The organism is Caulobacter radicis, assembly GCF_003094615.1.
Lineage (GTDB): Bacteria > Pseudomonadota > Alphaproteobacteria > Caulobacterales > Caulobacteraceae > Caulobacter > Caulobacter radicis.
Map to the genome: position 1 here is coordinate 169394 of NZ_QDKO01000010.1, position 53829 is coordinate 223222.

Below are 53829 nucleotides of genomic sequence, written 5' to 3' on the forward strand. Positions count from 1 at the left end.
GCAGGCTGGACAGGGTGGCGACCACCAGCTGGCGGCCGGTCTCTTTCTCCAGCGTCGCCAGCTGGTCGGTCAGCTGCTGTTCGGCGGCCGGCGACAGGATGTTCGCCTGGTCGACGACCCGGCCGCTCAGCGGCGGGAAGGTCGGGGCGGCGAGGGCGGCCGTGGCGAGGAAGAGGATGGCGAGAAAAGAGAGGATGGGAATGACCCACCCGCTCCTCCCCCGTGCAACGGGGGAGGGGGACCGCGAAGCGGTGGAGGGGGCGGCGGCGCGCACGGTGCTTCGTCCCTCGCCCCCTCCGTCACGGCGCCGATGGCGCCGCGCCACCTCCCCCGTTGCACGGGGGAGGAGCAAGGCCGCGACAGCCCTCACCCTAGTGCGCCGGGGCCGGCTGGGACGGGGCGGCGGGCGCGGCCGGGGCGTCGAAGCTGACGGTCGGGGCGGTCTGGGCCGCGGCCGAGGCCTCGAACAGCTGGGCCGGCTTCTGGCCGCCATAGAAGGTCTTGGCCCAGAGGATGGTCGGGAAGGTGCGCAGGCTCGTGTTGTAGACCCGCGCGGTCTCGTTGTAGTCGCGCCGCGCGATGGTGATGCGGTTCTCGGTGCCTTCCAGCTGGCTCTGCAGGGCCAGGAAGTTCTGGTTCGACTTCAGGTCCGGGTACTGCTCCTGGATCACCATCAGCCGGCCCAGCACGCCGGTCAGCTGGTCCTGGGCGGCGGCGTATTTCTGGAAGGCGGCCGGGTCGGTGATGGTCGAGGCGTCGACCTTGACCTGGGTGGCGCTGGCGCGGGCCTGGGTCACCGAGGTCAGGACGTCCTTTTCCTGGGCCGCGTAGCCCTTCACCGTGGCCACCAGGTTGGGGATCAGGTCCGAGCGGCGCTGGTACTGGTTCTGCACCTCGGCCCAGGCGGCCTTGGTCTTCTCGTCCTGGGTGGGGATGGTGTTGATCCCGCAGCCGGACAGGCCGACGGCGATCACGACGGAGGCAAGGGCCAGGCGGGCCGGCGAACGCAGCTGCGACATGAAGGCTCCCTCTGAAGGCGGCTGGCGGCCGCCGATCGCATTTATATGGCCCCGTCTCCGGCTCTCGTCATCCGCGTATCGGATTAACTCGCGTCCATCAGGGGCTTAACTTCCTTTTGAGGAGATGGGCGCAGGATCGCCGCCATGGTCCTGATGGTCGCCTTCGCCCTGGTCGGAGCCCTGCTCGGGCTCTTCTGGCGCCCCCGTTTCGTGGGGGTGGTCATCGCCGTGGTCGCGGCGGGGGTCGTGCAGGGCCTGGCCGCCTGGTCGCTGCAGATCCTGTCGCAGCAGGTCAATCGCGAGCACCTGCTGGTCCAGTTGCACGCCATCTTCGGCGAGAGCGCCATCGACTTCGCCGGACCGGTGCTGGCCGCCGCCGTCGGGGCGGTGTTCGCCGCGCTGCTGGGCGGCCTGACCGACGCCCGCCGCCCGCCGGTGGTGGTCACCGCCGACGGCCTGCGCCGCAAGGCCGGCAAGGACGGCCGCTACGCCCGCATGGAAGGCATGGTCCAGGACCGCGCCATCCACGCCAAGGCCGAGAGCCGGATCGACTCCATCCTCGGGCTCTAAGGGCGCGCGCTCTTTCTTCCTTGCCCGTCATTCCCGCCCTTGTGGCGGGAACCCCTCTGTCAGCCGCAAGGGCGGGAGGGGCGGACTGCCGAGCAGTCCGCTGGCGCTTCACGTGTGAGCGGAACCAGAGGTTCCCGCCACAAGGGCGGGAATGACGGGGAGATGGGGAGGGCGCTCCACGTTCCGCCGAAAATCTCAGTTTCGATAAAATATGCGCACGCGAACAAAAACCGGCTTGCGCGATTTCTGAACGCTGATATCTAAGCAGTGCTTAGTTCGGTTTCGCGACGCCGGTGGGGATATCGGCGCCATGTCCATGAAGGACAGCATCCCACGGGACCGAGCGGCCAGTACAGCTTACGCCGCGATCATCGATCTTTCCATCATCCCCGAAGCTGGAGGGCTTTTCCCATGAAGCTCCGCGCCCTGGCGGCTGTCGCCGCCCTGTCCGTTTCCGCGTTCGTCGCGGCCCCCGCCCTGGCCGATGGCCGCCTGGCGGTCACTCTCGAAAAGCCCGTCTCGGCCAAGACCAAGATCGTCGCCGGCGGCGCCGTCTTCGTCTGCGAGGACGCGGCCTGCGTCGCTGCCTCGGCCCCGTCGCGGGCTCTCAGCGTCGCCTCGTGCAAGGCGCTGGCGAAGGAGGCCGGCCGCGTCTCGGCCTTCGGCGGCGACGCCAAGACCCTGGCCGCCGAAGAGCTGGAGCGCTGCAACGCCTCGGCCAAGGCCGCCTGATCCCTCTTTCCTACCGAGTAAGGCGTACCAGGGGGCTTCTCTTTCTCTGGCTGTTTCCTCGACCATTCGCCTGACAGGGCGGCGGATCGCTTCCGCCGCCCTTTTTCTTTGCCCCGCCTTTACGTCTTCGTCCGCGCAAGGATTAGATGTCGCCATGACCCAGCCCCTGACCGTCCAGCTCGAAGAGGCCTTGCGAGCGGCCGCCGGCGCCGACGCCGCGCCCGTGTCGGTCACGATCGACTACGCGAGGCAAGGCCAGGCCGGCGAAAGCGCCCGCGGCTGGGTCGAACGGGCCACCCGCAGCCTGGTGTTCGCCCAGGCCGAGGCGCGCACCGCCGACGGGATCCTGGCCGGCGCGGCCTCGGGCGTATTCCGCCGCGTCAACGTCTGACGGATAAACACATTTTTTCGCGAACTTGGCCGAACACGATCACCTCGGCTTGGTTGCGACTGCGAACACCCCGTGTTATCAGGCGCCGGGCTTCGGGAAGGGCAGCGCGAAAGCGCGGGCCGCCCGTGCGCTTTTCTCAAGCGCTAACAAGTCTTTAAGCCGGGGAGAGGGGGGAGCTTCTCTTCCGCGGCGATTGCAACGCACACCGGGCGGAACAAGTGGCGGAAGAAACCAAGGCGACGGATGCGGGTCAGCGTTACGCGCAGTCCCTGTTCGAACTGACGATCGAAGGCGGCAACCTGGCGAAGGTCGAGAGCGACCTGAAGACCCTCAAGGGTCTGGTCGCCGAAAGCGCCGACCTGCGCCGTCTGATCGACTCGCCCGCGTTCTCGGCCGAGGACAAGGCCAAGGGCCTGACCGCCGTCGCCGTGAAGGCCGGTTTCGACATCCTGACCGCCAAGTTCCTGGGCCTGATCGCCACCAACGGCCGCGCGGCCGAACTGGTCGGCGCGATCAACGCCTTCGTCGCCCTGTCGGCCAAGCACCGCGGCGTGGTCGCCGCCGAGGTCACCTCGGCCGTCCCGCTGAGCGCCGCCCAGCTGAAGGCCGTCACGGCCGCCGTGTCGAGCGCGCTCGGCCAGACCCCCGAAATCTCGACCCGCGTCGATCCGTCCATCCTGGGCGGCGTCAAGGTGCGCGTCGGTTCCCGACTGTTCGATGCTTCGGTTCGCTCGAAGCTCGACTCCCTGAAATTCGCCCTCAAGCGCGCCTAAGCGTATAACCGCGCAAAAACGTACGTACGCAGAGAGCCTCAAGAAAGAGCCCGACCCAGCCATGGATATCCGCGCCGCCGAAATCTCGGCCATCCTCAAGTCGCAGATCGCCAACTTCGGCGAGGAAGCCGCCGTTTCGGACGTCGGCCAGGTCCTGTCGGTCGGCGACGGTATCGCCCGCATCTACGGTCTGGACAACGTCCAAGCCGGTGAAATGGTCGAGTTCCCGAAGGCCGGCGTGAAGGGCATGGCCCTGAACCTCGAGCGCGACAATGTCGGCGCCGTGATCTTCGGCGCTGACGCCGAGATCAAGGAAGGCGACGAAGTCCGCCGCCTCGGCGAAATCGTCGACGTGCCGGTCGGCAAGGGCCTGCTGGGCCGCGTCGTCAACCCGCTGGGCGAGCCGATCGACGGCAAGGGCCCGATCCAATACACCGAGCGTCGCCGCGTCGACGTCAAGGCCCCGGGCATCATCCCGCGCAAGTCGGTGCACGAGCCCGTGCAGACCGGCCTGAAGTCGATCGACACCCTGATCCCCGTCGGCCGCGGCCAGCGCGAGTTGATCATCGGCGACCGTCAGACCGGCAAGACCGCCGTCGCCATCGACACCATCCTGAACCAGAAGGCCGCCAACGCCGGCAAGGACGAGAGCGCCAAGCTCTACTGCGTCTACGTCGCCATCGGCCAGAAGCGCTCGACCGTCGCCCAGATCGTCAAGACCCTGGAAGAGCACGGCGCCCTGGAATACACCATCGTCGTCGTGGCCTCGGCCTCGGAGCCGGCCCCGCTGCAATACCTGGCCCCGTTCGCCGGCTGCGCCATGGGCGAGTGGTTCCGCGACAACGGCCTGCACGGCCTGATCATCTATGACGATCTGTCCAAGCAAGCCGTCGCCTACCGTCAGATGTCGCTGCTGCTGCGCCGCCCGCCGGGCCGCGAAGCCTATCCGGGCGACGTGTTCTACCTGCACTCGCGCCTGCTGGAACGCGCCGCGAAGCTGAACGAAGACAACGGTTCGGGCTCGCTGACGGCACTGCCGATCATCGAAACCCAGGCCAATGACGTGTCGGCCTACATCCCGACCAACGTGATCTCGATCACCGACGGCCAGATCTTCCTGGAAACCGACCTGTTCTACCAGGGCATCCGCCCGGCCGTGAACGTCGGCATCTCGGTGTCGCGCGTCGGTTCGTCGGCCCAGATCAAGGCCATGAAGCAGGTCGCCGGCCCGATTAAGGGCGAGCTGGCCCAGTATCGTGAAATGGCCGCCTTCGCGAAGTTCGGTTCGGACCTCGACGCCTCGACCCAGAAGATGCTGGCTCGCGGCGAGCGCCTGACCGAGCTGCTGAAGCAGCCGCAATACGCGCCGCTGTCGGTCGAAGAGCAGGTCTGCGTGATCTACGCCGGCACCCGCGGCTATCTCGACAAGATCCCGACCTCGTCGGTGCGTCGCTTCGAGACCGAGTTCCTGGCCCGCCTGCACAGCGCCCATCAGGACCTGCTGACCGGCATCGCCACCAAGAAGGCCCTCGACAAGGACCTGGAAGCGTCGCTGAAGAGCGCGCTCGACAGCTTCTCGTCGACCTTCGCCTAAGCCCCCTCGGAACCGCTCGGAGAGAGTAGCGCCGAATGGCCAGCTTGAAGGAAATGCGCAATCGGATCTCGAGCGTCAAAGCGACGCAAAAGATCACGAAAGCGATGCAGATGGTGGCGGCTGCCAAGCTGCGCCGGAGCCAGGACGCGGCGGAAGCCGCCCGTCCGTACGCCCGGCGTCTGGCCAGCGTCATCGCCAACCTCGCGACCGGCGTGTCGGGCGACGGCGCTCCGGCGCTGCTGGCCGGCACCGGCCGCGACGACCGTCACCTGGTGGTGGTGGCCGCTGCGGACCGTGGTCTGGCCGGCGGCTTCACCTCGTCGATCGTGCGCGCGGCTCGCGCCCACATCGACGGGCTGATCGCCCAGGGCAAGGACGTGAAGATCGTCTGCGTCGGCAAGAAGGTGACCGCCCAGCTGAAGCGCCCCTACGGCGACAAGGTGGTGGATAACTTCGACCTGTCGGCCTATCGCCAGATCACCCTGTCGGTCGCCCAGCCGATCGCCGATGTCGTCACCAAGCTCTACGAAGCCGGCGACATCGACGTGGTGACCCTGTTCTACAGCCGCTTCCGGTCGGTGGTGCAGCAGGTTCCGACCGCGCTGCAGCTGATCCCGGCGGTTGTCGAGGGCGGCGCCGAAGTCGCGTCGGGCCCGGCCGCGGTCTACGAGTACGAGCCCTCGGAAGAGGCCATTCTCGAGACCCTGCTGCCGCGCAACCTGACGGTCCAGATCCTGTCGGCCCTGCTCGACAACATGGCCGGCTTCTACGCCAGCCAGATGACGGCGATGGACAACGCCACGCGGAACGCGGGCGACATGATCAAGCGCTACACCCTCGAGTACAACCGTTCCCGCCAGGCTCAGATCACCAAGGAGCTGATCGAGATCATCTCCGGCGCCGAAGCCGTCTGATCTAGCCTAACGCCAAAAACGCACGCAGAGACGCACGAAAGACCCGCACGCCATGGCCAAGACCCCTGCTAAGGCTCCCGAAGCCGCCGCCGAAAAGCCGGCAGCCGCCAAGAAGCCCGCCGCCACGAAGGCCGCCGCCGCTCCGGCCGCTGCTGCTGCTCCCAAGGCTCCGGCCGCCAAGAAGGCCGCCGCTCCGAAGGCCGCCGCCCCCGTCGCCGGTGAAGCCACCGGCAAGCTGGTGCAGATCATCGGCGCCGTCGTCGACATCGAGTTCACCGGCCCGCTGCCGGCGATCCTGAACGCCGTCGAGACCACCAACACCGCCACCGGCCAGCGCCTGGTGTTCGAAGTCGCCCAGCACCTGGGCCAGAACACCGTCCGCGCCATCGCCATGGACGCCACCGAAGGTCTCGTCCGCGGCCAGCCCGTGCGCGACACCGGCGAAGCCATCCGCGTTCCGGTCGGTCCGGGCACGCTGGGCCGCATCATGAACGTCATCGGCGAGCCGATCGACGAACAGGGCCCGATCCAGTCGGACCTGTCGCGCCCGATCCACCGCGACGCCCCGACCTTCGCCGAGCAGACCAACACCGCTGAAGTCCTCGTCACCGGCATCAAGGTCATCGACCTGATGTGCCCCTACACCAAGGGCGGCAAGATCGGCCTGTTCGGCGGCGCCGGCGTCGGCAAGACCGTGACGATGCAGGAACTGATCAACAACATCGCCAAGGCTTACGGCGGTTACTCGGTTCTGGCCGGCGTGGGCGAACGCACCCGCGAAGGCAACGACCTCTATCACGAGATGATCGAGTCGAACGTCAACGTCGACCCGAAGGCCAACAACGGCTCGACCGAAGGCTCGCGCTGCGCCCTGGTCTACGGCCAGATGAACGAACCGCCGGGCGCCCGCGCCCGCGTCGCCCTGACCGGCCTGTCGATCGCGGAATACTTCCGTGACGAAGAAGGCAAGGACGTGCTGCTGTTCGTCGACAACATCTTCCGCTTCACCCAAGCCGGCGCCGAAGTGTCGGCTCTGCTGGGCCGCATCCCCTCGGCCGTGGGCTACCAGCCCACCCTGGCCACCGAGATGGGCAACCTGCAGGAGCGCATCACCTCGACCAACAAGGGTTCGATCACCTCGGTCCAGGCCATCTACGTTCCCGCCGACGACCTGACCGACCCGGCCCCGGCCGCTTCGTTCGCCCACTTGGACGCCACCACCGTTCTGTCGCGCGACATCGCCGCCCAGGCCATCTTCCCGGCCGTCGACCCGCTGGACTCGACCTCGCGGATCATGGACCCGCTGGTCATCGGCGAAGAGCACTACACGGTCGCTCGCCGCGTCCAGGAAGTGCTCCAGCAGTACAAGGCCCTGAAGGACATCATCGCCATCCTGGGCATGGACGAGCTGTCGGAAGAGGACAAGCTGACCGTGGCGCGCGCTCGCAAGATCTCGCGCTTCCTGTCGCAGCCGTTCCACGTCGCCGAGCAGTTCACCAACACGCCGGGCGCCTTCGTCCAGCTGAAGGACACCATCCGCTCGTTCAAGGGCATCGTGGACGGCGAGTACGACCACCTGCCGGAAGGCGCCTTCTACATGGTCGGCCCGATCGAGGAAGCCGTGGCCAAGGCCGAGAAGATGGCGGCGGACGTCTGATGCACGAGGAAGACGGCGATCTGGCCCACTTCTGCTGCGAGGAGCTGGAGGACGCGGTGTCTTCGGACGCCGAGGCCTCACTCATCGAGCATGACAGCGGCCTGATCCTGTTGAACCTGGGTCAACGGGAAGCCGATGGTGAGACGGGCACGGTCCTGACCACCATCCGCTTCTGTCCGTTCTGCGGCACCGAGATCCAGACCGACGAAGACATCGAAGCGGCCCTGGGCGCCGTGGAGACCTACGACTGATGGCCAAGCTGCACTTCTCTCTCGTCGCGCCCGAGCGCGAACTGTTCTCGGCGGATGTCGACCAAGTCGACGCGCCGGGCACGGAAGGCGATTTCGGCGTGCTGCCGAACCACGCCCCGTTCATGACCACGCTGCGCGAGGGTCGGGTGACGGTGCGTGACGGCTCGACCGTCAAGCTGTTCGACATCCAGGGCGGTTTCGCCGATGTCGGTCCCGACGGCTTCACGATCCTGGCCGAGCACGCGGTGGAAGTGGCCTCGTAAGAGCCGCTTCTTTCCGAAGACTTCGAAAGCGCCCTCGCTGGAAACAGCGGGGGCGTTTTTCGTTTCCGAAGATCCTCCCCCTCTGGGGGAGGTGGCCCGGAGGGCCGGAGGGGGGCCGTTTTCAGCTGTCGATGAGGTGTGGAGTCATCAGTCACTCCCCCCTCCGTCGGCTTCGCCGACACCTCCCCCACAGGGGGAGGATCGAAAAAATTACGTTTGTGACCCCATCCGCGCCGCAATCGGCCACCATAAGGGTTGCGAGGGAACGCTTGTCGGTTTTAATGCCGACCTCCAAGTCTCTAGGGGATATCCGACCTATGCGCCTTGCGCTCGCCAGCCTGATCGCCCTCGGCGTCGTTTCGACCGCCGTCGCCCAGGAGCAACCCGCTCCCGCCGCCGCCCCGGCTCCCGCCCCGGCCGCCGCGCCCGCTGATCAGGCCGCGCCTGCCGATCAAGCCACGCCCGTCGTCCCGGCGCCCGCCGCCGGCACCCCGGAAGCCGCCGCCGCCGCGGCCGCTCCGGAAGCGGTGCGTCCGCCCCCGCCGACCGATCCGGTCTCGGTGAAGATCCTCAGCGTCCTCGACACCATCTGCAAGCCGGCCGTCGTCGGCGGCGACTTCAACGCCCTGGCCAAGGCCGGCGGCTTCAAGAAGAAGCGCGACCTGTGGACGCTGGACCTGGGCAAGCCCTACCAGATCGTCCTGGACAACCCGGGTTCGAACAAGAACGTCTGCACCCTGAACGTCCAGCACGCCCAGGGCCCGGACCAGGCCCAGCACCTGGCCACCGCCCTGCACGACTGGGCGACCTGGGAGAACAGCCCGCAGCTGAAGCTGATCCGCAACGACCAACTGGTCACCGACGTCAAGCGCCTGACCGTGACCTGGGACAACAACGCCGCCGGCGGCAAGGCCGGCCTCGTCTACGTCCGCGTCAAGAAGCTGGACGACAGCTCGATCGGCAAGAACTTCGAACAGGCCCAGATCCTCTACACCACCCAGTGATGGTGCGAGGCTCGCGGAGCTGAAACGCGAAAGGCGCGGAGGGTGACCTCCGCGCCTTTTGCTTTTTGATCCTCCCCCCGAAGGGGGAGGTGGCCCGAACGGCCGGAGGGGGAAGTTTTTGCTGACGTCGAGGCGGTTGCTGGCTCACAGGCCACATCCCCCTCCGTCGCTCCGCGACACCTCCCCCTTCAGGGGGAGGATCTTTGCCCCTAAGCCGCCGCCCGATCCTCCGCGGCGATGAAGTCCAGGCACAGAGCGGCCACGGCTTCCCAGCCCGGCTCGCCGGGCAACCAGTGGCTCATCTCGGGGAATTCGTGAAACACCCCGCCCAGGCGCGCGGCGGTCTGGCGGACGGTGGCGGGCGGGTGAACGACGTCCTGGCCGCCGGCGATGGCCAGCACCGGCGCCTTCACCGAGCCGGGGCTGGTGGTCATGAACGGGTCCAGCCACCAGTTCAGCGTCTCCCACAGGGCCCGGCCGCTCTCGGAGGTCATGCGGGCATAGAGGGCGCGTCGCTTCTCGCGCGGCAGGCGGTCGAGGCTGTAGCGGCGCACGACGCCGTAGTCGGGCGCGATGGCCTGCAGCCAGTAGGGACCCAGCGCATAGAGGCTGACGGCCGAGACCGCCTCCTCCAGGCTCGCGCCATGCACGCCCCAGGGCGGGGAGGGGGCCAGCAGGATCAGGCGCTCCACCGGGGCGCGGCCGGCGGCCAGTTGCGCCACCAGCCCGCCCATGGAGTGGCCGATCAGGATCGGCGGCCGCTCGCAAGACCGGATCAGGCGGGCGATGTCACGGGCATAGTCGCTCATCGACAGGCCGACGACCGAACCGCCGGGACCGCGTCCCGGCAGGTCGGGGGTGAGCACCTTGTGGCCGGCGGCCTCGAACGGCTCTCGAAAACTGTCGAACGTCCAGCCGCCGCAGAAGGCGCCGTGGACCATGATCACCGGAGCCTTCACGCCCGCCTCTTAGGTCAACCCCGCCCGTGTGACTGATACGGGCGTTTCAATGGAGCCTACACGCTCTTCTTGCCGCGTGGCGAAGTTTTGGCGGGCGTCGTTGTCGCAGCCTTGGGCTTTGGGGACGCTTTGGGTTTCGCGGGGGCTTTCGTCGCCTTGGTCAGCTCCGGATTGACGACGTTGGGCATCTTGGCGGCCGCCGGCTTCGCGGGCGCGGCCTTCGGCTTGGCCGGGGGCTTGGGTTTCGCCGCCGTCTTTGCGCCTTCGGGCTTGGCGGTCTCCGCCGCAACGGCCGGTTTCGGCTTGGGAGCCGCCTTGGCCTTGGCCAGGGCCTTCGCGGCCGGCTTGGCCGGTTCCGGCGCGGCCTGCGGCTTGGCGGTCGTCTTGGCCTTGGGGGCGGCTTTCGCCGGAGCGGCCTTGGCGACAGGTTTGGCCGGCTTTTCGGCCCGCGCCGGCGGCTTAGCCTTGGCGGGCGTCTTGGAGGCGGCCTTCGGCTTCGGCGCGGCTTTCGCCACCGGCTCGGCGGCGGGCTCGGCGACGACCGCCTTGGCCTTGCTCGTGGTCTTGGCCTTGGCCGGGGCGCGAGGCTTGGGCGCCGGCGCGGCGACGGCGGCCGCTTCGGCGGCGGGCGGGGCCTGCGGCTCGGGCTTGGCCGCGACCGGCGCGGGTTCGGCCTTGGGCTTGGGCGGCGCAGCCGAGGCCGGCCCTAGGCCCTTCTCCGACAGCCATGACTGCACGGTCGCCAGCAGGGCGTCGCTGCCTGGCTCGTCGATCAGCCAGTGGGCGTGGTCTGGATATTCGCGGTAGTCGGCGCCGGCGTATTTGCGGCCGACCAGGCGGACGTCCTCGACCGGCGTGGTGCGGTCTCTCGCCCCGGCCAGCACCAGGACCGGCACGGTCACCTTGGCGGCGTCCACATGCACGGTGCGCGAGGGATCACGGTCGGGATAGGCCAAGTCCTGCAACACCCGGCCAGAATCGTAGACGGCCTTGGCGTAGAGGGCGTCGTGGCGGGCGGCCGGCACGGCGTTGACGACGCCGAACTTGAAGCCGGTCTTCCACATCTTCACCGGCTTGGGCGCGCCGCCCTGGGCCAGCACGGCGTTGAGGAAGGTGATGATCGGCGACAGCTTGGGCTTGCCGCGCGCGTCGGCCGGCGAGGCCGGGGCGAACAGCACGATGCCCGAGGCCAGGCCGCTCTCGGCCAGCTTCTGGGCGATCAGCCCGCCCATGGAATGGCCAAACACGATCGGCTTGACGCCGTCGCGGGCCGCCGTCACGGCCGCCGCGGCGCTGAGTTCGGCCACATAGTCGGCCAGCGACAGGCCGGCCAGGTCCGGCGAGGGCGGTCCGGCCGTGCGCAGGGCGGGCCGGATGGTCGGCGTCTCGACCGCGTAGCCCGCCTTGCGGAAGGTGTCGGCCACGGGATCCCAGCTGTCGCCGGTCATGCCGTAGCCGTGGATCATCAGGATGGTTCTGCTCAAGCCCGCGCCTCCCAAACCCCGTTGCGAGGCATGGCGCGCGAGCCTTCGGTGTCAGGCGACGCGCGCGAACCCCGAGAAAGCGGCGACCATCTGTTCGTAGACGCCGCGCTTGAAGGGTACGATCAGTTCGGGCGTTTCGTCGAGAGCGCCCCAGCGCCAGTCGTCGAACTCGATGTCGCCATGGGCCGCCAGGTCGATCTCGGCCTCGTCGCCGGTGAAGCGGAAGGCGAACCACACCTGCTTCTGTCCCAGGTATCCGCGGGCGCGCTTGGTCCCCATGAAGTCGGCCGGATAGTCGTAGGTCAGCCAGCCTTCGGTGCGGCCCAGCAGTTGGGCCGACTTCACGCCGGTCTCCTCGTAGAGCTCGCGGCGGGCGGCGGCTTCCAGGTCCTCGCCCTCGTCGACGCCACCCTGCGGCAGCTGCCAGTTGTAGGGCGGCTCCTGCTTGTGGCGCATGCCCAGCCAGACGCGGCCGTCGGCGGGATGGAAGAGGGCGACGCCCACGTTCGGGCGATAGAGCGAAAGATCGATGTCGGCGGTCATCGCTTGGCGATAGCCGAAGCCGGCGCCAGTTGCACGCCCCGCGCATTGAGGCCGCCGGCCCAGTTGCGCACCTGGCTGATGGTCACCGGATAGGCGAAGCCCACGCCCAGCGACTGGCCGCGCGCGCTGGCGCCTGATTCCAGGGCCCGCAGCTGGCCCTCGATGGCTTCGGCCGACAGGTCGTCGTCGATGCCGCGCTCGGCCGAGGCGCGGGGGATCGGGCCGCCGCGGCGGGCGGCCGCGCCGTCGTCGACGAAGGCCAGGCCCCGAGCCTTCAGCGCCGTGGTGAAGGTGGCCATGGCCGGATCGGAGGCCAGGAACTTCGAGCCCAGATAGTTGGTCAGGCCGAAATAGCCGGTGGCGCGCGACATCAGCCATTCCAGCTTGCGCACCGTCTCGTCGGGCCGGTTGGCGGCGATCAGGGTGTAGGGGCCCGGGTCGTTGGCCGGATAGTCGTTGGGCTCCATCGGCGTCTCGAGCAGCACCTCGTGGCCGTGCGAGCGGGCCAGGTCGATCCAGCCCTGAAGGCCCTCGGCATAGGGGGCGAACGACAGGGTGATCTCGGGCGGCAGGGTCTCGATGGCGGCGCGGGTGGTCTGGGCGTTCAGGCCAAGGCCGCCGATCACCAGGGCCACGCGCGGGCGGCCGTCGGGGGTGAACGGGCGGGCATAGGCCTCGGCGACGGTGCGGCCGTCGGGCGCGATCACCGGCAGCGGGCTGCCGCCGGGGCCGGGGGCCGACAGGCCGGGCAGCGGGGCCTGGACGAGGGCGCCGCCCGACTGCACGGGCGCGGCGGCCAGGTCGGTAAAGGCTTCGGCGGGGTCTTCGGTCGACGCCTGGCGGGCGAAGGGCTGGGTCGACAGGTCCATCTGGCCGGGCAGCAGCGGGGCTTCCTCGGCGCCTTCGGCGGCCAGGGCCTCGCGCCAGCCGTCAGGCGCGCCCTTGGTGGCGCCGATCTCCGACAGCGACAGGCGGATGAGCGGGGCGCCGGCCTTGGGGTCGCCGGTGACCAGCACCAGCACGGCCAGGCTCAGCAGGAACAGGAAGGCCGCGCCGCTGGCGCCGATATAGGGATTGGCCGCGGCCGCCATCAGGCGCGCGCGCAAGTCGCCGCCGTCGGCGGACTCGGGCGCGGCGGCGGTGTAGGCGGGCTTGCGGGAGAACACGGCGGCCATGGGATGGGCTTAGCGGGCAAGCTTCCAAGATATGGTTAACAGGGTTCGCCCAAACCTGCGGCGAAATGGCGATCCGCTGCTTTTCTCAGCGAAGCGCGGCGCGGAAATGACCGCCTGGCGAGGTTGGGCGTCAAACGGGTGGCGAGCCCTTCCCGGCGGTCGATCCTCGGGCGCAAGCTTCTCGTGAGGAGACCTCGCCATGAGCCTGACCGAGTTCGCCTGCTTCACCGATCCTTCGCGCGCCGAAGACCGCGCCGCGTGCCTGGCCGCCGTGCTGCGGGCGGGGGCGGGGCTGGTGATTGGTCTGGCCGTGGTGGTGATCGCGGCGCTGGGGATGGCCTAGAAAGACCCTCTCCCATGGGGAGAGGGAGGGGCCCGCGCCGAAGGCGTGGGAGGGCGAGGGGGTAAACCGCCTGCGGTCCCATCACCCCTCAGCCACAGCCCTATCCGGAAAAGTCCCTAACCCCTCACCCTCCCATGCTGCGCATGGGCCCCTCCCTCTCCCTTTGGGAGAGGGATCAAGGTGTTACTTCTTCTCGACCGGGGGCTTGCCGCCGACGGCCGCGGCCTTGGCGGTGACCTCGGCGATCTTGGGCTGGGGCTTGGGCAGCTTCGGCACGGCCTCGACCGAACCGGCCTTCAGCACGGCCAGGGCCCGCGACAGCTGGAAGTCGTCCTTCTTTTCGTCGAAGCCGGCCGGCGGCGCCTCGGCCGGGACGTGAGCGCCCTTGCGGGTCTTGCCCTCGTCGGCGTTGAGCGCGTTCTTGAAGCTGGCCTCGCTGAACCACACGCGGTTGGCGATGTCCTGGGCCTGGTCCTTGGTCTGGGCCACTTCCAGGTCGGGCTCGATGCCGGTTTTCTGGATCGAGCGGCCCGACGGGGTGAAATAGCGAGCCGTGGTCAGCTTCAGCGCGCCGTCGGCGCCGCCGCGCAGCGGGATCACGGTCTGCACCGAACCCTTGCCGAAGCTGGTGATGCCGACGAGTTCGGCGCGATGGCGGTCCTGCAGGGCGCCGGCGACGATTTCGGCGGCCGAGGCCGAGCCCTGGTTGATCAGCACCACCATCGGCAGGCCGTTCAGGATATCGCCCGGGGTGGCGTTCAGGCGCTGGATGTCGCGCGGATTGCGGCCGCGCTGGCTGACGACCTCGCCGCCCTCCAGGAAGAGGTCGGCGACCCCGCGCGCCTGGTCGAGCAGGCCGCCCGGATTGTTGCGCAGGTCGAAGACCAGGCCCTTCATCTGCGGGTTCTTGGCCTGCAGGTCCTTGATGGACGCGGCCAGGGCGTCGGTGGATTTCTCGTTGAAGCCGGGCAGGCGCACATAGCCGTAGTCGCCTTCCATGCGGGCGATGGCGGCCTTGGGCTTGATGACCTCGCGCACCAGCTTCAGCTCGATCGGGTCGGACTTCTCGCGGGCGATGGTGATGGCCACCGTCTCGCCGGCCGGGCCGCGCATCTGCTTGACGGCCTCGTTGACCGTCAGGCCCAGGACCGACTGGCCGTTGACGGCCGTGATGTAGTCGCCGGCCTGGACGCCGGCCCGGGCGGCGGGCGTGCCGTCCATCGGCGAGATGACCTTGACCACGCCTTCCTCGCTGGTGACCTCGATGCCGAGGCCGCCGTATTCGCCGCGGGTGGTGTCCTGCATGTCCTCGAAGCTGTCGGGCGACAGATAGCCCGAGTGCGGGTCGAGGCTGGTCAGCATGCCGTCCAGGGCCGCCTCGATCAGCTTCTTGTCGTCGACTTCGGTGACGTACTGGTCCTCGACGGTGGCGAGCACGTCGCCGAACAGTTCGAGCAGCTTGTAGGTCTTGGCCTTCTGCGAGGGGATGGTCGCTTGGGCGATGGGGCTGACATAGGCCATGGTCCCCGCGCCGAGGACAAAGGCCGAAACACCGATGAGCAGGTACTTGCGCATAAGGCCAGAATGGCTCCCTGGCGGCGCGGACGCCGCGTTCGATACTCAAGCGGCGCGAACGCCGCCTCTTATACTCCGGCCCCGTCCATCCCCGACGCGGGCCGCGTCATGATGAACGCCCATCATTGCTGAAAAAGTCGTCTACCGCGACTCCTGCTTCAGCCAGCGCCCCGGATCGGCCGGAACGCCGTTCTCACGCACTTCAAGATAGAGCTCCGGCTCCAAAGGTCCACGGTCCGTCATGCGTCCGAGGCTGGCGCCGGCTGCGACTGATTGTCCGGGCGCCACCGAAACGTCGGCCATGCCGGCCATGACCAGATGGTAGGCGCCCTGGGCGCGGACGATCACCACCATGTCCCAGCCGTTCAGCGGGCCGGCGTACTCGACCACGCCGGCGGCGGGGCTGCCGACGTTCTGGCCCTTGGCGGTGCGGATCGACAGGCCCTCGGCCTTGCCGCCCACCGGCAGGGCGTCGCCCCAGCGGCGGACCACCTCGCCGGGCGCCGGAACCCGCAGCGCCAGCGGCCCGGTGGCGCCGCCGGTCGCCAGGCCGTCGGTCAGGGCGCCCAGGGTCTGGCGCTCCTGGTCGGCGGCGATGGCGTCCTGGGCGTAGGCGCGCTCCAGCTGGGTCTTCTCGACGATCATCCGCTCCAGCTCGCCGCGGCGGTCGGCCATGGCGCTCTCGGCGGTGAACAGCTGCTCGGAGGCGGCGGCGGCCTCGCGGCGCAGGGCCCCGACGGCGCGGGCCTGGCGAGCGTAGGCCTCGGCGCGGGCCTGCAGGTCGGGCGTCATGGCTCGGATCAGGATCGCCGCCCGCACCGCGTCGCGGGCGTCGCCGGGATTGACCAGCAGGGCCGGCGGCGGATTGCGGCGGAAGAGCTGCAGGGCGCTGAGCAGCCGGGCCAGCTGACCCCGGTCGCGGCCCAGTTCGCCGATCAGCGCCGACTCCCGCCGGTGCAGGGTCTCCAGCCGGGCGCGCTTGACGTCGACGTCGGCCCCCGCCGAGACCTGCTGCTGGTTCAGCCGGGCCAGCTCGGCCCGCAGGTCCTCGATCTCGCGGCGGGTGTCGGCGGCCTGCTGCAGGTCGCGGGTGCGCTGGTCGCCGATCTGCTGCGCGACGACGGCCCCCGCTCCGGCGAGGAGCAGGGCGCAGGCGCTGGCGGCGAGGATCGCGGGGCGACGGGGCATAGAATCCCTATCTGCCTGAGGGCGCAGCGGTTTCAAAGGCCTTGCCCCACCAACCGCCCGTCATTGCCGCCCTTGTGGCGGGAATGACGGGAAGAGAAGTGGAGGGGCCGGCCCCGCAGCTTAATCGCGATGATACGGCGAGCCGCCCAGGATGGTGGCGGCGCGGTAAATCTGTTCGGCCAGCATGGCGCGGGCCAGGGCGTGCGGCCAGGTTTGCGGGCCGAAGGCCAGCAGTTCGTTGGCTTGGGCGAGGATCGACGGGTCCAGCCCGTCGGCGCCGCCGATCAGGAACACGATCCTGCGCTGGCCGTCGTCGCGCAGCCGTTCCAGCCGGCCGGCGAAGGCCCGCGAGGTGTGGACCTTGCCGTGCTCGTCGCAGGCGACGACATAGGCGCCTTCCAGGTGGGGGCGCAGCACCTCGGCCTCGGCGGCCTTGCCCGGCTTGCGGGCCTCGACCTCGAGGATCTCGACGGGCCCCAGCGCCAGGGCGCGGCCGGACGCCGTGGCGCGGGACGCGTAGTCCAGCGCCAGCTGCGCCTCGACCATGCGGCCGAGCTTCCCGACGGTGAGGATGGTGATCTTCATTTTGGGAAAGGTGCGTTGAAACCCTCGCCCTTCGACAGGCTCAGGGTGAGGGTTTCAAGGGCGTCCATAGACCTCATCCTGAGCTTGTAAAGCTTGCCCTCGGGCGGGCCGCGCGGGGCGCGTCCCGAGGGGATAAGGTCGCTAGGCGCGAGAGATCAGTTCGACGAAGCCGCCGGCATCCGGTGCGGGGCGTCGACGGCCCAGATCTTCTCGATGTTGTAGAAGCTGCGCACTTCGGGGCGGAACAGGTGGACGACGACGTCGCCGGCGTCGATCAGCACCCAGTCGCAGTGCGGCAGGCCTTCGACCCGGGCCTTGCCCAGGCCATGGTCCTTAAGCGCGCGCAGCACGTGATCGGCGAGAGCGCCGACGTGACGATGCGAGCGGCCCGAAGCCACGATCAGGCTATCGGCCACGGAGCTCTTGTCCGTAAGGTCGATGTGGACGATGTCCTGGGCCTTGTCGTCGTCGAGGCGGTCCAGGATCAGGCGCTCCAGCGCCTTGATGTTCAGGTCCGTACTGAGCGTCGGATTTTCAGTCGAGGATTCGGCCTTGGCCGTTCCCTCGTGCGCCGTCGGCGCGGGGTCGCTACGCAGCGGAATGCTCCTTATTGGCTTCGCGCAAAGCCCCTCATAGCATGGAAAGACTCGAAACGTGAGGGGGATCGTCGTCGCAGGGCCTTTGGGCGGGGAACTGTGGCCTCGCCGCTCGCCTCGCGCTAGAGCTTGGGGCTGGGTTCGAGGGGGCTTTGATGAAGTACGAGGTCGAGGCGGGGCTGGCGGCCGAACGCCTGCGCAAGCTGGTTCTCATCGCCCTCCTGTCGGGTTTGGCCGCGCCGGCGGCCCTGGCGGCCGAGCCGCCCTTGACCCTGAAGGCGTTGCGCGACCTGCCGCCGGAGCAGGTCATCGCCCGCGCCTTCGCCTCATCCCTCGAGGCGGAGCCACGGGCCACGGTCACGGACACCCGGCCCGACAGCTATGCGCTGTACAAGGTAGAGACCTCTCTGGCGCTGCGCCCGGTCGCCGATCGCGTCTGCCGCCAGCAGGTCCTGACCTTCCGGTTCGCGCCGCAGTCCGCCACGGCGACGTATCGCACCATGGATCCGCCGTCCGTCGTCGACCGACTGACGATCGCCGAGCATTATCGGCTGGTCGCGCCGGGGCGGTCGGATTGCGCCGGCGCCGCCTGGCCGCCGTTCAGGGCCTCGTCCGACATCGTGGCCGCCGACGGCGTCCGCCGGCTGGAGGCGTTGCTGGCCGCGCCCGAGCGCTGGCGGTTCAGTTGCGCTCAGCCCGGCTGCGATCTTTCCAAGGTGCGGGTGCAGGACCTGCGCGGCGTCTGGGGCGAGGCGGGCGGCGAGCTGATGCTCAACGGCGAGATGGCCGGGCGGACGGGCTGGACCATCACCATGTCGGCGAAGGACGACGTCGCCGTCCTGTCGACCGGACCGACGCCGCCGAGCTAGGGCCGGCTCAGCCCTTGGTCTGGCGCGCCCGCAGGGCCGTGGACGAGGCGAAGTTCAATGGGCCGGTGAGATAGACCCAGGCCGGGACGTCGGCGTCGGCGATGGTGGCCGCGGCGCTGGCCGGGCGGCGGGCGAAGGCGAAGCGGCGGGCGGCCGGCGAGGAGCGGGCCTTCAGCGCCGCCCAGGGCCGCGAGACCACGGCCACGGGGACCTCGCGCATGATCTGGGTCCAGCCGCGCCAGCGGTGGAAGGTGGCCAGGCTGTCGGCGCCCATCACCCAGACGAACTTCACGCCCGGGAAGCGGGCCTTCAGCACCCGCAGGGTGTCGATGGTGTATTGCGAGCCCAGGCGCGTCTCGGCGTCGGAGACGATCATGCTCGAGCCGCGCGCCCAGCGGCGGGCCTCGTCCATGCGCTCGGACAGGGGGCGCGTCTCGCGCGAGGATTTCAGCGGGTTCTGCGGCGAGACCAGCCAGATCACCTTGTCGAGGTTCAGGCGATGCAAGGCCGTCTCGGCCACGTGGGCGTGGCCCTCGTGCGCCGGGTTGAAGCTGCCGCCGAACAGCCCGACGCGCATGCCCGGCTCCAGGTGGAAGCCGAGGCGATGGGCGCTGGGGCGGCCGGCCTCAGGGACGAGTCTGGCCGGTCCCGCGAACCACATACTTGAACGTCGTCAGTTGCTCGGCCCCGACCGGACCGCGGGCATGAAGCTTGTCGGTGGCGATGCCGATCTCGGCCCCGAAGCCGAACTCGCCGCCATCGGCGAACTGGGTGGAGGCGTTGACCAGCACGATGGCGCTGTCGACTTGGGCGACGAACCGCTCGGCGGCGGCGGCGTCCTCGGTGACGATCGCGTCGGTGTGGCCAGAGCCGTAGGTGGCGATGTGCTGGGCCGCGCCGTCGACGCCGTCGACCACGGCCACGGCGATGATCGGGGCGAGGTACTCGGTCGTCCAGTCCTCGGGGCTGGCGGCCTTGAGTTCGGGCTCGATGGCGCGGGCGGCCGCGTCGCCGCGGATCTCGCAGCCGGCCTTGATCAGCACGTCGGCGATCGGCGGCAGCAGCTTGCCGGCCGCGGCGCGGTCGATCAGCAGGGTTTCGGCCGAGCCGCACACCGAGACGCGGCGCATCTTGGCGTTCAGCACGATGTCGGCGGCCTTCTTCAGGTCGGCGGCCTCGTGCACGAAGACGTGGTTCAGGCCTTCCAGGTGGCCCAGCACCGGGGCGCGGGCCTCGGCCTGGACGCGGGCGACCAGGCTCTTGCCGCCGCGCGGGATGATCAGGTCGATCGACCGGTCCAGGCCCGACAGGATGGCGCCGACGGCGGCGCGGTCGGTGGTGCGCACCATCTGCACCACGTTCGCCGGCAGGCCGGCGGCGGCCAGGCCCTTCAGCACGGCGGCGTGGATGGCGAGGTTGGACTCGATGCACTCTGACCCGCCGCGCAGGATCACCGCATTGCCCGACCGCAGGGTCAGGGCCGCGGCGTCGGCCGTCACGTTGGGACGGCTTTCGTAGATCATGGCGATGACGCCGATCGGCGTGCGCACGCGGGCGATGTCCAGGCCGTTGGGACGCTGCCAGCGGGCGGTCTCCACGCCCAGCGGATCGGGGATGGCGGCTACGGCCTCGACGCCGGCGGCCACGCCTTCCAGGCGCTGCTCGTTCAGCATCAGCCGCTCGATCATCGGCGGGGTCAGGCCGTTGGCGCCGGCCTTGTCCAGGTCGCGGGCGTTGGCGGCCAGGATGGCCGGGGCCTCGGCGCGGATGGCGGCGGCGATGGCGGTCAGGGCGGCGGTGCGCTGGGCTGGCGTGGCGAGGCGAAGCGCGCGCGCGCCCTCGCGGGCCGCCTGGCCCATCGCCCTCATCGTCGCCTGCAGGCCCCCGGCCGCGTCGTCCATGGCTCGTCCGTCCCCGGATATGCTCAGATTGAGGCTTACCTAGGCTCTTTGGGGCGTGGGGGAAATGGCCAATTGCTGGCGGTGGTCCGAGAAAGCTTGAATGGCATGTCAGGATCTCCCGACATAATGTCAGGTTGACATGACATTTTGCTCGTGTCAGGTTTGCCTTACATCAACGGGAGGCGAGCCATGCTGGCGATCGGAAAGTTCCAGACCTCGGCGCACAAGCGCTACGTGATCCGCACCATGGCGTTCATGATCCCGTACGTGCTGGTCAACACCGGCGCGATCTTCGGGGCCTTCGACGACATCAGGACGCCGGTGGCGGCCTGGGCGCTGGCCCTGGTGGTGTCGGCCCCGGTGGTCGGCCAGATCTGGGCGACCCTGGCCCTGATGGCCGAGTCCGACGAGTTCGTCCGCGCCCTGGTCGCCAGGCAGTTCATCGTCGCCTCGGGCGTGGCCATGGCCCTGTTCTCGGTGTGGGGCTTCGGCGAAAGCTACGCCCACGCGCCGCACCTGCCGGGCTGGCTGATCTATCCGCTGTTCTGGGCGGTGTTCGGAGTGGTCTCGCCCTTCATCCGGAGCACCCGATGAAGAACCGCCTGAAGCTGCTGCGGGTCGAGCGCGGCTGGACCCAGGAGCAGATGGGCCAGGCCCTGGGCGTCTCGCGCCAGGCGGTCAACGCCCTGGAGACCGAGAAGCACGATCCCTCGCTCGACCTCGCCTACCGGATCGCCGCCGTCTTCGAGCGGCCGATCGAAGAGATCTTCGAGAACCCGCACGTCCGCTGAAGACGTTCCCTGACAGTTAGGAGACCCCCATGTCGCTCGCCTTCCTCGGCGGCCGCGCGGTCGCGCGCGCCTGCATCATCGTCCTGACCGTCCTCTTGGGCCTCGGGATCGCCGTTTCCGTCGCCAGGGCGCAGCCGGCCTTCGCAAGCGACCGCCTGACCGTCGAGGTGGTGGGGCAGGGGCCCGACGTGATCCTGATCCCGGGCCTGGCCTCCTCGCGCGAGGCGTTCCGGCCGCTGGCCGACCGGCTGAAGGCCACGCACCGCGTGCACCTGGTGCAGTTGTCGGGCTTCGCCGGCCAGCCCTGGACCGGCGGCGAGGGCCCGTTCGTCGACCCGGCGGTCGAGGCCCTGGCGGCCTACATCCGCTCGGCCGGCCTCAGGCAGCCGGCGGTGATCGGCCACTCGATGGGCGGGCTTTCGGGCCTGCTGCTGGCCCAGCGTCATCCCGGGCTCGTGGGGCGGGTGATGACCGTCGACAGTCTGCCGTTCTACAGCGCCATGTTCGGGCCGGCCGCGACGAGCGCCAGCGCCAAGCCCTTCGCCGACCGCATGGCCGCGGGGATCCTGTCGGCCAGCCCCGAGGTCTTCGCCGCCCAGCAGGCGGCCGCCGCCAAGGGCCTGTCGAAGACCCCGGCCATGCAGGAGGCCATCGTCGCCTGGTCGCTGGCTTCCGACCGCAAGGCCGTGGCCAAGGCGATTTCCGAAGTGATGACGCTGGACGCCCGTCCGGGCCTGGCGGCCATGAAGACGCCGGTCACCGCCCTCTACGCCGTCGACGCCGAGGGCGCGCTGCCGCCGGCCGTGGTCGGGGCGCTGTGGATGCGCGAATACGACGCCCTGCCGGGGGTCAAGCTGGTCCGGATCGAGGGGAGCCGCCACTTCATCATGGCCGATCAGCCCGAGGCCTTCGCCAAGGCGGTGGATGGGTTCTTGAAGTAGCCGGACTGCTCCCTTCCCCCTTGATGGGGGAAGGGCTGGGGATGGGGGTGATGCGGCGGTTCAGCCGCCAATGCCCTAACCACCCCCACCCAACCCTCCCCCATCAAGGGGGAGGGCTCAGGCACGGATCAGCTGTTCACCGCCAGGTCATCGGCGTGGATCATCGGGCCTTCGGTGAAGCCGAGCTCGGCCTCGATGGCGTCGCTGCGCAGGCCGGCGATCCGCAAGGCGTCGGCGCTGTCGTAGCGCACCAGGCCGCGGGCGACCTCGCGGCCGGTCTCGTCGCGGACGCGGACGGCGTCGCCCTTTTCGAAGGGACCTTCGATGGCGCGGACCCCGGCCGACAGCAGGCTCTTGCCGGTCTTCAGGGCGGCCACGGCGCCGGCGTCGACCGTCACCCAGCCCTGCGGGGCCAGCGAACCGGCGATCCAGGCCTTGTAGGCGGCGGCGGGCGAGGCGGCGGCCTCGATCAGGGTCGCGGGCGCGCCCTCCTCGATGGCGGCCAGCGGACGCGGGCGCGAGCCCAGGGTGATCAGGGTGGCGCAGCCGGCGGCGCGGGCGATGCGGGCGGCGGCGATCTTGGTGGCCATGCCGCCGGTGCCCACGCCGGCGGCGGCGTTGGCGCCTTCGGCCATGGCGGCGATCGCCGGAGTGATCTCCGAGACACGCGGAATGTGGGTGGCGGCCGGGTCGCGGCGCGGGTCGGCGGTGTAGAGGCCGTCGATGTCGGACAGCAGGACCAAGAGGTCGGCGCCCGCCAGCTGGCCCACGCGGGCGGCCAGCCGATCGTTGTCGCCGTAGCGGATCTCTTCGGTGGCCACGGTGTCGTTCTCGTTGACGACCGGAACCACGCCCAGCGACAGCAGGGTCTCGACCGTGGCGCGGGCGTTCAGCCAGCGGCGGCGGGTCTCGGTGTCGTCGCGGGTCATCAGGATCTGGGCGACGCCGACGCCGTGCGGCTCGAACGCCTCTTCCCAGGCCCGCATCAGCAGGCTCTGGCCGGCGGCGGCGGCGGCCTGCTTTTCCGGCAGGGTGATCTTGCGGCCCGACAGGCCCAGGCGCCGGCGCCCCAGCGCCCCCGCGCCGGACGAGACCACCACCACCTGCTTGCCGGCCGCGCGCAGGGCCGCGGCGTCGGCGCAGAACGCCTCCAGCCAGCCCTTGTTGGCCGCGCCGGTGGCGGCGTCGACCAGCAGGGCCGAACCGACCTTGAACACGATCCTCCGGGCCTGGCCCAGAGGTCCCCCGACCCCCAGGTTCACGGCTGCCAGCCCCCCGGCGTCTCCTCGACGTGGTCCTCGTCCTCCTCGATCTCGGCCACCGCGTCGCCACGGCGCACGCGCACCTGGCGATAGGCCGCGCGCAGGAGCTCGGTGACCCCTTCGCCCGACACGCCGGAGATCAGCAGCGGCTTGACGCCGGCCACGGCTTCCAGCTCGGCCTGCTTGGCCGCGCGGGTCTCCTCGTCCAGGGCGTCGATCTTGTTCAGCGCCAGGATCTCGGACTTGTCGCCCAGCTCGTCGCCATAGGCCTCCAGCTCGCCGCGGATCGTGGTCCAGGCGCCGACGATGTCGTCCTGGGTGGCGTCCACCAGGTGGATCAGGGTGGCCGAGCGCTCGACGTGGCCCAGGAACCGGGTGCCGAGCCCCGCGCCTTCCGACGCGCCCTCGATCAGGCCGGGGATGTCGGCCAGCACGAAGCGCTCGCTGGTCGACAGGTCCACGACGCCCAGGTTCGGGGTCAGGGTGGTGAAGGGATAGTCGGCGATCTTCGGCTTGGCGGCGCTGGCGGCCGCCAGGAAGGTCGACTTGCCGGCGTTGGGCAGGCCCACCAGGCCGACGTCGGCGATGAGCTTGAGGCGCAGCCAGAGCCAGCGCTCCTCGCCCTCCTGGCCGGGATTGGCCCACATCGGGGCCTGGTTCACCGGACCCTTGAAGTGCAGGTTGCCCCAGCCGCCGTTGCCGCCCTTGGCCAGCAGCACGCGCATGCCCGCCTCGTCGAGGTCGACGATCAGGGTCTCCTTGTCCTCTTCCAGCACCTCGGTGCCGACGGGGACCTTCAGGACGATGTCGTCGCCGGCCGCGCCGTGGCGCTGGCGGCCCATGCCGTGCACGCCGGTGCCGGCCTTGAAGTGCTGCTGGTAGCGATAGTCGATCAGGGTGTTGAGGCCTTCGACGGCCTCGATCCAGATGTCGCCGCCGCGACCGCCGTCCCCGCCGTCGGGGCCGCCGTATTCGATGTACTTCTCGCGTCGGAAAGACACCGACCCGCCGCCGCCGTTTCCGGAGCGGATGAAGATCTTGCATTGATCCAGGAATTTCATGGGCGTCTTTTGTCCCAACACGGGTTTCGCGTCGAGCAAAATGGGCTTTGCGCAACCTGTGGAACGCGCGACCAAGCGCCGCCCGTGTCGATATTGCGACAAACAAGCGCTGCCCTGAACGCTGTTCGGCGTCGTGACGAAATGTTAAACACGCGGTGCGACAAACGGTCTCGGGGCGAAAATTCTCTATTTCTCGTGGAGGGGGGAGGCGTCCGTTGTCGACGGAAGCGAACGTCAGGGATGAACTCGATCAGGACCTCAAGGACCTGACGCTGCAGACGCTGTGCCGCAAGTATGCGGGCGAGGCGTCCATCCATCGGAACATCCTGATGAGCCGCGGCACCGGCGTGACCGGGACGTGGCGCGACTTCCGCGCCTTCCTCGGCGACATCGGCACGCGGCCGTCCGAAAACCATGTCCTGGTGCTGATCAACCGGCTCGAGCGCACCTATGGCCCCGGCCGCGCCCGCTGGATGACGCCCGAGGAGCAGGCCGCGCACGAGGCCGATTTCGACCGCGTCCAGGCCGAAAAGAAGCGCGAGGCCCAGAAGATCGAGCACGAGGCCGCCGCCATCCGCCGCGCCAAGGCCCCGAACGCTCCGAATTTCGGCCAGTTCACGCCGATGGCAGGCCAGCAGGTCAGCTTCACCGACGTGGCCCGGAAGCTGAACATCCCGGTCGGGGCCCTGTCCAAGACCATGGCCGGCGGCCGCAGCGCCGACGAGCTGGTCAAGCGCGCGGCCAGCGCCGCCGAGGTGATCAACACCGAGGCCAGCTGGCTGCCGCCCGATCCGGCCCGCAAGGCCAACTTCTTCGAGGCCTTCCGCATCTGGCACATGCAGGTGCAGCCGCAGTTCAGCCGCGCGGCCACGCCGACCTTCCTGTTTCTCTACATCGCCCTGCCGGTGATGAAGGAATGCCGCGACGAACTCGTCGACCTGAACCTGTGGAACCCGCTGGGCCAGCGCGCGCTGACCGCTCGCGACAACCACATCTCGTGGAAGAAATACTGCGAGTTCATGCCGCGCGCGCAGGTGGCGATGATGGAGATCCCCATCTACGCCACCTATTCGCTGCTCAGCGATCTGGACGCCCTGTGCGAGCGCATCGTCACCGCCGAAAAGCGCTTCCGCGAAGGTCCGCAGAAGGTGATCCACACGCATCGGGCGGCTTAGGCCGAGCACCAGGAACCTCCCCCTGTGGGGGAGGTGATCGCGAAGCGATCGGTGGGGGGAGTGTTTACGAAGCCGGCCTCTTCACCGGCGGCTGAAAACGGCCCCCCACCGGCCTTCGGCCGCCTCCCCCAGAGGGGGAGGGGCTTTTATTTCCCCGCCTTCAGGCCCTTCTTCACGACGGCTTCGCGATCCACCGTCAGCCAGCCGTCCTTGTCGACCTTCAGCTCGCCCAACTGGATGACCGTGCGCTGGTTCCAGACCGGATCGGTCTTGGCTTCCTCTTCCTTGCCCTGGCCCACGAAGTAGTAGAGCAGCGCCCGGCCGTCGTTGACGACCACGTCGGGGTGGTGGCCAAGGTCGCGGTCGGTGGCTTGGCTGCCCGGCTTGTCGAGGATGAAGCCCGGCTGGCGCTCCCAGGTCACGGCGTCTTTCGAGCGCAGCACCGCCAGGCCCTTCCAGGCGTCGGCGATCATCCACCAGGATCCCTTGAAGAAGAACACCTTGGGGCCCTCGCCGGCGAAGTCGGCGACGAAGCCGGGCTGGCGGGTCCAGGACTTCAGGTCGGGGCTGTCGGCGAAGAAGATGCGGCTGTCCTTGCGTTCGTCCTTGAACCACATGCGGTAGCCGCCCTGCGGGGCCTTGATGACGCCGGCGTCGATCACCCGGTCCGAGCCGAGGTCGAGGGTGTCGGCGCAGGCCCAGGCCTTGAGGTCGGTGGAGGTCAGGTGGACGATCTTCGCGCCGGCTTCGGGCAGGTTCCAGCGGTGGAAGATCCCCGGCACCACGGTCAGGAACATGTGGTGGACGCCGTTCTCGGTGAAGATTTCGGGCGCCCAGAGGGTTTGGCCGGTGCAGGCGGCGGGGATGTTCGCCGTGCCGGCGTAGGTCCAGGCCAGGCCATCCTTGGAGGTGGCCACGCCGATGGCGGTGGCGTGAAGCCAGGCGACGTCCTTGGGGTCTTCCAGTTTCAGGGTGGCGCGGCGGTTGGTGTAGAACATCCGCCACAGCTTGTCGGTCTTGTCCCAGGCGATGGCGACATCGGCCGCGCCGTCGAACACCGGGTCGCGATAGAGCGGCTTCTGGGCCTGAGCGAGCGCGGCGGCGGGCGCGGTAAGGGTCAGAGCCAGCGCCAGACCGGCCAGTACGCGACGATGCATGATGCCTCCCATATTATGGGTTTGCATCTTACATGATGTGCGTTCGTATCTCTACCTCCCGTCATTCCCGCCCTCGTGGCGGGAACCCCTGGTTCCGCTTGCTGGTGAGGTGCAAGCGGCGTGCGGAGCACGCCGCCGCATACGTCTTTGCGGTGGAGAGAGGGTTTCCCGCCACAAGGGCGGGAATGACGGGCGATGGGGGAAGGCTTCTCAGGCCAGCCAGACCATCATCCGCGTCGGCACGCTGGCCCCGCGCGAGACTGAATCCTTCGCCTCGACGACGCCGGTGTAGAGGAAGCCGGCCTTGACCAGGACCTGGCCCGAGGCGGGGTTGTCGGCGAAGTGGCCGGCGACGACCAGCTTGCGCCGCCAGTCGTGGGCGGCCCAGGACAGCGCGCCTTGCAGGGCCTCGGTCGCCAGGCCGCGGCCCCAGAAGGGCCGGCCGATCCAGTAGCCGACCTCGAGGCGGCCGTCCTCGTTGGGGAAGAAGCCCAGCACGCCGACGACGCCGGCGTCTTCAAGGTCGATGACGAAGGTGGCGTTGCGGTTCCAGTCCTGGGCCTGGACGCGGGCCACGAACTCTTCGGCGTCAGCCTGGCCGTAGGGCCAGGGCATGCGGGTGGTCATCTTGGGGATGGCGTAGTCGGCGCCCAGGCTGGCGATGCGGGGCGCGTCGGACATGTCCGGCGCCCGCAGGGCGAGCCGCCGCGTCTCGATGACGGGACTTCTTTCGATCACGCACATGGCGCGTCTCCCTTTCCCGGCCCTTCTTCACGCGAGGCGCCGATACTGCGACGCGCCTCAGATAGTGCGGGACCGTGACGCTCCAATTGCCTGGATGAGGCTTTTTCTGGAGCATGGACAAACAAAAGCGGGGAGTCCGGCGTCCGGACTCCCCGCTTCGTATTCGTCGCGTCCGGATCGTCTTCGTTTAGGAAGCACGATCCGAAGAGAGACTTCAGATCGTACTATTCGGCGGCCTGGGCCACCGGGGCCACGGTCACGTAGGTACGGTTCTGCTTCTTGGTCACGAAACCCACGGCGCCTTCGACGAGGGCGAACAGGGTGTGATCCTTACCGATGCCGACATTGGCGCCCGGGTAGAACTTGGTGCCGCGCTGACGCACGAGGATGTTGCCGGCGAGAACCTTCTCGCCGCCGAACTTCTTTACGCCAAGGCGCTTCGATTCCGAGTCGCGACCGTTGCTCGACGAGCCGCCAGATTTCTTGTGAGCCATGATGCTCTCCTAATCTTTGACCCGGTTTCCGACGCGCGGACCAGGGTCAGATCAATCCAAAAAGATCCTGGCGGATCTTAAGCTTCAGCTTCCGGAGCGGGGGCGGCAGCCTTCTTCGGCGCGGCCTTCTTCTTCGGAGCGGCGGCTTCAGCCTTGGCGGCCGGAGCTTCCGGGATGGTGAAGGGCACGGCGGCGTCGCCGAGACCGCGGGCGCGGGCGTCGAGGATGACCTTCGGGGTCAGGTCGATCGTGCCGTCCCACTTGCTTTCCTTGCCGGCGCCGGCGACCGACGTCACGCGCAGGACCGTTTCGGCCTGGCGGTGACCGCGGGTGCGGCGATAGCCCTGACGGCGGATCTTCTTGAAGATCTTCACCTTCTCGCCCTTGCGGGTTTCGATCAGGGTGGCGTTGACGACGGCGCCGTCAACGGTGGGGGCGCCGACCGTCACGGCCTCGCCTTCGCCCAGCAGCAGAACTTCGCCAAACGCGACTTCCGCGCCAGGTTGACCGTCGAGCTTCTCGACGACCAGCAGGTCGCCGGCTTGGACCCGGTACTGCTTGCCGCCGGTTTTGATGACCGCGTACATAGGTTAGCGCCTTAAATAACGTGCTGTTCGCAAAATACGGAACGCCCGCTAGGAAACCCGGCGGGCGAGAGGGGCGCACTTATAGCGCCGAAAGCCTGTGAGTCAACGGCCAAGGGAGCCTCTAAAGTCCTTGACTGGATTCAAGGGGAAGCCTGTGTCGCGCCGTCCGCATGACTCCGCTAGCTCGTTATTTTGTAACAGGCTATAGCGCGGGCGTGACGTCCGCCTTCTTCGCCTCGATCGCGGCCACCGGCTTCATGGTGGCCTTCCTGCACGCGGCCCTGCCAACCCATTGGCTGCCGTTCGTGCTGGTCGGCCGCGCGCAGAAATGGTCGGCGGGGCGGACCCTGGGCGTGACCCTGCTGGCGGGCCTGGGCCACGTGGCCCTGACCATCCTGCTGGGCCTCGTCCTGGTGATCGCGGGCCTGGCGCTCGAGCCGCGCCTTGGCCACCTGTTCCACTGGATCGTCGGCGGGCTGATGGTGGCCGTCGGCCTCTTCTATATAGCGCGCGGGCGCCACAGCCACGCCCTGCCCGAGGCCGGCCGGCGGACCTATGCCTCCGACCGCGCGGCGATCACGGCCCTCGTGGTGCTTCTGACCCTGTCGCCGTGCGAGGCCTTCCTGCCCTACTACCTGGCCGGCATGAAGCACGGCTGGGGCGCGTTCCTGCTGCTGAGCCTGGTGCTGCTGGCGGCCACCGCGGCGGGCATGCTGCTGTTCACCGGCCTTTCCCTGGCGGGCGTCAAGCGCCTGAACCTCGACTGGCTGGAGCGCTACGAGGAGACCATCCTGGGCGCCGCCCTGGTGCTGGTCGGCCTGGCGGTGGCGTTCCTGAAGACGTAGGGGGCGCGAAAACCTCGTCCTTCGACAAGCTCAGGATGAGGTTTTCGACTGCACGGCGGCGCCTTGGTCCTCATCCTGAGCCTGTCGAAGGACGAGGGCCACGCACTGACGCTTTCGCTTCCGACCCAGCCGCCCTAAATACCCGCCATGACCCAGACCGCTCCCGCCCCCGGCAAGATCCCCGTCACCGTGCTGACCGGCTATCTCGGCGCCGGCAAGACCACGCTGCTCAACCGCATCCTCACCGAGGAGCACGGCAAGCGCTACGCCGTGATCGTCAACGAGTTCGGCGAGGTCGGCATCGACAACGACCTGGTGGTCGGCGCCGATGAAGAAGTGTTCGAGATGAACAACGGCTGCGTCTGCTGCACGGTGCGCGGCGACCTGATCCGGGTGCTGTCGGGCCTGATGAAGCGCAAGGGCGGCTTCGACGCCATCGTCGTCGAGACCACGGGCCTGGCCGATCCGGGCCCGGTGGCCCAGACCTTCTTCGTCGACGAGGACGTCAAGGCCCGCACCTATCTCGACTCGGTCACGGCCCTGGTGGACGCCAAGCACATCATGCTGCGCCTTTCGGACAGCAAGGAAGCGGTCGAGCAGATCGCCTTCGCCGACCAGATCGTGCTCAACAAGACCGACCTCGTGGACGAGGGCGACCTTCGCCACGTCGAGGCCCGGATCCGCAAGATCAACCCGCTGGCCCCGATCCACCGCGCCCAGCGCTCGAACGTTCCGCTGAGCGCCATCATCGGCAAGCACAGCTTCGACCTGGAGCGGATCACCGAGCTGGAGCCGGATTTCCTGAACCCCGCCCACGGCGAGCCAGGCCACGTGCATGACGAGCACTGCGGCCACGATCACGGGCACGGGCACGGTCACCATCACCACGACCATGACCACGTGCACGACGAGCACTGCGGTCACGACCATCATCACCACGATCACGCTCATGGGCACGACCACAAGAGCGACATCCACGACGACGGCGTGAAGGGGATCTCCCTGACGCTCGACAAGCCGGTGGACGGCCAGAAGGTCACCGTCTGGCTCAACGAGCTGCTGGCGGCCAAGGGCGTCGACATCCTGCGCGCCAAGGGCATCATCGACGTGAAGGGCGAGGAGCGCCGCCTGGTGTTCCAGGCCGTGCACATGATCCTGGAAGGCGACTTCCAGCGCCCCTGGACCGACAAGGACAACCGCTACAGCCGCATGGTCTTCATCGGCCGCGACCTCGACGAGGCCGAGCTGAAGAAGGGCTTCGAGGCCTGCGTGGCTTAATGAAGATGCTCCCCCTGAAGGGGGAGCTGTCGCGGAGCGACTGAGGGGGAAGACGGTCAGGTTCAGCGGAAGCTGAAAACGGCCCCCCTCCGGCCCTCTGGGCCACCTCCCCCAGAGGGGGAGGATCCAAGAAAAAGGCCCTCTCCGATGGAGAGGGCCTTCGTCGTTTCTACTGCCCCGGAGCCGGCCGCTGGATGGTCGGCTCGAGGTTCTTGATGATCTCGCGGGCGTCGTAGGCGCGCGGGTCGCCCGAGGGCTTGGCGCCCTTGTGCAGGACGATCTCGGTGCTGGCCTCGAACTTCTCGATCGTACGGACCTCGGCGCGGTTGGCGAAGAAGGGGTCGCCCCAGAAGGGGTCCCAGGCGCGCCAGCCGCCGTAGCGGGGGCCGTAATAGCGCCAGGACGGGCGCCAGTAGCCGTACGGGTAGCCATAGCCGAAGCCCGGCCGCATGAACGGGTCCTCGTCGATCACCGTGCGGGCCGTGCGGTCGGTGCGGCGGTCGGCGGTCTCGAACCAGTCGTAGCCCTGCTCGACCGTCACCTCGGCGGCGCGGTACAGCAGGTAGCGCTCGACGGTCTCGCGGCTGGTCAGGCTGTTGCCCGCGAAGCCGACCCGGTAGCGGTCGCCCTCGAGGCGCATTTCGGTGAAGCCGCCCGAGGCCTTCTGGCCCGGAATGGCCGGCTGATAGGGGGTGGCGGTGGCGCAGGCGCTCAGCACGGCGGCGACCGCCGCGAGCGCGAGCCATTTGGCCTTCTTGATGGGCATGACGCGTTCCTCTGGGACGACACTATACTCCCGTACCACAATGCATGGCTGAGCTTTGCGGTTTCGCCAAGGCGAACACGTTGCCGCGATGTAAAAAGAGATTGCCGGCCGGCTGTAGAACGCCGGGCTTCAGCCCCGGGCGACGATCAGCCCTGCGGCGGTGATCAGCAGGATCCCCACCAGGATGCCGAAGCCCTTGCGGAAGCCAGGCTCGTTCATCCGCGAGGCCAGGGCCGCGCCGCCCAGGCCGTAGGCGCTCATGCTGATCAGGTCCATGCCGATGGTGGCGGCGGCGAACATGACCAGCTGCGGGACCAGCGGCCGCTGCACGTCGATGAACGGCGGCAGCACCGCGCCGAAGAACAGCAGGATCTTGGGGTTGGCGATCTGCACGGTGAAGCCGTCGCGGAAGGCCGAGCGGCTGGACGACATGCGCACCCCGGCCAATGCCTGGCCCTCGGCGCCCGCCGGCTTCAGCGCGCCGCGGATCGACTTGATCCCCAGCCAGACCAGATAGGCCGCGCCGCCCAGGGCCAGGATATGGAAGGCGGCGGGGAAGGCGGCGATCAGCGCGCCCAGGCCCAGGGCCGCGAACACGAACCAGACGAGGCTGGCGGTGTTCATGCCCACCACGCCCAGCAGGGCCGCGCCCTTGCCCTTTTCCATGCCGGTGGCGATGGCGAACAGGTTGGCCGGGCCCGGCGTGATGGCCATCACGAACATGGCCGCCAGGAAGGCGCTGTAGCGGGCGGGATCGACGGGCAGGACCATGGCGGGGCTATAGGCTTTTGAGGGGCGTCAGCCCACCCTTATCAGTCCGTCATTCCCGCCCTTGTGGCGGGAACCCCTCTGTCAGCCGCAAGGGCGGATGAGGCGGACTGCCCGGCAGTCCGCTGGCGTCTCACCTGCGAGCGGAAACAGGGTTTCCCGCCACAAGGGCGGGAATGACGGGCGTTGGGGGATTACATCCCCACGCTCACCGCCACCCAGATCGCCCGGCCCAGCGCGCCCAGCAGCAGGGCGAAGGTGGTGAAGGCCTGGATGGCGAAGCCGAGGCCGCGCTTCTTGGGATCGGCGGCGTAGGACAGGGCGTAGATGATCCGGCCCAGGATCCAGACCGCGCCGGCCGCGGCGGCGAAGAGGTCGTTCCAGTAGATCGCGAACAGCCACAGCGACGGCAGGAAGATCACCAGCCATTCCAGGGTGTTGGCCTGCACCCGCACGGCCCGTTCCAGGTCCGGGTGGCCGGTCATGGCCGGGGCGTCGATCTTGGTGCGGGCGCGGGCGGCGCCCACGCGCAGGATCATCCAGATGTAGCAGAGCAGCGCCGCCAGGGTGACGATGGCCACGAGAGCGTGGGTTTGCATGGGCTTGGCGGTCCTCCCCGAACCTTTGATGCGGCGCAATGACGGCCGCGCGCGGGGAGCTTAAGCGTATTCCTGCAGGAAGCTCAAAGCCGTGACGGCCCGGGTCGGAACCGCCGGCCCGGCCTGGGCGCTTCTAGCTTCGTAGACCCTCGTTCCGAACCCTTTCCGAAGAAAGGTCTCGCGCATGCTCGTCGACTCCACCGCGATCCGAGCGATCGACTACGAACCCGAACACGGCAAGCTCATCGTCACCTTCATCGACGGCGACGAGTACGTCTATGTCGGGGTGCCCGAGCGGGTGACGGCGGCCTTCGCGCGGTCGCGGTCGAAGGGACGCTTCTTCCAGCGGATGATCCGCGACCGTTATCCCTACAACCGGATCTGAGGCGGCGAAAAACCTCGTCCTTCGACAAGCTCAGGAAGAGGTTTTCCTCTGCGGCATTTGCTTTGGTCCTCACCCTGAGCCTGTCGAAGGGCGAGGACCACGCATTGCATTCAGGAGATGGTGCGGAGGGCGCTTTACGCCTCCTCGTCGCCTTCCTCTTCTTCCTCGACCGCGACCGGCGCGGCGATGGCGGCGGGCCTGGCCTTCTTGACCCGGCGCGGGGCGGGGACGTCGTCGATCACAGTGGCGACGGTCGGGGCGACGTCGGCCAGCGGCGCGGTCAGGCCCGACAGGGCGCCGCCGTTGAGGCCCACCTCGGCCATCAGCTGGTCGAGCAGCGGCGCCTGGGCGCGATAGCGCAGGGCGCCGCTGACCACCTGGTCGGCCAGGTTGCCGCCGCCGTTCGAGCCGCCGCCGGCGTCATTGGCCGGGGCGCCGCCGGTCGCGCCGTTCAGGCCGTCGACCTGGACGATGCGGATCGAGTCGATCGCTTCCAGCGGCTTGACCGACTCGGCGATGATCCGGTCGAGGTTCTCGATCAGCTTGATGCGGATGGCCATGGCCACCTGGTCGGCCGACAGCAGGTTGGCGGCCTTGTTGAGGGCCTCCTGGCCGGCGGCGTCGACGCCATAGCGCACGCGGGCGGCCTCGGCGGCCAGGCGGACGGCTTCGGCCGTCGCCTCGGCCTCGATGCGGGTCTTGTCGGCCGCGCCCTTGGCTTCCTCGCGCAGGGCCTCGGCCCGGTCGGAGGCGGCGGTCTTCTCGGCCTCGGCGGCGACCCTGACCGCGATCGCCTCGCGCTCGGCCTCCTTGGTCGCCTCGATCAGCTCGATGATCTTCTGGCGGTCGGCGGCCTCGCGCTCGCGGACGGTCTTGACCTGTTCCTCGGCGGCGACCGCGAGGGCCAGCGCCTTGTCGGCGTCGGCCTGGGCCTCGGACTGGGCCCGCGATTTCTCGGCGACGGCGATGGCGCGGTCCTGCTCGGACAGTTCGATCGCCTTGGCCTTCTCGATGGTCTGGGTCTCGACGGCGCGTTCCTTGGCGATCTCGCGCTCGCCCAGTTCCTGCTCCATGGCGATGCGCTGCTGGGCCACGGCCCGGTCGGCGTCGATCTTGGCGGTCTCGATCTGCTGCTGGGCCGAGATCTTGGCGCCCTCGGCCTCGCGAGCCTTCTCGGCCTCCTTCTGCGAAACCTCGGCGGCCTGGGCGGCGCGGCGGATGGCCAGCTCGCGCTCCTGCTCGAGCTTGGCGTATTCCTCGTCGCGGCTGATCTCCAGCGTGCGGCGCTGGGCCTCGAGGTTCTTGGTGCGGATCTGCACCTGGGTGTCCTGCTCGATGTCGTTGCGCAGCTTCTTGCGCAGCTCGATCTCCTCGGTCAGCCGCGTCAGGCCCTCGGCGTCGAAGGCGTTCGACGGGTTGAAGTATTCCATGGCGGTCTGGTCGAGACCCGTCAGCGACACGGTCTCAAGCTCCAGGCCGTTCTTCAGCAGGTCTTCCGACGAGACCTGCTGCACCTTCTGGACGAAGTGGGTGCGCTGCTCGTGCAGCTCGGTCATGGTCAGTTCGGCGGCCACCGAGCGCAGGGCGTCGACGAACTTGCCTTCGACCAAGTCCTTCAGCTGCTCGGGGTGCATGGTGCGCTGGCCCAGGGTCTGGGCGGCGCTGGCGATGGCCTCGGCGCTGGGCTGAACCCGCACATAGAATTCGGCCAGCACGTCGACGCGCATGCGGTCCTTGGTGATCAGGGCCTGCTCGGCGCTGCGGGCCACGGCCAGGCGCAGGGTGTTCATGTTGACCGGAATGGTCTCGTGGAACACCGGCAGGATCAGCGCGCCGCCGTTCATGACGACCTTCTCGCCGCCGAAGCCGGTGCGGACGAAGGAGGTTTCCTTGGAAGCGCGCTTGTAGAGGCGGGCCAGGATCAGGCCCAGGATGAGGAGGCCGACGAGGCTCCCCCCGGCGATGACGGCGATCTCGATCAGGGCAGGCATGCGGATTTACCCCCGAAGTTTGGGAAAGCGGAAAAGGAAGAACAGCAGGAAGGCGAAGGCGGGCGTCACAGCAGCGCCTCGCTCTCGTTGCGGATGGCCAGGAACCGGGCGCCGGCGTTGCGCACGATGATGACGCTGGTCCCCTGTGCGAAGGTCTCGCCGTCCTCGTCGGGCTCGACCATCACGTAGTGGGTCTGGCCGTGGGCGTCTCGGACCCGGGCCTGGGCGGGCGAACCGGCCGTGGCCTCGCCGGTGACGATCACGGCGACGCGGCCGACCAGGGTCTCGCGCGAGACGGCGGTGGTCTCGTCGCCCGGCAGGATGCGGGCCAGCACGCGGCTCAGCACCCGGGTGAAGGGCAGGGCGACGGCGGCCGCCAGCGGTCCGGCCAGCCAGGCCGGGGCCGGGTGGCGGAAGACGCCGGCGATCAGCTGTTGCAGGACGAGCCCCGTCACCCCGAAGGCGAACAGGAAGACCACGATCACCATCAGGAGCGGCAGGCGGCCGACGTTCAGCCAGTTCAGCAGCGAGGCGCCCTGCCCATCGAGACTAGGCCCGTCCAGGCCGTCGTGGCCCAGGCCCGCGCCCAGGCCGGCGGCCTCGACCGCGCCGATCAGCAGCATCAGCAGCAGGGCCGCCAGGAAGATCGTGTTGCCGTCGGCCGACAGGAACCCCCACATCGGCTCAGCCTCGCTTCAGGTCTTGCGAACGGGCGGCGCGCAGGGCGGCCAGGCGCTCGTCGACGCGATGGCCGCGGGCCAGGCGTTCCAGCTCCGACAGCTTGGCGCCGCGCGCCAGCTCGGCGTCGGTGGGCGGCTGCGGGGCCTTGGCGCGGGCGGCCGTCAGGTCGGTCAGGTCCTCGGCCATTTCGCGGCGGGTGGCCTGCAGGGCGGCGAGGTAGCCTTCCAGTTCGGCCTGGCGCTGGGCGGCGTCGGCCACGGCGGTCTCCAGCACCGGGACCTGGGCCTCGATGTCCAGCTGGTGCTCCAGCGCGGCGCGGATCAGGTCCTCGCGGTCCTGGCTCAGGGCCAGCTCGATCTGGGCCGACAGGTCGTCATGGCGGCTGGACTGTTCGGTCAGGCGCTTGGCGGACAGGTGGCGGGCGGCGATGGCGCGGCCGAGCTCGGCGCGCACCTCGTCGATCGCCTGGTCGACCTCGCGCAGCGCCTGCTGGCCCAGCGCGTCGGGCATCACCTCTTCCAGGGCGTCGATCAGGGCGTGGGCGCCGCCGCTGACGATGCGTCCCACTCGGGCGCGCAGGGTATCTGCCATCGGGTCCTCGTCAGGCGTTCGTCGGCCGGTCGGCCGTGGCGGTGATCAGGCGGGTCAGCTCGCCCAGGGCGGCGACGCGGCGGGAGACGATCGTCGGATCGTAGGCGGGGGCGCTGGGAGTGACGCCCCAGCGCAGCATCTGCTCGGTCAGGCGCGCGGCGCAGTCGACGAGGCGCGCCTCGTGGCGGGCCAGGGCCTGTGGATCCGCGCCCGCCAGCTCGGCCGGAGCGGCCAGCAGCACGGCCAGCATCTCCTCGACGGCGGTGGTCAGGGCCAGGGCGACGGTGGAGTGGCGGTCGGACGCCAGCTCGGCCGCGCGCAGGGCCTTCAGGGCCGGGGCGGCGATGTCGTGGGCGGCGGCCAGGGCGGCGTCCCAGCCGGCCGGCGTCTCGGCGCGGCGGCGGGCCTGGCGGATCAGGCCGCGCACCTTGTCGCTGGCCGTGATGGCGCCCTCCAGTTCGAGACCGGCGAGAAAAAGGGCGTCCTCTTCGGACAACCTTACACTCAAGGGCGTGTTCAGTGCGACCATGAGTGGCAATGTGGGGCGTTGTAATACGTTTGTAAACAGCTGCACCTTTCAGCCGGAGATTACATCTTCGTCATGTGCTCGCCGTTTGGTTCGCGCCGCTTTGCCGCCGCCACGGACGCGGGTCGCGACGCACGGCGCTTGAGTCGCGGTCTCGTTCGCTCTGGATCAAGTTCCTTGGTCCCGGCGTGGGCGAAAGCCGCGCAGAGGGGGGCAAATCGTGGGCGTCTCGAACATTTTGAGTGAAATTACAGATGCCGCCCCGGACGCCGGGAACGGGGCGAGGCGATGGTTTCTCCAAGAGGCGTCGCTCTGGGGATAACCGCCGAGGGCGGGAGTGCGACGGCCTTGAACGAGGACCGTCATGTCGAACCAAGGAATGCTGCTCGCGGGCTGTTCCGCCGCCGTTCTGCTCGCCCTGGCCGGCGCCGCCCACGCGGCCGAGCCGGATCCCGTCGCGACCGCGCCGGACGCCGTCGACGAGATCGTGGTGCGGGCCCGCGACAAGGCCGGCCTGATCGAGAAGGAACCCAACAACACCGTCTTCGGCCTCGACAAGCCGCTGATCGAGACGCCGCGCTCGGCCAGCTTCGTGTCGGACCTGACGCTGCAGCGCTACGGCATCGAGACCATCGACGGCCTGACGGCGGTGTCTCCGGGGACCTATACGGCCAGCTTCTACGGCGTGCCCGGCGCGCTTAACGTTCGCGGCACCCTGGCCGAGAACTATTTCCGCGGCTTCAAGCGCATCGAGAACCGCGGCACCTACTCGACGCCGATCGGGGCTGCCGACCAGATCCAGATCGTGCGCGGCCCGCCGACCCCGATCTACGGCTCGGGCAAGGTCGGCGGCATGCTGAACTTCATCCCGAAATCCGGGAAGGGCGAGGGCGGCTATCTCTCCGAAACCCAGGGCGAGGTCACGGCCACCTACGGCAGCTACAACCGCAAGAACGCCACGGCCCAGGTCGGCCTGCCGGTGAACCTCGGCGACGTGGTCGGTGGCGTCCACGTCTATGGCGAGGTCGAGGACAGCCACAGCTATTACAAGGGCGTCTATCCGCGCAGGCAGACCCTGCAGGTGTCGTCCGATTTCGACCTGGGGAACGGCTGGAGCACCGCAATCGGCGGCATGCTCTACCGCTCTAAGGGCGACGTGCAGACGCCGGGCTGGAACCGCCTGACGCAAGACCTGATCGACAGCGGAACCTACATCACCGGCCGGGATACGAGCCTGGTCGACGCCGACGGCAACGGTCGCCTGACGCCCAGCGAGATCGGCTTCTACCCCTACGCCAGCGCCATGTACCTGGCCTATTACGGCTTCCCCGACAGCGACGCCAAGCACACGCTGGACACCGGCGTCGGCACGACCAAGCTGTCGCCGCGCACGGTCTACATCTCGAGCGCCGACTTCTCGAAGACGCAGACCAACACGCTCTATTTCGACGTCGCCAAGGAGCTGTCGGCCGACAGCTCGATCAAGCTTCAGCTGTTCTACGACGCCCTGGAGAACAAGCGCTTCGTCTCCTACGGCTATCCGGCCTGGTTCGACAGCGACGTCTGGGAAGCCCGCCTGACCTGGAACTTCGCCAACGAATTCCTCGACGGCGCGGTCAAGGCCAAGTCGTTCGTCGGCGCCTCGTACCGCGCCTTCGACGGTCGCCGGCGCGAAAGCTACAACAGCGGCCTGATCGCGCTGGACCGCCGCGACATCGCCTTCGGCGCCACCCCCACCGACCTGATCGGCAGCCCCTTCAATCCGGGCGACGGCGTGGCTTGGGAGAACGACAACCGCTCGGAATGGACTCAAGCCGGCCTCTTCTTCACCACCGACATCATGGTCGGCGAGAAGCTGAACCTGATGCTGGGCGGCCGCTACGACGACTACGACGTCACCTCGGAAGACACCGGCTTCCTTTCGTACACCGTGGCCGGCAAGCAGAACGCCTCGAAGGGCAAGGGGACCTACACCGCCAGCGCCACCTACAAGGCCCCGTTCAGCCTGATGCCCTACATCACCTACGCCAAGGCCAGCGCGCTGGAGATGAGCCAGGCCGGCGACATCGCCCCGGGGCTGGTGGCCGACGCCGGCGACGCCTGGCTGTCGGAAGGCGACCTGGCCGAAGCCGGGGTGAAGTTCCAGTGGTTGCAGGGCACGCTGGTCGGCTCGCTGGCCGGCTATCGCCAGAACCGCACCCAGCTGACCGGCATCACCCAGACCCCGACCGGCACCCGCGCCAAGGGCGTGGAGCTGGAGGTCCGCTGGCTGGCCAGCGAGCATTTCAGCTTCACCTTCTCGGGCAACACCCAGCACACCACGGTCAAGGGTCCCGACACCTCGTTCCAGTACGTGCCGGTCCACACCGTCGGCATCGGCGGGGCCAACGGCTTTGGCGGCTCCTACGTGGTCTGGAGCTTCGCCAGCGTCCGGCCGGGCGACTACGACTACACCCTGATCCCCAAATCGGTGCTCAGCCTCTACGGCGCCTACACCTCCGACGCCTACGACTGGGGCAAGGTCTCGGCCACGCTCGGCGTGACCCGGGTGACCAAGACCTCGGGCACGGTTCCCGGCGCGGTGGTCTATCCGGACTACGCCGTGGCCAGCGGCTCGGTCGCCTACGAGTACGGGCCGTACACCGCCACGCTCAACGTCGATAACCTGCTGGACAAGCTCTACTTCACGCCCGTCGGCGACACCTACGCCAACCTGGCGGCCCTGCCGTCCAAGGGCCGCGAGTGGCGGGTGACCCTGTCCCGGAAGTTCTAGTCCCCTGCGGCGCGCTCGCTGCAACGGGCGCGTCGCTCCTTGTCCTGTTCTCCAAGGAGTCCTGCCATGTCGACCTCCCCCTGGCGTCCCTGGCTGATCCTGTCGGTCTTCGCCCTGCTGCTGTTCCTGATCACCGCCTCGACCTTCTCGTCGCTGGGCGTGGTGTTGCCGGCGATGATCAAGGAGCAGGGCTGGGGCTTTGGCCCGGCCTTCCTGGGCTTCACCCTGCTGGGGGCGTTCTGCGGCGGCTCGTCGTGGCTGCCGGCCCTGCTGATCCGCAAGCTCGGCGTGAGGCTGACCATAGTCGCCGGCTCGGCGGTGATGGTGGCGGGCTTCTCGTGCCTGGCCGCGACGCCGGGCCTGGCGGTCTACCTGGTCGGCACGGCCCTGCTGGGCGTCGGCTACCAGATGATGGCCCTGATCCCCGGCACCCACGTGCTGGGCATGCTGTTCAAGAAGCGGGCCCTGCCGTTCGGCATCTATTTCACCATCGGCTCGCTGGGCGGCGTCGTCGGCCCGTGGATGGCGCTGTCGGGCATGGAGATCGCCGGCGGCGCCTGGCGGCCCTACTGGTGGATGCAGGCGGCCGCCTCGCTGGTGGTGGGCCTGGTCTGCACGGCCCTTGTCGGCAGCAAGGCCTGGCTGGCCGCCGCCGCCGCCGAGACCGACAAGGCCGTGGCCGAAGAGATCGAGAACGCGCCGGCGACCAGCAAGGTCTATCGCACCGCCGTCGATTGGACGGTGAAGGAAGCCGTCCGCACTCCGCAGTTCTGGGTGATCCTGGCGGCCTATTTCGCCCACCTGCTGGGCGGGGTCACCGCCGTCAGCCTGGCGCCGAGCCACTTCGGCGAGCTGGGCGTGCCGGCCACCGTCGCCATCGCCGCGATCAGCCTGGAGTCGCTGATGCAGGTGGCCGCCCGGGCCGGCGGCGGTCTCGTCGGCGACCGCATCGACCCGCGCTGGCTGCTGGCGGGCGCGCAAGGGGTGATGGCCGTCGGCCTGCTGGCCCTGACCCACGCCACCAGCTGGCCGGTGATGATGGTGTTCGCCGTCGGGGTGGGGATCGGCTTTGGCCTGACCGTGCTGGCCGTCAGCATCCTGCTGCTCAACTACTACGGCCGGAAGAACAACCTCGAGCTCTTCGCGATGGTCTGCCTGGTCGGCGCCGTCTCGGCCCTGGGACCGGTGATCGGCGGCCTGATGCGCGATCAGCTGGGCGGCTTCGCCCCCACCTTCCAGCTCTTCGCCGCGGTGATCGGCCTGATCTTCGTCGCGGCCCTGTTCATGCGCCCGCCGCGCAAGGCCGTCGAGGCCGAGCCTGTCGGCGAGCCCGTTCCCACCCTGCTGCAAGACGCCGCCTAGCCGAGGATGCCCGCCATGTTCCACAGCCCTTCCAAGCACAAGGACTTCGGGGTGTTCCTGCCGGTGGCCAACGGCGGCTGGATCATCTCCAAGACCACCCCCGTCCTCGACGGCCTCTATGCGACCAACAAGGCCGCCGCCGTGAAGGCCGACGAGGTCGGCATGGACTTCGTCATGTCGATGGGCAAGTTCCGCGGCTTCGGCGGCGAGACCGACCACTGGGGCACGGCCCTGGAGTCGGTGACGATGATGGCCGGCATCGCCGAGGCCACCAGGAACGTCCGCATCTGGGCCACCATCCACCCGCTGCTGCAGAACCCGGCCGTGGCCGCCAAGATGATCGCCACCCTGGACCACATCAGCGGCGGCCGCGCGGGCCTCAACATCGTGGCCGGCGCCTATCGCGGCGAGTTCGCCCAGATGGGGGCCTGGGACGACGCCCTGACCCACGACGACCGCTACGTCCTGACCGAGGAGTGGACGAAGATCGTCAAGCGCCTGTGGAGCGAGGACAGTGTCGATTTCGACGGCAAGTTCTTCACGATGAAGGACTGCCAGTCCAAGCCCAAGCCGCTGTCCAAGCCGCGTCCGGAGCTGATCTGCGCGGGCATGAGCGACCGGGGCTTCCAGTTTTCGGTGCGCGAGGCCGACGTCTGCTTCATCGGCGGCCGCACGCCCGAAGAGCGCCGCGACGCCAGCCGCCGGGCCAAGATCGCCGCCGAGGGCATGGGCAAGACCATCAAGACCTACGCCATGTGCACCGTCGTCCACGCCGAGAGCGACGCCGGCGCCGAGGCCCTCGTTCAGCGCTACAAGGGCGGGGCCGACATGGGCGCGATCCTGGCCATGCTGGAAAGCTGGGGCGTGCCGGCCGAGAAGCTGTCGACCGTCGCCGCCCAGCAGGGCGCGTTCATGACCCACACCGTGGTCGGCTCGCCCGCCACCTGCGCCGAGCAGGTTCAGGCCTTCGTCACCGACTGCGAGCTGGACGGGCTGATGCTGATCTTCCCCGACTATGTGGAGGGCCTCTCCATGTTCGGCTCGGAGATCCTGCCGGGCCTGCGCTCGGTGTTCTCGTGAGCGGGCTGCCGGCCTGGATCGCGCCGGGCCGTACGGCGCTGGCGGTGATCGACATTCAGGTCGACTTCGCCTCGCCCGACGGCCTGCTGGGCCAGTACGGCGTCGACATGGGCATGGCCGCGCCGGCCGTCGACGCGGCCGGTCGCCTGGTCGAGGCGGCGCGCGCGGCCGGCGTGCCTGTCGTGTTCGTCGGCCTGTTCACGTCGCCGGAAACCGACAGCCCGTCGTGGAACGAGCGCATGCGCCGGCGGGGCGGGGATCCCGACAGCGAGGCGGCTCTGTGCCGCGTCGACCAGCCGGGCAGCGTCTTCCATGGTCCCCAGCCGGCCGAGGGCGACCTTGTGGTGGCCAAGACCCGCTACAGCGCCTTCGTCGGCACCGACTTCGACGCCCGCCTGAGGGCCATGGGCGTCGACACGCTCGTGGTCTGCGGCCTGACCACCGAGTGCTGCGTGGCGGCCACCGCCGCCGACGCCTTCGACCTCGATTACCACGTCTTCGTCGCCGCCGACGCCTGCGCGGCCTACGAGCCCGACCTGCACGAGGTCGCTCTGAAGACGATGGGGCTCAACACCGCGATCCTCACCGACAGCGTCGAGGTCGCCAAAGCCTGGAAGGAGGCCGCGTGATGGCCGACGGGTTCGCCAACCTCGCGGGCGTCGCCGCCCCCTATGTCGTCACCGAGGCCGACCGGGCCGCCATCGCCGCTGCGATCAGCGAGGCCGAGATCGTCGAACTGGCCCTGACGCTGGGCAACATTCCCGCGCCCTCCGGCAAGGAGCTGGAGGCGGCGAATTACGTCTACGACTGGATGGCGCGTGAGGGCTTCTCGCCGCGCAAGGTCGGGGCCACGCCCGAGCGTCCCAACGTCATCGGCACGCACGGCGGCAAGGGTGTGGGCAAGAACCTGCTCTTCACCGCCCACCTCGATACCGAGGCGCCGACCTGGAACCCGGACCTGGACGCCTACAAATACAGCCCCGCCACCCTGGCCAATCCCGAGTGGGAGAAGTGCTGGCTGGAGGACGGCAAGCTCTATGGCTATCCGATCGCCAACGACCGCGGGCCGATGGCCTGCTTTCTCATTGCCGCCAAGGCGCTGAAGGCCGCCGGCTACGAGCTGGCCGGCAAGATGTACCTGACCGCCTGCCCCGGCGAGATCGGCCCCGAGCCGATCGAGGAGCATCGCGGCGTCGCCTACATGGGCAAGGACATCGGCGCCCACTACCTGTTCCACCACGGCGGGGTGGCCCCCGACTACGCCATCGCCGCCGAGGGCTGCGACTTCGGCCTGACCTGGGTGGGCTGCGGCTATGCGGTGTTTCGGATCACGATCTGGGGCGAGGGGGTGTTCACCCCGCTGCTGACCCATCCGGCCACGGCCGCCGAGCACCCCAACCCGCTCTACAAGATCGGCAAGCTGACGGAGGCCATCCACGCCTGGAGCGGCCAGTGGGAGAAGACCAGCCTCTATGAGAGCCCCGGCGGCGTGGCCCAGCCCAAGTCGCAGCTGGCCTCGATCCGCGGCGGCATCCCCTACGCCTTCGGGGCGGGCACCGAGCGGGTGAACCTCTATCTGGAGGTGGGCCTCAACCCTCGCCAGCGGGTGGCCGACATCCAGCATTCGCTGGAAGCCATGGTCCGCGAGACCGGCGTCACGGGGATCGAGATCGAGCCGGTGGTCGTGCGCCACGGTTTCGAGGCCGACGCCGCCGAGGTGGCCCCGCTGGTCGGGGCGGTGGACGTCGCCACCCAGCTGTCGCTGGGCCATCCGGTGGCCCGCGCGGCCAGCGTCTATTCCAGCATGTGGCGCGACCACAACGTCTTCAACATGCACCGCATCCCGGCCATCACCACGGGCTTCGCCCGCTGGCGGCCGACGCCGAAGGACCTGGTGGACAGCGCGCTCGTCTACGCCCTGACTGCCCTGGCCGTCTGCGGCCGCGCCGAGACGGGCGAGGCGAGCAACCGCGCCCCGCCGGTCTATGGCGACAACCCGTTCGGGGGCGAGTGATGGGCGCGGCCCAGGCCCTGGAGGTTCCCGACGCCGCCCTGTTCCGCAAGGCGATGGGCGGCTTCGCGGCCGGCGTGACGGTGGTCACCACCGCGCTGGACGGACGGCTCAGCGGCACGACGGTCAGCGCGTTCTCGTCGCTGTCGATGGATCCGCCGCTGGTGCTGGCCTGTCTCAAGCGCGGCAGCCGCACCCTCTCGGCCGTGCAGGAGGCCGGGGTGTTCTGCGTCAACATCCTGGCCGCCGACCAGGGCGAGCTGGCCTACGCCTTCGCCAAGTCGGGCTGCGACGAGCGCTTCGCCCTGGCGGCGCTCGAGCCCGGCGCCACCGCCGCCCCGGTGCTGGCCGGCTGCGTGGCGGTGGTCGAATGCGCGCTGCACGTCGCCCACGACGGCGGCGACCACGAGATCCTCGTCGGCCGGGTCGCCTCAGTCCGCATCAACGAGTCCAAGCCGCCGCTCGTCTACGTGCGCGGCCAGTTCCTTAAATCCTGAGAGAGCGTGAGATGGCTTACGACGTGCTGGAAGTGAAGCCGATGACCCGCCGGATCGGCGCCGAGGTGTTCGGCGTCGACCTGGGCCAGCCGCTGTCGAACCGGCAGTTCGAGGAGCTGCACCGGGCCCTGACCCAGTACCAGGTGCTGTTCTTCCGCGATCAGCAGATGACCCACGACGCCCACAAGGCGCTGGGCCGCAAGTTCGGGCCGCTGGCCATCCATTCGGGCGTGCCGGGCCTGGCCGACCACCCCGAGGTCGTGGCCATCCACGCCGACGAGAACTCCAAGTTCGTGGCCGGCGAGAGCTGGCACTCCGACCTGACCTGCGATCCCGAACCGCCCCTGGGCAGCATCCTGCACATGCCCATCGTGCCCGACGACGGCGGCGACACCGTCTTCGCCAGCATGTACGCGGCCTACGACACGCTGTCGGACCGGATGAAGGCCTATCTGGAGGGGCTGACCGCCGTCCACGACGCCAACCCGATCTACAAGGCGCTGTTTCCCGACATCGACCGGCAGTACAACCGCACCGCCCATCCGGTGGTGCGCACCCATCCGGTCAGCGGCCGCAAGAGCGTGTTCGTCAATCCGTCCTACACCACCCACATCGTCGGCCTGCCCAAGGCCGAAAGCGCGGCGATCCTTTCCTATCTCTACCACCACGCCGGCAACCCGGACTTCCAGGTGCGCTTCCGCTGGCGGCCCAATTCGGTGGCCTTCTGGGACAACCGCTGCACCTGGCACCAGGCGATCTGGGACTATTTCCCCGACGTGCGCTCGGGCTTCCGGGTGACCATCGCGGGCGACCGGCCGGTTTAAAGATGCTCCCCCTGAAGGGGGAGCTGTCTGAAGGGGGAGCTGTCGCGGAGCGACTGAGGGGGAAGGCGGTCAGCTTCAGCGGAAGCTGAAAACGTCCCCCCTCCGGCCCTCCGAGCCACCTCCCCCTTCAGGGGGAGGATCTTGTTGACCCGGCCATCCGTCTCGTCGTTGATGCACGCCTGGGTTCTAGGGGCTTTCGATGACGAAAAAGGGTGGCGTGGGCTTTGTCCTGGGCGTGTGCGGCGGGATCATCTTCGGCGCGCTGATCGACAACATGGCCATCGGCCTGATCCTGGGCTTCGCGGTCGGCTTTGGCCTGATCAAGCTGGGCGGCAAGAAGGCCTCTGAATAGGCCCTAGTTCCTGCGGAAGTCGGCCGTGCGCTTGCCCATGAAGGCGGCGATGGCCTCCCGGTGGTCGCCGCTGGCGATCAGGGCCGGCAGTTCCTCCTCCACATAGGCCTTGCCGTCGATCACCCGCTTGGTGGCCTCGACGGCCAGCGGCGCGCGCGACGATATGGCCTCGGCCAGCTTCATGGCCTCGCGCAGCAGCGTGCCGGGCGTATGGACCGCCGTGACGATGCCGTCGAACAGGGCCCGGGCGGCGTCGAACCGGGCGCCGGTCAAGAGGTGGGCCTTGGCCCGCGCGGCGCCGATCAGCCGGGGCAGGCGCGTGGCCGAGGCCACCAGGCCGATGTTCACCCCCGAGGCGGCGAAGGTCGCCCGGTCGCTGGCCAGGCGGATGTCGCAGGCCAGGGCCAGTTCCAGCCCGCCGCCGAAGCACCAGCCGTCGACGGCGGCGATGGTCGGCACCCGCAGGGCCTCGACCCAGTCCATCAGCCGGTTGAAGTCCTCGACCGCCGCCAGGGCGCCGTCGCCGCGCACGGCCGCCTCGCGCAGGTCGTCGCCGGCGCAGAACACCCCGCCCCGGCCGGTCAGCACCACCGCGCGCACGTCGTCGTCGGTGGCGATCTCGTCCAGCGCCCGGACCAGCTGGGCGCGCAGGGCAAGGCCCAGCGCATTGGCCGGCGGGGCGTCCAGCTCCAGTAGGATGATGGAGCCCGTGGGGCGCGAGACGTGAAGCATCGGCGGGATCGTCGGCGTCATGGACGCAACCTCGCCCGACACGTCGAGAATGGGAAGCGCGCAACCTGTGGAAGGATGGGTCGTTTCATTCGCAACCATGTTGCGACGCACAAGGATTCCGCTTGCCAGATCGGAAGCCTTGTCTCAGCCTCGCCCGTACCGGCCTGCCGAGCGTGGCTGGAGAACACGATAAGAACGACGGTCCGGCGGCGCATTTTTCCCACGCGTCGCACCGTACCGCGGAGCGCAAACAGCCACTACGGCGTTCATGTTGCAGCGCCGAAGAGCCGGGGAGTGAGATGACGACCGCGACCCTCGAGACCGCCGCGTCTCCCGTCAAGGACCTGTACGAGATCGGCGAGATCCCGCCGCCGTTCCATGTGCCCAAGTCGATGTACGCCTGGACGATCCGCAAGGAACGCCACGGCCCGCCGGGCTCGGCCATGCAGGTCGAGGTGGTGCCCACCTGGGAGATCGGCGAGGACGAGGTGCTGGTCCTCGTGATGGCCGCCGGCGTCAACTACAACGGCATCTGGGCCGCCCTGGGCGAGCCGATCAGCCCGCTCGACGGCCACAAGCATCCGTTCCACATCGCCGGCTCCGACGCCTCGGGCATCGTCTGGGCGGTAGGCGCCAAGGTGAAGCGCTGGAAGCTGGGCGACGAGGTCGTCATCCACTGTAACCAGGACGACGGCGACGACGAGGAGTGCAACGGCGGCGACCCGATGTACTCGTCCAGCCAGCGTATCTGGGGCTACGAGACGCCGGACGGCAGCTTCGCCCAGTTCTGCCGGGTGCAATCCCGTCAATTGATGCCGCGTCCCCGCCACCTGACCTGGGAAGAGGCGGCCTGCTACACCCTGACCCTGGCCACGGCCTACCGCATGCTGTTCGGCCACAAGCCGCATGAGCTGAAGCCCGGCCAGAACGTGCTGGTCTGGGGCGCCTCGGGCGGGCTGGGCGTCTTCGCCGTGCAGCTGGCGGCGGTCGCGGGCGCCAACGCCATCGGCGTGGTCAGCGACGACGACAAGCGCGAGTTCGTGCTGTCGATGGGCGCCAAGGCGGTGCTGAACCGCAAGGAATTCAACTGCTGGGGCCAACTGCCCAAGGTCAACGGCCCCGAGTTCGCCGACTACATGAAGGAGAGCCGCAAGTTCGGCAAAGCCATCTGGCAGATCACCGGCAACCGCGACGTCGACCTGGTCTTCGAGCACCCCGGGGAGTCGACCTTTCCGGTGTCGGTGTTCGTGGTCAAGCGCGGCGGCATGGTCGCCATCTGCGCCGGCACCAGCGGCTTCAACCTGACCATGGACGCGCGGTTCCTGTGGATGCGCCAGAAGCGCGTGCAGGGGTCCCACTTCGCCAACCTGATGCAGGCCAGCGCCGCCAACCAGCTGGTCATCGACCGCCGCGTCGATCCCTGCCTGTCGGAAGTGTTCCCGTGGGACCAGATCCCCGCCGCCCACGAGAAGATGCTGGCCAACCAGCACCTGCCCGGCAACATGGGCGTGCTGGTCTGCGCCCAGCGGCCCGGCCTGCGCACTTTCGAAGAGGTGCAGGAGCTGAGCGGGGAGGGGTGAGCGCATGGAAACGGGGGAACGCAGCGTCTGCATGCAAGACGCCGGCCCGGAACCAGGGTCTCTTCCCTTCAGTTTCGAGACCGAAGGAGTGCGCCATGACCGACATCACCTACACCATCGTCGAGCACGACGGCGGCTGGGCCTACAAGCTGGGCGACGTGTTTTCGGAGACCTTCCGTAGTCACGACGCCGCCCTGGCCGCGGCCAAGCGCGCGGCCGGCGAGCAGAAGGTGGCGGGCGATACGGTCGGCATCACCTACGAGGACGACCGCGGCCAGTGGCGCGAGGAGCTGTCCGACGGCCATGACCGTCCGACAACGCACGTGAAGGGCTGAGGCCCTTCCCCTTCCAGTCTCCCGTCATTCCCGCCCTTGTGGCGGGAACCCCTCTGTCGGCCGCAAGTGCGGATGGGGCGGACTGCTGAGCAGTCCGCTCGCGCTTCACGTGCGAGCGGACCCAGGGTTTCCCGCCACAAGGGCGGGAATGACGGGAGGGTAGGGAATAGGCAGGTTCTATTTTCGATCCGTCACGTATCGAAATTGCTCTTGGCAACCTCGCCGCCCCGTCGCACAGTCGTCGCCCTGAACATCGGCGGAGGGGCGTCATGGGGTGGAAGAGCAAGGTCGCGCTGGGCGCGGTCGGCGTGGTCGCGGTGCTGGCCGGGGTGGTGGTCGTGCGGACCGTCACGTTCAAGCCGCCGGCCCAGGCGGGCGAGGTTCCGCTGGCCGCCGCGCGCCCGTTCGACGCCGCCCGGGCCGCCGCCCACCTGGGCGAGGCGATCCGCTTCCAGACCGTCAGCCACCAGAACGCCGCCGACAACGACCTTTCCCAATGGGACGCCCTGCACGGCTGGCTGCAGGCGACCTATCCGGCCGCCCACAAGGCCATGACCCGCGAGGTCGTCGGCGGCCACGCCCTGATCTACACGTGGAAGGGCTCGGACCCGGCGCTGCCGCCGCTGGTGCTGATGGCCCACCAGGACGTGGTGCCGGTGACGCCCGGCACCGAAAAGGACTGGAAGCATCCGCCGTTCGCCGGCGTGGTGGCCGACGGCGCGGTCTGGGGACGCGGCGCGATCGACGACAAGGGCTCGCTGATCGGCCTCTTCGAGGCGGTCGACGGCCTGGCGGCCGGCGGCTTTTCGCCCAAGCGCACCGTGATCATCGCCAGCGGTCATGACGAGGAGGTCGGCGGGGCCGGCGCCCGGGCCGTGGCCGCCACGCTGAAGGCCCGGGGCGTCAAGGCCTGGTTCGTGCTCGACGAGGGCATGGTGGTGGTGGCCGACAATCCGGTCACCCAAGGTCCGGCCGCGATCATCGGCGTCGCCGAGAAGGGCTATGGCACGCTCAAGGTCACCGCGCCGGCGCCCGGCGGCCACTCCTCGACCCCTCCGCCGCAGACCGGCGTCACCACCCTGGCCCGCGCCGTGCTGGCCATCGCCGACCATCCGCACCCGATGAAGTTCGAGGGCCCTGGCGCCGACATGCTGAAGTCGCTGGCCCCCAGCGCCTCGCCGACGGTGAAGATGGCGGCCGCCAACAGCTGGCTGTTCTCGCCGCTGCTGGTCCAGCAGACGGCCAAGTCGCCGGCCGGGGCGGCCATGCTGCACACCACCATCGCGCCGACCATGCTGAAGGGCTCGCCCAAGGAGAACGTGCTGCCCCAGGACGCCACGGCCTGGATCAACTACCGCATCGCGCCGGGCGACAGCTCGACCGCCGTCATGGCCCGGGCCAAGGACGCGGTGGGCGACCTGCCGGTGCAATTGGCCTGGGAACGGCAGCTGAACGAACCCTCGCCGGTGTCGTCGACGACGTCGGAGGGCTGGAAGACCCTGGCCTCGCTGGCCGGGAACGAGAGCGGCGCCCCGGTCGCGCCGGGCCTCGTCATCGCCGCCACCGACAGCCGCTTCATGTCGCCGATCGCCGACGACATCTACCGCTTCCAGCCGATCACCCTGTCGATGGACGGCACCAAGATGATCCACGGCACCAACGAGCACATGACCCTGGCCAACCTGGAAGAGATGGTGCGGTTCTATCAGCGGCTGGTGGAGACGGCGGGGCGATGACTTCCATTCCGTAAGACCCCCGCTTTCGCGGGGATTTTACGGGTAAGGGGTCTCACGGTCTTAAAACCGGGGCGGACTGACGCTAGAACCGCCCAATGCCCGCAGACGACGCTCCCGCCGCGACCAAGACCGCCAAGGCCCCGCCCGCCAAGTTCGGCAAGGGCTTCCTGTTCGACGCCTGGTACTATGCGGCCCTGTCGCGCGAGGTGAAGACCGGCAAGCTGGTCCGCTACGAGATCCTGGGCGAGCCGGTGCTGGTCAGCCGGGGCAAGGACGGCAAGGTGTTCGCCATCCGCGACGTCTGCCCGCACCGCGCCGCGCCCCTTTCCGGCGGCAAGCTGACGCAGGAGGCCGACGGCCGGTCCAGCGTCGAGTGCCCGTATCACGGCTGGCGGTTCGGCTCGGACGGGGTCTGCGCCTCGATCCCGTCGCTTACCTCCGACCAGAGCCTCGAGGTCTCGCGCATCCGCGTGCGGCGCTATCCGGCGGCCGAGAGCCAGGGGATGGTGTTCGTCTGGATCAGCGGCGATCCGCGCTTCGACGGCGATCCGACTGAGCCGCCGCCGTCCTTCCCCGGCGTGGTCGGCGGCGACGCCAAGATCGTCGACTCGATGATCTTCGAGACCCACATGGACCACGCGGTGGTCGGCCTGATGGACCCCACCCACGCGCCCTATGTGCACGAGGCCTGGTGGGCCCGCTCGTCCAAGCGCCAGTCGGAGAAGACCAAGGTCTTCGCACCGTCTCCCGAGGGCTTCGTCATGCGCCGTCACGGCCGCAGCAAGGCCAACCGCCTGTACGACATCCTTGGCGGCGCGCCGGAGATCGAGATCACCTTCCGCCTGCCCGGCTATCGCTGGGAGCACATCGTGGTGGGCAAGCGTCAGGTGCTGGCCCTGACCTGCCTGACCCCGCTGACCGAGACCAGCACGCGGATCAGCCAGCTGATCTGGTCGGACCATCCGGTGATGATGCTGCGGGCCCTGATCGCCCCCTTCGCCCGCGAGTTCCTGCGCCAGGACGGCCGCATGGTGAACCTGCAGAACGAGGGGCTGAAATACGACCCGGCCCTGATCTGGATCGACGACGCCGACACCCAGGCCAAGTGGTACCAGCAGCTGAAGCGCGAATGGACCGCCAGCCGCGCCGAGGGCCGGCCGTTCGTCAATCCGGTCAAGGAAACCACGCTGAAGTGGCGCAGCTGAGCGTCGTTCAGCGGCGTCTCGTCGCCGTCCTGACGACCCTGCCCGACGCGGCCGGCTGGCGCTGGTGCGCCCTGGCGTCCGTGATCTGCGGCGCGGCGATGGCCGCCATCGGCTTTTCGACCGGCCTCTATCGGCTGACCGAAACCGCGCCCGGCCTGCCGCTGCGGCTTCTGACGGTGTGGATCGTCCCGGCGCTGGGCGAGGAGATCCCGTTCCGCGGCCTGCTGCTGCCCGGCCGCGACGAGACCCGCCGGCCGTGGCTGTGGGTCGCCGTCTCGACCGCGCTCTATGTCGCCTGGCATCCGTTCGAGACCCTGACCTTCCTGCCGCACGCCACGACCTTCCTGCGGTGGGACTTCCTGCTGTGCACCGCGATCCTGGGCCTTGCCTGCGCCCTGATGCGCCTGCGCACCGGCTCGCTGTGGCCGGCGGTGCTGCTGCACGGCGGCTTCGTGGTGCTGTGGCAGACCTGGCTGGGCGGGGTCAGCGCGCTGGGGTGAGGGAGGGCGTGCTCCAATCCCGCCTTCCTTTTATCTCCCGTCATTCCCGCCCTTGTGGCGGGAACCCCTGCGTCCGCCCGCACGTGCAGCGCCAGCGGCGTGCTCGGCGCGCCGCCCTATCCGCCCTTGCGACTGAAAGAGAGGTTCCCGCCACAAGGGCGGGAATGACGGGAGTGGAAGGGGGCAAACGCGAAAACCCGCCTGGTCGGGGGACCAGGCGGGCTCGCACGGAGCGCGCGGGGACGGGGGTTGGGGAGCGCGCCCCGAACCTCGTTTAGGCGCGGTAGACGTAGGCGCTGGAGACGTAGCCGACGCCGACGCCGTTCTGGCCGACCAGGATCCACTTGCCGTCGCCGGTGCGGCCCAGGGCCTGGAAGGTCTCGCCGGCGACGACCGAGCCGACGCGCTGGCCGCGGGTCGAGGCCGAGGCGCGCAGGTTCAGGGTCGAGCGGGCGACGTACTTGCCGGTGATCTTGGTCATCGGCGCGGAGTCGACGTTGTGCGAGATCTTGATGCCGTTGCTGGTCTTGTAGGAGCCGCCGACGTCGTTGGAGGCCTGCTTCTTCTGCATGCTGCAACCGACGTAGGAGCCGGTGCCCGCGCCGACCACGGCGCCGATGGCGGTGCCCGCGCCGCGCTCGTTCTTGGCCAGGTTCGAGCCGGCGACGGCGCCCAGCAGGCCGCCGATTACGGCGCCCGCTTCCTGCTTCTTGCCCGAGGCGTCGCAGCCGACGACGCCGCCCAGGCGCTGTTCGACGGCGTTGGCGGCCGGGGCCGAAGCCATGGTGAAGGCGGTGGCGGCGGCGGCGATGGTCAGGCCGATCGTCTTGATCTTGTTGGTCTTGTGCATGGCGATAATCCTTCGTCCCTTTGAATTGGTCCGGAGCCGTCGGCCCCGTGAGACGCAACATCGCAGGCCGAAGCTGAACCGAGCCGTCAGGTCGTTCGACAGAATTCGTTCATGTTGGAATTTTTTCGAAACCCGGTTTGCGACGCCTCGAAAGTCGTGGTGCGCAAATACACAACTATCGGACGCATTGTTGAGTTAGGATGCTTTGATGGCGCGGCCCGCAACCCCGCGTCGGGGAAGGGGACCGACCCATGAGGAAGATCGCGATTGCGACGGCCGCGACCGTCGCGCTGTGCGCCGGCCTGGCCGGCTGCGACAAGGCGCCGGAAGCCACCGCGCCCAAGCCCGAGGCGCTGCTGGACGTGGCGGTGATCACGCCCGTGCCGCTGCCGACCACGGCGAACTATCCGGTGGCCGCCGCCACGATCAACGGCTGGATCGCCAACGCCGACACCGCCGCCATCCGCAACCACGCCTGGCAGATCTGGCAGGCCATGGCCCAGCCTTCGGGCCAGTCGTTCAACGGCCAGTCGCTGCCGATCTGGGAAACCTGGGCCGGCACCGATGACGTCTTCCCGCCCGCGCCGCCGGCCGGGGCCGCCGCCGCCGCGACCACCACGACTGTCGCCCAGCGCGTGGCCGCGCCGCGCAAGCTGCGCGTCTTCCAGCAGCCGAACCAGTTCCACCACGGCCGCGGCGGCATCACGCCGACCAAGTTCGACACCACGGTGACCTCGTTCAACAAGTTCAGCCCCGAGGCGGCGGCCTTCCTGGACGCCTCGCACCCGGGTCCCGGCGGCGTCTCCTATCGCTACTCCAGCACCAGCGACATGCAGAAGCTGAACACCTCGTGGCCGGCGGGCACCACGCCCCAGAACCGCGGCGTGCAGGAGTTCCCGGTGCGCGGTCTCGAGCTGAAGCCGGTGTTCGGTCTGGTCCACGCCAAGGGCCTGACGGTCCAGCC

Annotated in this window: 60 protein-coding genes and 1 pseudogene (2 of these 61 only partly in view); 33 read left to right on the forward strand and 28 right to left on the reverse strand. The window is 69.1% G+C overall.

Annotated elements, in window-relative coordinates:
• Both DDF62_RS06460 and DDF62_RS06465 read right to left on the reverse strand, forming a co-directional pair.
• Nucleotides 1-196: the 5' end (the start) of a TPM domain-containing protein gene (locus DDF62_RS06460; protein ID WP_244286741.1), read on the reverse strand. The gene continues 593 nt to the left of window position 1, outside the view; 196 of the gene's 789 nt are visible here — the first part of the coding sequence; it begins with the start codon at nt 194-196; its stop codon lies beyond the left edge, outside the window.
• A gap of 175 nt (nt 197-371) precedes the next feature.
• Nucleotides 372-1019, reverse strand: coding sequence for a LemA family protein (locus DDF62_RS06465; RefSeq protein ID WP_116488366.1), 648 nt, complete (start codon nt 1017-1019; stop codon nt 372-374).
• 144 nt (nt 1020-1163) lie between these two features.
• On the opposite strand from DDF62_RS06465, the gene DDF62_RS06470 reads away from it, so the two are divergent.
• The 10 genes from DDF62_RS06470 (at nt 1164) to DDF62_RS06515 (ending at nt 9168) form a co-directional block, all read left to right on the forward strand.
• Nucleotides 1164-1589 carry a hypothetical protein gene (locus tag DDF62_RS06470; RefSeq protein WP_116488367.1) on the forward strand — a complete coding sequence of 142 codons (426 nt, stop codon included), beginning with the start codon at nt 1164-1166 and terminating at the stop codon, nt 1587-1589.
• 411 nt (nt 1590-2000) lie between these two features.
• Nucleotides 2001-2321: a DUF8200 family protein gene (locus DDF62_RS06475; RefSeq protein ID WP_116488368.1), complete on the forward strand. Its 321-nt coding sequence runs from the start codon at nt 2001-2003 to the stop codon at nt 2319-2321.
• 154 nt (nt 2322-2475) lie between these two features.
• Nucleotides 2476-2712, forward strand: coding sequence for a hotdog family protein (locus DDF62_RS06480; protein WP_116488369.1), 237 nt, complete (start codon nt 2476-2478; stop codon nt 2710-2712).
• A gap of 218 nt (nt 2713-2930) precedes the next feature.
• Entirely contained in the window at nt 2931-3485 is a 555-nt protein-coding gene (locus DDF62_RS06485; RefSeq protein ID WP_116488370.1) for a F0F1 ATP synthase subunit delta, read from the forward strand.
• 61 nt (nt 3486-3546) lie between these two features.
• The gene (gene atpA / locus DDF62_RS06490; protein WP_058347720.1) at nt 3547-5079 is read left to right on the forward strand and encodes a F0F1 ATP synthase subunit alpha; all 1533 of its coding nucleotides are present in this window, start codon (nt 3547-3549) and stop codon (nt 5077-5079) included.
• A gap of 35 nt (nt 5080-5114) precedes the next feature.
• Nucleotides 5115-5993, forward strand: a complete 879-nt coding sequence (locus DDF62_RS06495; protein ID WP_101712789.1) for a F0F1 ATP synthase subunit gamma — start codon at nt 5115-5117, stop codon at nt 5991-5993.
• Nucleotides 5994-6045: 52 nt separating this feature from the next.
• Entirely contained in the window at nt 6046-7650 is a 1605-nt protein-coding gene (gene atpD / locus DDF62_RS06500) for a F0F1 ATP synthase subunit beta (RefSeq protein ID WP_116488371.1), read from the forward strand.
• Complete coding sequence (locus DDF62_RS06505; protein ID WP_101717017.1) at nt 7650-7901, forward strand: hypothetical protein; 252 nt, start codon at nt 7650-7652, stop codon at nt 7899-7901. The genes atpD and DDF62_RS06505 overlap by 1 nt, the downstream gene beginning before the upstream one ends.
• A complete protein-coding gene (locus DDF62_RS06510) occupies nt 7901-8164 on the forward strand; it encodes an ATP synthase F1 subunit epsilon (RefSeq protein ID WP_101712786.1) in 264 nt (87 codons plus the stop codon). The genes DDF62_RS06505 and DDF62_RS06510 overlap by 1 nt, the downstream gene beginning before the upstream one ends.
• 317 nt (nt 8165-8481) lie before the next feature.
• On the forward strand, nt 8482-9168 hold the full coding sequence (locus tag DDF62_RS06515) for a hypothetical protein (protein WP_116488372.1): 687 nt from the start codon (nt 8482-8484) through the stop codon (nt 9166-9168).
• A gap of 209 nt (nt 9169-9377) precedes the next feature.
• Here DDF62_RS06515 and DDF62_RS06520 read toward each other — a convergent pair whose 3' ends face one another.
• Genes DDF62_RS06520 through DDF62_RS06535 form a run of 4 tightly spaced genes read right to left on the reverse strand, consistent with a single transcriptional unit; the run spans nt 9378 to nt 13329 of the window.
• Nucleotides 9378-10127, reverse strand: a complete 750-nt coding sequence (locus DDF62_RS06520; protein ID WP_116488373.1) for an alpha/beta fold hydrolase — start codon at nt 10125-10127, stop codon at nt 9378-9380.
• A 56-nt stretch (nt 10128-10183) separates the two neighbouring features.
• Entirely contained in the window at nt 10184-11611 is a 1428-nt protein-coding gene (locus DDF62_RS06525; RefSeq protein ID WP_116488374.1) for an alpha/beta hydrolase, read from the reverse strand.
• 51 nt (nt 11612-11662) lie between these two features.
• Nucleotides 11663-12154: an RNA pyrophosphohydrolase gene (locus tag DDF62_RS06530; protein ID WP_116488375.1), complete on the reverse strand. Its 492-nt coding sequence runs from the start codon at nt 12152-12154 to the stop codon at nt 11663-11665.
• Nucleotides 12151-13329 (reverse strand): divergent polysaccharide deacetylase family protein, encoded by a 1179-nt coding sequence (locus DDF62_RS06535; protein WP_116488376.1) that lies wholly within the window; start codon nt 13327-13329, stop codon nt 12151-12153. Before DDF62_RS06535 ends, DDF62_RS06530 begins: the two co-directional genes overlap by 4 nt.
• A gap of 199 nt (nt 13330-13528) precedes the next feature.
• Here DDF62_RS06535 and DDF62_RS25540 point away from each other — a divergent pair, with 199 nt between their 5' ends.
• A complete protein-coding gene (locus DDF62_RS25540) occupies nt 13529-13672 on the forward strand; it encodes a hypothetical protein (protein ID WP_165832188.1) in 144 nt (47 codons plus the stop codon).
• Between the two features lie 183 nt (nt 13673-13855).
• Here the strand turns inward: DDF62_RS25540 and DDF62_RS06540 are convergent, their stop codons facing one another.
• The 4 genes from DDF62_RS06540 to rsfS form a co-directional block, all read right to left on the reverse strand.
• On the reverse strand, nt 13856-15247 hold the full coding sequence (locus DDF62_RS06540; protein WP_101717023.1) for a S41 family peptidase: 1392 nt from the start codon (nt 15245-15247) through the stop codon (nt 13856-13858).
• A gap of 141 nt (nt 15248-15388) precedes the next feature.
• Nucleotides 15389-16435: a murein hydrolase activator EnvC family protein gene (locus tag DDF62_RS06545; RefSeq protein WP_116488377.1), complete on the reverse strand. Its 1047-nt coding sequence runs from the start codon at nt 16433-16435 to the stop codon at nt 15389-15391.
• Nucleotides 16436-16555: 120 nt separating this feature from the next.
• Nucleotides 16556-17020: a 23S rRNA (pseudouridine(1915)-N(3))-methyltransferase RlmH gene (gene rlmH / locus DDF62_RS06550; protein WP_116488378.1), complete on the reverse strand. Its 465-nt coding sequence runs from the start codon at nt 17018-17020 to the stop codon at nt 16556-16558.
• A 155-nt stretch (nt 17021-17175) separates the two neighbouring features.
• Nucleotides 17176-17616, reverse strand: a complete 441-nt coding sequence (gene rsfS / locus DDF62_RS06555; RefSeq protein WP_164467475.1) for a ribosome silencing factor — start codon at nt 17614-17616, stop codon at nt 17176-17178.
• A gap of 155 nt (nt 17617-17771) precedes the next feature.
• Here rsfS and DDF62_RS06560 point away from each other — a divergent pair, with 155 nt between their 5' ends.
• The gene (locus DDF62_RS06560; protein ID WP_116488379.1) at nt 17772-18485 is read left to right on the forward strand and encodes a hypothetical protein; all 714 of its coding nucleotides are present in this window, start codon (nt 17772-17774) and stop codon (nt 18483-18485) included.
• Nucleotides 18486-18492: 7 nt separating this feature from the next.
• Here the strand turns inward: DDF62_RS06560 and DDF62_RS06565 are convergent, their stop codons facing one another.
• Both DDF62_RS06565 and DDF62_RS06570 read right to left on the reverse strand, forming a co-directional pair.
• Entirely contained in the window at nt 18493-19146 is a 654-nt protein-coding gene (locus DDF62_RS06565) for a nicotinate-nucleotide adenylyltransferase (RefSeq protein ID WP_116488380.1), read from the reverse strand.
• Nucleotides 19112-20386, reverse strand: coding sequence for a glutamate-5-semialdehyde dehydrogenase (locus DDF62_RS06570; protein WP_116488381.1), 1275 nt, complete (start codon nt 20384-20386; stop codon nt 19112-19114). The genes DDF62_RS06565 and DDF62_RS06570 overlap by 35 nt, the downstream gene beginning before the upstream one ends.
• Before the next feature lie 189 nt (nt 20387-20575).
• Here DDF62_RS06570 and DDF62_RS06575 point away from each other — a divergent pair, with 189 nt between their 5' ends.
• From DDF62_RS06575 to DDF62_RS06585, 3 genes are read left to right on the forward strand one after another with little or no spacing between them, the layout of a single operon-like run.
• A complete protein-coding gene (locus DDF62_RS06575; protein WP_116488382.1) occupies nt 20576-20980 on the forward strand; it encodes a hypothetical protein in 405 nt (134 codons plus the stop codon).
• Entirely contained in the window at nt 20977-21177 is a 201-nt protein-coding gene (locus DDF62_RS06580; protein WP_116488383.1) for a helix-turn-helix transcriptional regulator, read from the forward strand. The genes DDF62_RS06575 and DDF62_RS06580 overlap by 4 nt, the downstream gene beginning before the upstream one ends.
• Before the next feature lie 29 nt (nt 21178-21206).
• Nucleotides 21207-22118, forward strand: coding sequence for an alpha/beta fold hydrolase (locus tag DDF62_RS06585; protein WP_116488384.1), 912 nt, complete (start codon nt 21207-21209; stop codon nt 22116-22118).
• A 128-nt stretch (nt 22119-22246) separates the two neighbouring features.
• Here the strand turns inward: DDF62_RS06585 and proB are convergent, their stop codons facing one another.
• Together proB and obgE are read right to left on the reverse strand one after the other, a co-directional pair.
• Entirely contained in the window at nt 22247-23380 is a 1134-nt protein-coding gene (proB, locus tag DDF62_RS06590) for a glutamate 5-kinase (protein WP_116488385.1), read from the reverse strand.
• Complete coding sequence (obgE, locus tag DDF62_RS06595) at nt 23377-24441, reverse strand: GTPase ObgE (protein WP_116488386.1); 1065 nt, start codon at nt 24439-24441, stop codon at nt 23377-23379. Before obgE ends, proB begins: the two co-directional genes overlap by 4 nt.
• A gap of 215 nt (nt 24442-24656) precedes the next feature.
• Here obgE and DDF62_RS06600 point away from each other — a divergent pair, with 215 nt between their 5' ends.
• Nucleotides 24657-25616 (forward strand): hypothetical protein, encoded by a 960-nt coding sequence (locus DDF62_RS06600; protein WP_116488387.1) that lies wholly within the window; start codon nt 24657-24659, stop codon nt 25614-25616.
• 146 nt (nt 25617-25762) lie between these two features.
• Here the strand turns inward: DDF62_RS06600 and DDF62_RS06605 are convergent, their stop codons facing one another.
• From DDF62_RS06605 to rplU, 4 genes are all read right to left on the reverse strand, one after another.
• On the reverse strand, nt 25763-26773 hold the full coding sequence (locus DDF62_RS06605) for a glycoside hydrolase family protein (RefSeq protein ID WP_244286728.1): 1011 nt from the start codon (nt 26771-26773) through the stop codon (nt 25763-25765).
• Between the two features lie 210 nt (nt 26774-26983).
• A complete protein-coding gene (locus DDF62_RS06610) occupies nt 26984-27517 on the reverse strand; it encodes a GNAT family N-acetyltransferase (protein WP_116488388.1) in 534 nt (177 codons plus the stop codon).
• Between the two features lie 224 nt (nt 27518-27741).
• On the reverse strand, nt 27742-28011 hold the full coding sequence (gene rpmA, locus DDF62_RS06615; protein ID WP_101717037.1) for a 50S ribosomal protein L27: 270 nt from the start codon (nt 28009-28011) through the stop codon (nt 27742-27744).
• A 77-nt stretch (nt 28012-28088) separates the two neighbouring features.
• Entirely contained in the window at nt 28089-28598 is a 510-nt protein-coding gene (rplU, locus tag DDF62_RS06620; RefSeq protein WP_116488389.1) for a 50S ribosomal protein L21, read from the reverse strand.
• A 215-nt stretch (nt 28599-28813) separates the two neighbouring features.
• On the opposite strand from rplU, the gene DDF62_RS06625 reads away from it, so the two are divergent.
• Both DDF62_RS06625 and DDF62_RS06630 read left to right on the forward strand, forming a co-directional pair.
• Nucleotides 28814-29443: a hypothetical protein gene (locus DDF62_RS06625; RefSeq protein WP_116488390.1), complete on the forward strand. Its 630-nt coding sequence runs from the start codon at nt 28814-28816 to the stop codon at nt 29441-29443.
• 147 nt (nt 29444-29590) lie between these two features.
• The gene (locus tag DDF62_RS06630; RefSeq protein ID WP_116488391.1) at nt 29591-30721 is read left to right on the forward strand and encodes a CobW family GTP-binding protein; all 1131 of its coding nucleotides are present in this window, start codon (nt 29591-29593) and stop codon (nt 30719-30721) included.
• 169 nt (nt 30722-30890) lie between these two features.
• On the opposite strand, the gene DDF62_RS06635 is transcribed toward DDF62_RS06630, so the two are convergent.
• The 3 genes from DDF62_RS06635 to DDF62_RS06645 form a co-directional block, all read right to left on the reverse strand.
• Nucleotides 30891-31487 (reverse strand): CC0125/CC1285 family lipoprotein, encoded by a 597-nt coding sequence (locus tag DDF62_RS06635; RefSeq protein ID WP_101717040.1) that lies wholly within the window; start codon nt 31485-31487, stop codon nt 30891-30893.
• A gap of 129 nt (nt 31488-31616) precedes the next feature.
• The gene (locus tag DDF62_RS06640) at nt 31617-32258 is read right to left on the reverse strand and encodes a LysE family translocator (protein ID WP_116488392.1); all 642 of its coding nucleotides are present in this window, start codon (nt 32256-32258) and stop codon (nt 31617-31619) included.
• A gap of 191 nt (nt 32259-32449) precedes the next feature.
• Complete coding sequence (locus DDF62_RS06645; protein WP_116488393.1) at nt 32450-32854, reverse strand: MAPEG family protein; 405 nt, start codon at nt 32852-32854, stop codon at nt 32450-32452.
• A gap of 184 nt (nt 32855-33038) precedes the next feature.
• Here DDF62_RS06645 and DDF62_RS06650 point away from each other — a divergent pair, with 184 nt between their 5' ends.
• Nucleotides 33039-33239, forward strand: a complete 201-nt coding sequence (locus DDF62_RS06650) for a KTSC domain-containing protein (RefSeq protein WP_116488394.1) — start codon at nt 33039-33041, stop codon at nt 33237-33239.
• Nucleotides 33240-33247: 8 nt separating this feature from the next.
• Here DDF62_RS06650 and DDF62_RS26075 read toward each other — a convergent pair.
• From DDF62_RS26075 to DDF62_RS06670, 5 genes and pseudogenes are all read right to left on the reverse strand, one after another.
• Nucleotides 33248-33349, reverse strand: a pseudogene (locus DDF62_RS26075) (hypothetical protein); the annotation flags it as partial.
• A 24-nt stretch (nt 33350-33373) separates the two neighbouring features.
• Nucleotides 33374-35230, reverse strand: coding sequence for a flotillin domain-containing protein (locus DDF62_RS06655; protein ID WP_116488395.1), 1857 nt, complete (start codon nt 35228-35230; stop codon nt 33374-33376).
• A gap of 65 nt (nt 35231-35295) precedes the next feature.
• Nucleotides 35296-35910, reverse strand: a complete 615-nt coding sequence (locus DDF62_RS06660) for a YqiJ family protein (protein WP_116488396.1) — start codon at nt 35908-35910, stop codon at nt 35296-35298.
• A gap of 4 nt (nt 35911-35914) precedes the next feature.
• Nucleotides 35915-36502, reverse strand: coding sequence for a PspA/IM30 family protein (locus DDF62_RS06665; protein ID WP_116488397.1), 588 nt, complete (start codon nt 36500-36502; stop codon nt 35915-35917).
• 10 nt (nt 36503-36512) lie between these two features.
• Nucleotides 36513-36998, reverse strand: coding sequence for a hypothetical protein (locus DDF62_RS06670; RefSeq protein WP_244286729.1), 486 nt, complete (start codon nt 36996-36998; stop codon nt 36513-36515).
• A gap of 394 nt (nt 36999-37392) precedes the next feature.
• Between DDF62_RS06670 and DDF62_RS06675 the strand changes: the two genes are divergently transcribed.
• The 8 genes from DDF62_RS06675 (at nt 37393) to DDF62_RS25545 (ending at nt 45927) form a co-directional block, all read left to right on the forward strand.
• Nucleotides 37393-39801: a TonB-dependent siderophore receptor gene (locus DDF62_RS06675; RefSeq protein ID WP_116488399.1), complete on the forward strand. Its 2409-nt coding sequence runs from the start codon at nt 37393-37395 to the stop codon at nt 39799-39801.
• A 66-nt stretch (nt 39802-39867) separates the two neighbouring features.
• Nucleotides 39868-41163: an MFS transporter gene (locus DDF62_RS06680; RefSeq protein ID WP_116488400.1), complete on the forward strand. Its 1296-nt coding sequence runs from the start codon at nt 39868-39870 to the stop codon at nt 41161-41163.
• 15 nt (nt 41164-41178) lie between these two features.
• Nucleotides 41179-42243: an LLM class flavin-dependent oxidoreductase gene (locus DDF62_RS06685; protein WP_116488401.1), complete on the forward strand. Its 1065-nt coding sequence runs from the start codon at nt 41179-41181 to the stop codon at nt 42241-42243.
• Nucleotides 42240-42872: a cysteine hydrolase family protein gene (locus DDF62_RS06690; RefSeq protein WP_116488402.1), complete on the forward strand. Its 633-nt coding sequence runs from the start codon at nt 42240-42242 to the stop codon at nt 42870-42872. Before DDF62_RS06685 ends, DDF62_RS06690 begins: the two co-directional genes overlap by 4 nt.
• The gene (locus tag DDF62_RS06695; RefSeq protein WP_116488403.1) at nt 42872-44257 is read left to right on the forward strand and encodes a zinc-binding metallopeptidase family protein; all 1386 of its coding nucleotides are present in this window, start codon (nt 42872-42874) and stop codon (nt 44255-44257) included. The genes DDF62_RS06690 and DDF62_RS06695 overlap by 1 nt, the downstream gene beginning before the upstream one ends.
• Nucleotides 44257-44751: a flavin reductase family protein gene (locus DDF62_RS06700; RefSeq protein ID WP_116488404.1), complete on the forward strand. Its 495-nt coding sequence runs from the start codon at nt 44257-44259 to the stop codon at nt 44749-44751. Before DDF62_RS06695 ends, DDF62_RS06700 begins: the two co-directional genes overlap by 1 nt.
• Before the next feature lie 11 nt (nt 44752-44762).
• Nucleotides 44763-45575, forward strand: coding sequence for a TauD/TfdA dioxygenase family protein (locus DDF62_RS06705; RefSeq protein ID WP_116488405.1), 813 nt, complete (start codon nt 44763-44765; stop codon nt 45573-45575).
• A 199-nt stretch (nt 45576-45774) separates the two neighbouring features.
• Entirely contained in the window at nt 45775-45927 is a 153-nt protein-coding gene (locus DDF62_RS25545; RefSeq protein ID WP_165260644.1) for a hypothetical protein, read from the forward strand.
• Between the two features lie 3 nt (nt 45928-45930).
• Here DDF62_RS25545 and DDF62_RS06710 read toward each other — a convergent pair whose 3' ends face one another.
• The gene (locus DDF62_RS06710) at nt 45931-46659 is read right to left on the reverse strand and encodes an enoyl-CoA hydratase/isomerase family protein (RefSeq protein WP_116488473.1); all 729 of its coding nucleotides are present in this window, start codon (nt 46657-46659) and stop codon (nt 45931-45933) included.
• A gap of 299 nt (nt 46660-46958) precedes the next feature.
• Between DDF62_RS06710 and ccrA the strand changes: the two genes are divergently transcribed.
• The 5 genes from ccrA to DDF62_RS06735 all read left to right on the forward strand — a co-directional run bounded on the left by ccrA (nt 46959) and on the right by DDF62_RS06735 (nt 52015).
• Entirely contained in the window at nt 46959-48239 is a 1281-nt protein-coding gene (gene ccrA / locus DDF62_RS06715; RefSeq protein WP_116488406.1) for a crotonyl-CoA carboxylase/reductase, read from the forward strand.
• 95 nt (nt 48240-48334) lie between these two features.
• The gene (locus tag DDF62_RS06720; RefSeq protein ID WP_116488407.1) at nt 48335-48574 is read left to right on the forward strand and encodes a DUF2188 domain-containing protein; all 240 of its coding nucleotides are present in this window, start codon (nt 48335-48337) and stop codon (nt 48572-48574) included.
• Between the two features lie 269 nt (nt 48575-48843).
• The gene (locus tag DDF62_RS06725) at nt 48844-50310 is read left to right on the forward strand and encodes a M20 family peptidase (protein ID WP_116488408.1); all 1467 of its coding nucleotides are present in this window, start codon (nt 48844-48846) and stop codon (nt 50308-50310) included.
• Nucleotides 50311-50405: 95 nt separating this feature from the next.
• A complete protein-coding gene (locus DDF62_RS06730) occupies nt 50406-51515 on the forward strand; it encodes an aromatic ring-hydroxylating oxygenase subunit alpha (protein ID WP_116488409.1) in 1110 nt (369 codons plus the stop codon).
• A complete protein-coding gene (locus DDF62_RS06735; RefSeq protein WP_244286730.1) occupies nt 51503-52015 on the forward strand; it encodes a CPBP family glutamic-type intramembrane protease in 513 nt (170 codons plus the stop codon). Before DDF62_RS06730 ends, DDF62_RS06735 begins: the two co-directional genes overlap by 13 nt.
• Nucleotides 52016-52289: 274 nt before the next feature.
• Here the strand turns inward: DDF62_RS06735 and DDF62_RS06740 are convergent, their stop codons facing one another.
• Complete coding sequence (locus DDF62_RS06740; protein ID WP_116488411.1) at nt 52290-52865, reverse strand: SH3 domain-containing protein; 576 nt, start codon at nt 52863-52865, stop codon at nt 52290-52292.
• Between the two features lie 251 nt (nt 52866-53116).
• Between DDF62_RS06740 and DDF62_RS06745 the strand changes: the two genes are divergently transcribed.
• Nucleotides 53117-53829, forward strand: the 5' portion of a protein-coding gene (locus DDF62_RS06745; RefSeq protein ID WP_116488412.1) for a hypothetical protein. Its footprint extends 706 nt past the window's final position; only the first 713 of its 1419 coding nucleotides appear in the window; it begins with the start codon at nt 53117-53119; its stop codon lies off the right edge, out of view.

What these genes read in the sequence shown, in the direction of transcription:
- DDF62_RS06465 (WP_116488366.1), bottom strand. Translation starts at nt 1,019, where the DNA reads ATGTCGCAGCTGCGTTCGCCGGCCCGCCTGGCCCTTGCCTCCGTCGTG.
- DDF62_RS06470 (WP_116488367.1), top strand. Translation starts at nt 1,164, where the DNA reads ATGGTCCTGATGGTCGCCTTCGCCCTGGTCGGAGCCCTGCTCGGGCTC.
- DDF62_RS06475 (WP_116488368.1), top strand. Translation starts at nt 2,001, where the DNA reads ATGAAGCTCCGCGCCCTGGCGGCTGTCGCCGCCCTGTCCGTTTCCGCG.
- DDF62_RS06480 (WP_116488369.1), top strand. Translation starts at nt 2,476, where the DNA reads ATGACCCAGCCCCTGACCGTCCAGCTCGAAGAGGCCTTGCGAGCGGCC.
- atpA (WP_058347720.1), top strand. Translation starts at nt 3,547, where the DNA reads ATGGATATCCGCGCCGCCGAAATCTCGGCCATCCTCAAGTCGCAGATC.
- DDF62_RS06495 (WP_101712789.1), top strand. Translation starts at nt 5,115, where the DNA reads ATGGCCAGCTTGAAGGAAATGCGCAATCGGATCTCGAGCGTCAAAGCG.
- atpD (WP_116488371.1), top strand. Translation starts at nt 6,046, where the DNA reads ATGGCCAAGACCCCTGCTAAGGCTCCCGAAGCCGCCGCCGAAAAGCCG.
- DDF62_RS06505 (WP_101717017.1), top strand. Translation starts at nt 7,650, where the DNA reads ATGCACGAGGAAGACGGCGATCTGGCCCACTTCTGCTGCGAGGAGCTG.
- DDF62_RS06510 (WP_101712786.1), top strand. Translation starts at nt 7,901, where the DNA reads ATGGCCAAGCTGCACTTCTCTCTCGTCGCGCCCGAGCGCGAACTGTTC.
- DDF62_RS06515 (WP_116488372.1), top strand. Translation starts at nt 8,482, where the DNA reads ATGCGCCTTGCGCTCGCCAGCCTGATCGCCCTCGGCGTCGTTTCGACC.
- DDF62_RS06530 (WP_116488375.1), bottom strand. Translation starts at nt 12,154, where the DNA reads ATGACCGCCGACATCGATCTTTCGCTCTATCGCCCGAACGTGGGCGTC.
- DDF62_RS06535 (WP_116488376.1), bottom strand. Translation starts at nt 13,329, where the DNA reads ATGGCCGCCGTGTTCTCCCGCAAGCCCGCCTACACCGCCGCCGCGCCC.
- DDF62_RS25540 (WP_165832188.1), top strand. Translation starts at nt 13,529, where the DNA reads ATGAGCCTGACCGAGTTCGCCTGCTTCACCGATCCTTCGCGCGCCGAA.
- DDF62_RS06540 (WP_101717023.1), bottom strand. Translation starts at nt 15,247, where the DNA reads ATGCGCAAGTACCTGCTCATCGGTGTTTCGGCCTTTGTCCTCGGCGCG.
- DDF62_RS06545 (WP_116488377.1), bottom strand. Translation starts at nt 16,435, where the DNA reads ATGCCCCGTCGCCCCGCGATCCTCGCCGCCAGCGCCTGCGCCCTGCTC.
- rlmH (WP_116488378.1), bottom strand. Translation starts at nt 17,020, where the DNA reads ATGAAGATCACCATCCTCACCGTCGGGAAGCTCGGCCGCATGGTCGAG.
- DDF62_RS06560 (WP_116488379.1), top strand. Translation starts at nt 17,772, where the DNA reads ATGAAGTACGAGGTCGAGGCGGGGCTGGCGGCCGAACGCCTGCGCAAG.
- DDF62_RS06565 (WP_116488380.1), bottom strand. Translation starts at nt 19,146, where the DNA reads ATGTGGTTCGCGGGACCGGCCAGACTCGTCCCTGAGGCCGGCCGCCCC.
- DDF62_RS06570 (WP_116488381.1), bottom strand. Translation starts at nt 20,386, where the DNA reads ATGGACGACGCGGCCGGGGGCCTGCAGGCGACGATGAGGGCGATGGGC.
- DDF62_RS06575 (WP_116488382.1), top strand. Translation starts at nt 20,576, where the DNA reads ATGCTGGCGATCGGAAAGTTCCAGACCTCGGCGCACAAGCGCTACGTG.
- DDF62_RS06580 (WP_116488383.1), top strand. Translation starts at nt 20,977, where the DNA reads ATGAAGAACCGCCTGAAGCTGCTGCGGGTCGAGCGCGGCTGGACCCAG.
- DDF62_RS06585 (WP_116488384.1), top strand. Translation starts at nt 21,207, where the DNA reads ATGTCGCTCGCCTTCCTCGGCGGCCGCGCGGTCGCGCGCGCCTGCATC.
- obgE (WP_116488386.1), bottom strand. Translation starts at nt 24,441, where the DNA reads ATGAAATTCCTGGATCAATGCAAGATCTTCATCCGCTCCGGAAACGGC.
- DDF62_RS06605 (WP_244286728.1), bottom strand. Translation starts at nt 26,773, where the DNA reads ATGCATCGTCGCGTACTGGCCGGTCTGGCGCTGGCTCTGACCCTTACC.
- DDF62_RS06610 (WP_116488388.1), bottom strand. Translation starts at nt 27,517, where the DNA reads ATGTGCGTGATCGAAAGAAGTCCCGTCATCGAGACGCGGCGGCTCGCC.
- rpmA (WP_101717037.1), bottom strand. Translation starts at nt 28,011, where the DNA reads ATGGCTCACAAGAAATCTGGCGGCTCGTCGAGCAACGGTCGCGACTCG.
- rplU (WP_116488389.1), bottom strand. Translation starts at nt 28,598, where the DNA reads ATGTACGCGGTCATCAAAACCGGCGGCAAGCAGTACCGGGTCCAAGCC.
- DDF62_RS06630 (WP_116488391.1), top strand. Translation starts at nt 29,591, where the DNA reads ATGACCCAGACCGCTCCCGCCCCCGGCAAGATCCCCGTCACCGTGCTG.
- DDF62_RS06635 (WP_101717040.1), bottom strand. Translation starts at nt 31,487, where the DNA reads ATGCCCATCAAGAAGGCCAAATGGCTCGCGCTCGCGGCGGTCGCCGCC.
- DDF62_RS06640 (WP_116488392.1), bottom strand. Translation starts at nt 32,258, where the DNA reads ATGGTCCTGCCCGTCGATCCCGCCCGCTACAGCGCCTTCCTGGCGGCC.
- DDF62_RS06645 (WP_116488393.1), bottom strand. Translation starts at nt 32,854, where the DNA reads ATGCAAACCCACGCTCTCGTGGCCATCGTCACCCTGGCGGCGCTGCTC.
- DDF62_RS06650 (WP_116488394.1), top strand. Translation starts at nt 33,039, where the DNA reads ATGCTCGTCGACTCCACCGCGATCCGAGCGATCGACTACGAACCCGAA.
- DDF62_RS06655 (WP_116488395.1), bottom strand. Translation starts at nt 35,230, where the DNA reads ATGCCTGCCCTGATCGAGATCGCCGTCATCGCCGGGGGGAGCCTCGTC.
- DDF62_RS06660 (WP_116488396.1), bottom strand. Translation starts at nt 35,910, where the DNA reads ATGTGGGGGTTCCTGTCGGCCGACGGCAACACGATCTTCCTGGCGGCC.
- DDF62_RS06665 (WP_116488397.1), bottom strand. Translation starts at nt 36,502, where the DNA reads ATGGCAGATACCCTGCGCGCCCGAGTGGGACGCATCGTCAGCGGCGGC.
- DDF62_RS06675 (WP_116488399.1), top strand. Translation starts at nt 37,393, where the DNA reads ATGTCGAACCAAGGAATGCTGCTCGCGGGCTGTTCCGCCGCCGTTCTG.
- DDF62_RS06680 (WP_116488400.1), top strand. Translation starts at nt 39,868, where the DNA reads ATGTCGACCTCCCCCTGGCGTCCCTGGCTGATCCTGTCGGTCTTCGCC.
- DDF62_RS06685 (WP_116488401.1), top strand. Translation starts at nt 41,179, where the DNA reads ATGTTCCACAGCCCTTCCAAGCACAAGGACTTCGGGGTGTTCCTGCCG.
- DDF62_RS06695 (WP_116488403.1), top strand. Translation starts at nt 42,872, where the DNA reads ATGGCCGACGGGTTCGCCAACCTCGCGGGCGTCGCCGCCCCCTATGTC.
- DDF62_RS06700 (WP_116488404.1), top strand. Translation starts at nt 44,257, where the DNA reads ATGGGCGCGGCCCAGGCCCTGGAGGTTCCCGACGCCGCCCTGTTCCGC.
- DDF62_RS06705 (WP_116488405.1), top strand. Translation starts at nt 44,763, where the DNA reads ATGGCTTACGACGTGCTGGAAGTGAAGCCGATGACCCGCCGGATCGGC.
- DDF62_RS25545 (WP_165260644.1), top strand. Translation starts at nt 45,775, where the DNA reads ATGACGAAAAAGGGTGGCGTGGGCTTTGTCCTGGGCGTGTGCGGCGGG.
- DDF62_RS06710 (WP_116488473.1), bottom strand. Translation starts at nt 46,659, where the DNA reads ATGCTTCACGTCTCGCGCCCCACGGGCTCCATCATCCTACTGGAGCTG.
- ccrA (WP_116488406.1), top strand. Translation starts at nt 46,959, where the DNA reads ATGACGACCGCGACCCTCGAGACCGCCGCGTCTCCCGTCAAGGACCTG.
- DDF62_RS06720 (WP_116488407.1), top strand. Translation starts at nt 48,335, where the DNA reads ATGACCGACATCACCTACACCATCGTCGAGCACGACGGCGGCTGGGCC.
- DDF62_RS06725 (WP_116488408.1), top strand. Translation starts at nt 48,844, where the DNA reads ATGGGGTGGAAGAGCAAGGTCGCGCTGGGCGCGGTCGGCGTGGTCGCG.
- DDF62_RS06730 (WP_116488409.1), top strand. Translation starts at nt 50,406, where the DNA reads ATGCCCGCAGACGACGCTCCCGCCGCGACCAAGACCGCCAAGGCCCCG.
- DDF62_RS06740 (WP_116488411.1), bottom strand. Translation starts at nt 52,865, where the DNA reads ATGCACAAGACCAACAAGATCAAGACGATCGGCCTGACCATCGCCGCC.